50 protein-coding genes and 2 tRNA genes (2 of these 52 only partly in view) are annotated in these 49,363 nt (G+C 69.8%); 27 read left to right on the top strand and 25 right to left on the bottom strand.

From position 1 onward, the window contains the following. Positions 1–39: 39 nt before the first annotated feature. Positions 40–534 (bottom strand): hypothetical protein, encoded by a 495-nt coding sequence (locus tag ACFCVM_RS12935; RefSeq protein WP_375836599.1) that lies wholly within the window; start codon positions 532–534, stop codon positions 40–42. A 201-nt stretch (positions 535–735) separates the two neighbouring features. Here ACFCVM_RS12935 and ACFCVM_RS12930 point away from each other — a divergent pair, with 201 nt between their 5' ends. The 7 genes from ACFCVM_RS12930 to ACFCVM_RS12900 all read left to right on the top strand — a co-directional run bounded on the left by ACFCVM_RS12930 (position 736) and on the right by ACFCVM_RS12900 (position 8,687). Beyond that, a complete protein-coding gene (locus tag ACFCVM_RS12930) occupies positions 736–873 on the top strand; it encodes a hypothetical protein (protein ID WP_375836597.1) in 138 nt (45 codons plus the stop codon). Further along, positions 870–959 carry a potassium-transporting ATPase subunit F gene (locus ACFCVM_RS12925; RefSeq protein WP_022891167.1) on the top strand — a complete coding sequence of 30 codons (90 nt, stop codon included), beginning with the start codon at positions 870–872 and terminating at the stop codon, positions 957–959. The genes ACFCVM_RS12930 and ACFCVM_RS12925 overlap by 4 nt, the downstream gene beginning before the upstream one ends. Then, positions 959–2,632: a potassium-transporting ATPase subunit KdpA gene (gene kdpA / locus ACFCVM_RS12920; protein WP_375836596.1), complete on the top strand. Its 1,674-nt coding sequence runs from the start codon at positions 959–961 to the stop codon at positions 2,630–2,632. Before ACFCVM_RS12925 ends, kdpA begins: the two co-directional genes overlap by 1 nt. 61 nt (positions 2,633–2,693) lie before the next feature. Then, on the top strand, positions 2,694–4,811 hold the full coding sequence (gene kdpB / locus ACFCVM_RS12915; RefSeq protein ID WP_375836718.1) for a potassium-transporting ATPase subunit KdpB: 2,118 nt from the start codon (positions 2,694–2,696) through the stop codon (positions 4,809–4,811). Positions 4,812–4,835: 24 nt separating this feature from the next. Continuing rightward, complete coding sequence (gene kdpC / locus ACFCVM_RS12910) at positions 4,836–5,444, top strand: potassium-transporting ATPase subunit KdpC (protein ID WP_375836595.1); 609 nt, start codon at positions 4,836–4,838, stop codon at positions 5,442–5,444. A 4-nt stretch (positions 5,445–5,448) separates the two neighbouring features. Next, the gene (locus tag ACFCVM_RS12905; protein WP_375836594.1) at positions 5,449–7,980 is read left to right on the top strand and encodes an ATP-binding protein; all 2,532 of its coding nucleotides are present in this window, start codon (positions 5,449–5,451) and stop codon (positions 7,978–7,980) included. Continuing rightward, positions 7,977–8,687, top strand: coding sequence for a response regulator (locus tag ACFCVM_RS12900; RefSeq protein WP_375836593.1), 711 nt, complete (start codon positions 7,977–7,979; stop codon positions 8,685–8,687). Before ACFCVM_RS12905 ends, ACFCVM_RS12900 begins: the two co-directional genes overlap by 4 nt. Positions 8,688–8,705: 18 nt before the next feature. On the opposite strand, the gene ACFCVM_RS12895 is transcribed toward ACFCVM_RS12900, so the two are convergent. From ACFCVM_RS12895 to ACFCVM_RS12885, 3 genes are all read right to left on the bottom strand, one after another. Beyond that, on the bottom strand, positions 8,706–10,202 hold the full coding sequence (locus ACFCVM_RS12895; protein WP_375836592.1) for a DUF222 domain-containing protein: 1,497 nt from the start codon (positions 10,200–10,202) through the stop codon (positions 8,706–8,708). A gap of 117 nt (positions 10,203–10,319) precedes the next feature. Beyond that, a complete protein-coding gene (locus ACFCVM_RS12890; protein WP_375836591.1) occupies positions 10,320–10,625 on the bottom strand; it encodes a hypothetical protein in 306 nt (101 codons plus the stop codon). After that, entirely contained in the window at positions 10,618–11,247 is a 630-nt protein-coding gene (locus ACFCVM_RS12885) for a DUF402 domain-containing protein (protein WP_375836590.1), read from the bottom strand. Before ACFCVM_RS12885 ends, ACFCVM_RS12890 begins: the two co-directional genes overlap by 8 nt. Positions 11,248–11,280: 33 nt before the next feature. Here ACFCVM_RS12885 and rlmC point away from each other — a divergent pair, with 33 nt between their 5' ends. Then, positions 11,281–12,405 carry a 23S rRNA (uracil(747)-C(5))-methyltransferase RlmC gene (gene rlmC, locus ACFCVM_RS12880; RefSeq protein WP_375836589.1) on the top strand — a complete coding sequence of 375 codons (1,125 nt, stop codon included), beginning with the start codon at positions 11,281–11,283 and terminating at the stop codon, positions 12,403–12,405. An 80-nt stretch (positions 12,406–12,485) separates the two neighbouring features. Here the strand turns inward: rlmC and ACFCVM_RS12875 are convergent, their stop codons facing one another. Further along, positions 12,486–12,608: a hypothetical protein gene (locus ACFCVM_RS12875; RefSeq protein ID WP_375836588.1), complete on the bottom strand. Its 123-nt coding sequence runs from the start codon at positions 12,606–12,608 to the stop codon at positions 12,486–12,488. A gap of 170 nt (positions 12,609–12,778) precedes the next feature. Here ACFCVM_RS12875 and ACFCVM_RS12870 point away from each other — a divergent pair, with 170 nt between their 5' ends. After that, the gene (locus tag ACFCVM_RS12870; RefSeq protein ID WP_375836587.1) at positions 12,779–13,030 is read left to right on the top strand and encodes a hypothetical protein; all 252 of its coding nucleotides are present in this window, start codon (positions 12,779–12,781) and stop codon (positions 13,028–13,030) included. A gap of 69 nt (positions 13,031–13,099) precedes the next feature. On the opposite strand, the gene ACFCVM_RS12865 is transcribed toward ACFCVM_RS12870, so the two are convergent. Together ACFCVM_RS12865 and proC are read right to left on the bottom strand one after the other, a co-directional pair. After that, entirely contained in the window at positions 13,100–14,749 is a 1,650-nt protein-coding gene (locus ACFCVM_RS12865; protein ID WP_375836586.1) for a beta-N-acetylhexosaminidase, read from the bottom strand. After that, positions 14,746–15,597, bottom strand: coding sequence for a pyrroline-5-carboxylate reductase (gene proC, locus ACFCVM_RS12860; protein WP_375836585.1), 852 nt, complete (start codon positions 15,595–15,597; stop codon positions 14,746–14,748). Before proC ends, ACFCVM_RS12865 begins: the two co-directional genes overlap by 4 nt. Before the next feature lie 80 nt (positions 15,598–15,677). Between proC and ACFCVM_RS12855 the strand changes: the two genes are divergently transcribed. Next, complete coding sequence (locus ACFCVM_RS12855; protein ID WP_375836584.1) at positions 15,678–16,640, top strand: cation diffusion facilitator family transporter; 963 nt, start codon at positions 15,678–15,680, stop codon at positions 16,638–16,640. Next, the gene (locus tag ACFCVM_RS12850; protein WP_375836583.1) at positions 16,637–17,365 is read left to right on the top strand and encodes a gamma-glutamyl-gamma-aminobutyrate hydrolase family protein; all 729 of its coding nucleotides are present in this window, start codon (positions 16,637–16,639) and stop codon (positions 17,363–17,365) included. The genes ACFCVM_RS12855 and ACFCVM_RS12850 overlap by 4 nt, the downstream gene beginning before the upstream one ends. 56 nt (positions 17,366–17,421) lie before the next feature. Here ACFCVM_RS12850 and ACFCVM_RS12845 read toward each other — a convergent pair whose 3' ends face one another. Further along, positions 17,422–18,207, bottom strand: coding sequence for an SDR family NAD(P)-dependent oxidoreductase (locus tag ACFCVM_RS12845; RefSeq protein WP_375836582.1), 786 nt, complete (start codon positions 18,205–18,207; stop codon positions 17,422–17,424). Positions 18,208–18,322: 115 nt separating this feature from the next. On the opposite strand from ACFCVM_RS12845, the gene ACFCVM_RS12840 reads away from it, so the two are divergent. Then, positions 18,323–18,943 (top strand): TetR family transcriptional regulator, encoded by a 621-nt coding sequence (locus ACFCVM_RS12840; protein ID WP_375836581.1) that lies wholly within the window; start codon positions 18,323–18,325, stop codon positions 18,941–18,943. Here ACFCVM_RS12840 and tadA read toward each other — a convergent pair. Beyond that, positions 18,930–19,397, bottom strand: a complete 468-nt coding sequence (gene tadA / locus ACFCVM_RS12835; RefSeq protein ID WP_375836580.1) for a tRNA adenosine(34) deaminase TadA — start codon at positions 19,395–19,397, stop codon at positions 18,930–18,932. The genes ACFCVM_RS12840 and tadA overlap by 14 nt on opposite strands. A gap of 45 nt (positions 19,398–19,442) precedes the next feature. On the opposite strand from tadA, the gene upp reads away from it, so the two are divergent. The 5 genes from upp to ACFCVM_RS12810 all read left to right on the top strand — a co-directional run bounded on the left by upp (position 19,443) and on the right by ACFCVM_RS12810 (position 25,139). After that, complete coding sequence (gene upp, locus ACFCVM_RS12830; protein ID WP_375836579.1) at positions 19,443–20,078, top strand: uracil phosphoribosyltransferase; 636 nt, start codon at positions 19,443–19,445, stop codon at positions 20,076–20,078. 499 nt (positions 20,079–20,577) lie between these two features. Further along, positions 20,578–21,366 carry a winged helix-turn-helix domain-containing protein gene (locus tag ACFCVM_RS12825; protein WP_375836578.1) on the top strand — a complete coding sequence of 263 codons (789 nt, stop codon included), beginning with the start codon at positions 20,578–20,580 and terminating at the stop codon, positions 21,364–21,366. Between the two features lie 357 nt (positions 21,367–21,723). After that, positions 21,724–22,167, top strand: coding sequence for a MarR family winged helix-turn-helix transcriptional regulator (locus tag ACFCVM_RS12820; RefSeq protein ID WP_375836577.1), 444 nt, complete (start codon positions 21,724–21,726; stop codon positions 22,165–22,167). Positions 22,168–22,274: 107 nt separating this feature from the next. Further along, positions 22,275–23,720 carry an anaerobic C4-dicarboxylate transporter family protein gene (locus ACFCVM_RS12815; RefSeq protein WP_375836576.1) on the top strand — a complete coding sequence of 482 codons (1,446 nt, stop codon included), beginning with the start codon at positions 22,275–22,277 and terminating at the stop codon, positions 23,718–23,720. A 63-nt stretch (positions 23,721–23,783) separates the two neighbouring features. Beyond that, complete coding sequence (locus ACFCVM_RS12810) at positions 23,784–25,139, top strand: M20/M25/M40 family metallo-hydrolase (protein WP_375836574.1); 1,356 nt, start codon at positions 23,784–23,786, stop codon at positions 25,137–25,139. A gap of 307 nt (positions 25,140–25,446) precedes the next feature. On the opposite strand, the gene ACFCVM_RS12805 is transcribed toward ACFCVM_RS12810, so the two are convergent. The 9 genes from ACFCVM_RS12805 to ACFCVM_RS12765 form a co-directional block, all read right to left on the bottom strand. Continuing rightward, on the bottom strand, positions 25,447–25,740 hold the full coding sequence (locus tag ACFCVM_RS12805; protein WP_375836573.1) for a GNAT family N-acetyltransferase: 294 nt from the start codon (positions 25,738–25,740) through the stop codon (positions 25,447–25,449). Further along, entirely contained in the window at positions 25,703–27,175 is a 1,473-nt protein-coding gene (locus tag ACFCVM_RS12800) for a hypothetical protein (protein WP_375836572.1), read from the bottom strand. The genes ACFCVM_RS12805 and ACFCVM_RS12800 overlap by 38 nt, the downstream gene beginning before the upstream one ends. A gap of 216 nt (positions 27,176–27,391) precedes the next feature. Then, positions 27,392–27,464: transfer RNA gene (locus ACFCVM_RS12795), tRNA-Arg, on the bottom strand. Between the two features lie 86 nt (positions 27,465–27,550). Further along, positions 27,551–27,949 carry an MmcQ/YjbR family DNA-binding protein gene (locus ACFCVM_RS12790; protein WP_375836571.1) on the bottom strand — a complete coding sequence of 133 codons (399 nt, stop codon included), beginning with the start codon at positions 27,947–27,949 and terminating at the stop codon, positions 27,551–27,553. 58 nt (positions 27,950–28,007) lie between these two features. Continuing rightward, positions 28,008–28,973, bottom strand: a complete 966-nt coding sequence (locus ACFCVM_RS12785; protein WP_375836570.1) for a carbohydrate ABC transporter permease — start codon at positions 28,971–28,973, stop codon at positions 28,008–28,010. Next, positions 28,970–29,950: a carbohydrate ABC transporter permease gene (locus ACFCVM_RS12780; RefSeq protein ID WP_375836569.1), complete on the bottom strand. Its 981-nt coding sequence runs from the start codon at positions 29,948–29,950 to the stop codon at positions 28,970–28,972. The genes ACFCVM_RS12785 and ACFCVM_RS12780 overlap by 4 nt, the downstream gene beginning before the upstream one ends. Before the next feature lie 85 nt (positions 29,951–30,035). Next, on the bottom strand, positions 30,036–31,394 hold the full coding sequence (locus ACFCVM_RS12775) for an ABC transporter substrate-binding protein (RefSeq protein WP_375836568.1): 1,359 nt from the start codon (positions 31,392–31,394) through the stop codon (positions 30,036–30,038). 78 nt (positions 31,395–31,472) lie between these two features. Next, on the bottom strand, positions 31,473–33,152 hold the full coding sequence (locus tag ACFCVM_RS12770; protein ID WP_375836717.1) for a glycoside hydrolase family 13 protein: 1,680 nt from the start codon (positions 33,150–33,152) through the stop codon (positions 31,473–31,475). Positions 33,153–33,347: 195 nt separating this feature from the next. Then, entirely contained in the window at positions 33,348–34,355 is a 1,008-nt protein-coding gene (locus tag ACFCVM_RS12765; RefSeq protein ID WP_375836567.1) for a LacI family DNA-binding transcriptional regulator, read from the bottom strand. 125 nt (positions 34,356–34,480) lie between these two features. On the opposite strand from ACFCVM_RS12765, the gene ACFCVM_RS12760 reads away from it, so the two are divergent. Both ACFCVM_RS12760 and ACFCVM_RS12755 read left to right on the top strand, forming a co-directional pair. Beyond that, positions 34,481–35,158 carry a DUF6766 family protein gene (locus tag ACFCVM_RS12760; protein WP_375836566.1) on the top strand — a complete coding sequence of 226 codons (678 nt, stop codon included), beginning with the start codon at positions 34,481–34,483 and terminating at the stop codon, positions 35,156–35,158. A gap of 62 nt (positions 35,159–35,220) precedes the next feature. Beyond that, a complete protein-coding gene (locus tag ACFCVM_RS12755; protein ID WP_375836565.1) occupies positions 35,221–35,544 on the top strand; it encodes an ATP-dependent DNA ligase in 324 nt (107 codons plus the stop codon). A gap of 21 nt (positions 35,545–35,565) precedes the next feature. On the opposite strand, the gene ACFCVM_RS12750 is transcribed toward ACFCVM_RS12755, so the two are convergent. The 3 genes from ACFCVM_RS12750 to ACFCVM_RS12740 form a co-directional block, all read right to left on the bottom strand. Beyond that, positions 35,566–35,772, bottom strand: a complete 207-nt coding sequence (locus tag ACFCVM_RS12750) for a hypothetical protein (protein WP_375836564.1) — start codon at positions 35,770–35,772, stop codon at positions 35,566–35,568. 24 nt (positions 35,773–35,796) lie between these two features. Further along, positions 35,797–36,189 carry a hypothetical protein gene (locus ACFCVM_RS12745; RefSeq protein ID WP_375836563.1) on the bottom strand — a complete coding sequence of 131 codons (393 nt, stop codon included), beginning with the start codon at positions 36,187–36,189 and terminating at the stop codon, positions 35,797–35,799. 74 nt (positions 36,190–36,263) lie between these two features. After that, positions 36,264–36,428: a hypothetical protein gene (locus tag ACFCVM_RS12740; protein ID WP_165877426.1), complete on the bottom strand. Its 165-nt coding sequence runs from the start codon at positions 36,426–36,428 to the stop codon at positions 36,264–36,266. A 278-nt stretch (positions 36,429–36,706) separates the two neighbouring features. Here ACFCVM_RS12740 and ACFCVM_RS12735 point away from each other — a divergent pair, with 278 nt between their 5' ends. The 3 genes from ACFCVM_RS12735 (at position 36,707) to ACFCVM_RS12725 (ending at position 38,902) form a co-directional block, all read left to right on the top strand. After that, positions 36,707–37,606, top strand: coding sequence for an SDR family oxidoreductase (locus ACFCVM_RS12735; RefSeq protein ID WP_375836562.1), 900 nt, complete (start codon positions 36,707–36,709; stop codon positions 37,604–37,606). A gap of 39 nt (positions 37,607–37,645) precedes the next feature. After that, positions 37,646–37,912, top strand: coding sequence for a Rho termination factor N-terminal domain-containing protein (locus ACFCVM_RS12730; RefSeq protein WP_375836561.1), 267 nt, complete (start codon positions 37,646–37,648; stop codon positions 37,910–37,912). 63 nt (positions 37,913–37,975) lie between these two features. Beyond that, entirely contained in the window at positions 37,976–38,902 is a 927-nt protein-coding gene (locus ACFCVM_RS12725; RefSeq protein ID WP_375836560.1) for a DNA topoisomerase IB, read from the top strand. Positions 38,903–38,923: 21 nt separating this feature from the next. Here the strand turns inward: ACFCVM_RS12725 and ACFCVM_RS12720 are convergent, their stop codons facing one another. Then, complete coding sequence (locus ACFCVM_RS12720) at positions 38,924–41,401, bottom strand: ATP-dependent DNA ligase (RefSeq protein WP_375836559.1); 2,478 nt, start codon at positions 41,399–41,401, stop codon at positions 38,924–38,926. Positions 41,402–41,486: 85 nt separating this feature from the next. Between ACFCVM_RS12720 and ACFCVM_RS12715 the strand changes: the two genes are divergently transcribed. Next, positions 41,487–42,362, top strand: a complete 876-nt coding sequence (locus ACFCVM_RS12715) for a Ku protein (protein ID WP_375836558.1) — start codon at positions 41,487–41,489, stop codon at positions 42,360–42,362. Between the two features lie 80 nt (positions 42,363–42,442). On the opposite strand, the gene ACFCVM_RS12710 is transcribed toward ACFCVM_RS12715, so the two are convergent. Next, on the bottom strand, positions 42,443–42,883 hold the full coding sequence (locus ACFCVM_RS12710) for a hypothetical protein (protein ID WP_375836557.1): 441 nt from the start codon (positions 42,881–42,883) through the stop codon (positions 42,443–42,445). Positions 42,884–42,983: 100 nt separating this feature from the next. Then, a tRNA-Ser gene (locus ACFCVM_RS12705) sits at positions 42,984–43,072 on the bottom strand. Positions 43,073–43,341: 269 nt separating this feature from the next. On the opposite strand from ACFCVM_RS12705, the gene ACFCVM_RS12700 reads away from it, so the two are divergent. The 4 genes from ACFCVM_RS12700 to ACFCVM_RS12685 all read left to right on the top strand — a co-directional run. Continuing rightward, complete coding sequence (locus tag ACFCVM_RS12700) at positions 43,342–45,306, top strand: Hsp70 family protein (protein ID WP_375836556.1); 1,965 nt, start codon at positions 43,342–43,344, stop codon at positions 45,304–45,306. Positions 45,307–45,348: 42 nt separating this feature from the next. Next, positions 45,349–47,916 (top strand): LuxR C-terminal-related transcriptional regulator, encoded by a 2,568-nt coding sequence (locus ACFCVM_RS12695; protein ID WP_375836555.1) that lies wholly within the window; start codon positions 45,349–45,351, stop codon positions 47,914–47,916. 115 nt (positions 47,917–48,031) lie between these two features. Continuing rightward, positions 48,032–48,775, top strand: a complete 744-nt coding sequence (locus ACFCVM_RS12690; protein WP_375836554.1) for an IniB N-terminal domain-containing protein — start codon at positions 48,032–48,034, stop codon at positions 48,773–48,775. Continuing rightward, positions 48,772–49,363, top strand: the 5' portion of a protein-coding gene (locus ACFCVM_RS12685) for a hypothetical protein (protein WP_375836553.1). 26 nt of this gene lie beyond the right edge of the window; the window shows 592 of its 618 coding nt (coding positions 1–592); its start codon is at positions 48,772–48,774; its stop codon lies off the right edge, out of view. Before ACFCVM_RS12690 ends, ACFCVM_RS12685 begins: the two co-directional genes overlap by 4 nt. Then, a protein-coding gene (locus tag ACFCVM_RS12680) for a dynamin family protein (RefSeq protein WP_375836552.1) crosses the window boundary here: on the bottom strand, positions 49,276–49,363 show its 3' end. Its footprint extends 1,475 nt past the window's final position; 88 of the gene's 1,563 nt are visible here — the last part of the coding sequence; its start codon lies off the right edge, out of view; its stop codon occupies positions 49,276–49,278. The genes ACFCVM_RS12685 and ACFCVM_RS12680 overlap by 114 nt on opposite strands.

The following is a 49,363-nucleotide window of genomic DNA, read 5'->3' as shown; positions in this document are numbered from 1 at the left end:
CCGCGTGCTTCCGCACGCGGCATCCGCCGTTCCAGGTGATCAGCCCCTGCGGATGTCTCGCAGCGCGCTGACATGCCCGCACGGCACCGCGACGAGGTCGCCGACGGCGATGTCAGCCGGGAGCGACACCTGGGTGCCGGCACCCGGCTCCGACGGCGTCAGCAGACCGACGGCGATCGCCGGAACCGTGCTCGCACGGCCGATCATCCGCAGCTCGAACCAACAGGCGTCGCATCCATCGAGCCGCCCATCGACCTCGACGACGCGCTCTGCGCCGCGGCCTCGCACGCTCGTGACCCGCACGACGACGACCGAGACGTCGAGCGGCCGGGCCGCCCCGTCGTGATCGGTCGCCTCGGCGGCATCGGGCGCCGTCGCCGTGTGCACGCACGGCGTACCGCACAGCTCGACGAGGCGAAGCATGGAGACCCCCGAGACGACGACGTCGTCAGCGGTGGCCGTGGTGTGCCGAGGCCAGTTGCCTCCCGTTCCCGGCCGAGAGCTGCTGGTGCTGAATGCGAGAACCGAGGTCATGATTCAGGTGTAGATCCGGCAAGCTCCACGCGCGCGCACGTCAACGGGATCCGAACGCACCTGATCGGTTCCCTGACGAGTTCCGAGCGACCCGTCTCCGTCGTCGTGAGCGGCGCATTCGGATCGCCCGAGGAGGCGTTAGGGGTCCGTGAGGATCGGCGCAGCGGCATCCGCGCGGGTGTTGCATCGCAGGTGCAGTGAATGCTGCCCGCCTGCCGCGCCTGCGGCTCGCGTCATCGTGAATCTGGAGTCTTCGTGCTCGACGTCGTCTACATTCTCGGCATCATCGCCGTGTTCGTACTCGTCGGCCTCATCGCCAGGGGGGTCGAGAAGCTGTGATCTTCTTCGAACTCCTCGCTGCCGCGCTGGGTGTCGCCGCTGTGGTGTACCTCGTGTACGCCCTCGTCAAACCTGAGCGGTTCTGATGGATGCGTTGTTCGCCGTCCTGCAGGCGGCCACCCTCGCGCTCATCCTCGCCCTCCTCTACCGCCCGCTCGGCGACTACATGGCGCGCCTCTACACGAGCGACCGCGACTGGAGGTTCGAACGCGGCCTGTATCGCCTGATCGGCGTCGACCCGCGCGCCGAGCAGTCGTGGCCCGCGTACCTCCGCGGCGTGCTCGCGTTCTCGGTCATCGGCCTGCTGTTCGTGTACGTGCTGCAGCGCGCCCAGGCCGTGCTGCCGTACTCGCTCGGCCTTCCGGCCGTCCCCGAGGGGCTGTCGTTCAACACCGCCGCGTCCTTCGTCGCGAACACGAACTGGCAGTCGTACTCCCCCGAGCTCACGATGGGCTACACCGTGCAGCTCGCGGGCCTCGCCGTGCAGAACTTCGTCTCGGCCGCCGTCGGCATCGCCGTGGCCGTGGCACTCGTGCGCGGATTCGCACGCCGGAACTCGGGCACGATCGGCAACTTCTGGGTCGACCTGTTCCGCGGCTCGTTCCGACTGCTGCTGCCGCTCTCGGTCATCGGCGCGATCGTGCTGCTCATCGGCGGCGTCGTGCAGAACTTCAACGGCTTCACCGAGATCACGACGCTCGCGGGCGGCACGCAGAACGTGCCCGGTGGTCCGGTCGCCTCGCAAGAGGTCATCAAGCTGCTCGGCACGAACGGCGGCGGCTTCTTCAACGTGAACTCCGCGCACCCGTTCGAGAACCCGACCGCTTGGACGAGCCTCTTCCAGAACGTGCTCATGCTCGCGATCCCCTTCGCCCTGCCCCGCACCTTCGGCAGGATGGTCGGTTCCAACAAGCAGGGTTACGCGATCCTCGCCGTCATGGCGACGCTCTACGTGATCTCGCTCTTCGCACTGAGCGCGCTCGAATCGGGCGGCAACGGCACTGCGCCCGAACTCGCCGGCGGCGCACTCGAGGGCAAGGAGGCGCGCTTCGGCATCTTCGGCTCGGCGCTCTTCGGCACCACGTCGACGCTCACCTCGACCGGCGCCGTGAACTCGATGCACGACTCCTTCACCGCCCTCGGCGGCATGATGCCGATGCTCAACATGATGCTCGGCGAGGTCGCCCCCGGCGGTGTCGGCTCGGGCCTGTACGGCATGCTCGTGCTCGCGATCATCGCGGTGTTCATCGCGGGTCTCCTCGTCGGTCGCACGCCCGAGTACCTCGGCAAGAAGATCGGGCCGCGTGAGATCAAGCTCGCGAGCCTCTACATCCTCGTCACGCCGACGCTCGTGCTCGTGGGCACCGCCCTCAGCTTCGCGATCCCCGGCATCCGCGAGGACGTCGAGTCCGTCTCGATCTGGAACCCCGGCATCCACGGCATGAGCGAAGTGCTCTACGCGTTCACGAGCGCGTCGAACAACAACGGCTCCGCGTTCGCCGGCCTCACGGCGAACACGCCGTGGTTCAACACGGCGCTCGGCGTCGCGATGCTGCTCGGCCGGTTCATCCCGATCGTGCTCGTGCTCGCCCTCGCCGGCTCGCTCGCCGCGCAGGACAAGGTTCCCGCGACCGCGGGCACCCTGCCCACCCATCGGCCGCAGTTCGTCGGCCTCCTCGTGGGCGTCACCGTCATCGTGACCGCGCTCACGTACTTCCCCGTTCTCACGCTGGGTCCCCTGGCTGAAGGGCTGAACTGAAATGTCCACCGTCTCCACCGCCTCGGCCCCTGAACCGCTGGCGGAGCACACGCCCCGTCAGATGGGCTCCCCCTCGAAGCGCCCCGCCGGCGCCTTCGGGCCCGCGCAGATCCTGCAGGCCCTTCCGGGTGCGTTCCGCAAGCTCGACCCGAGGCAGATGTGGCGCAACCCTGTCATGTTCCTCGTCGAGGTCGGCGCTGCGCTCACGACCGTGCTCGCGATCGCCGAGCCGTTCGCCGGTGGCCCCGGCTCGTCGGGCGGCACGGCCGTGCCGCTCTCGTTCACCTGGGCGATCGCCGTCTGGCTCTGGCTCACCGTGCTCTTCGCGAACCTCGCGGAGTCGGTGGCCGAGGGCCGCGGCAAGGCGCAGGCCGACACCCTGCGGCAGACCCGCACGTCGACGGTCGCGCGCCGCGTCACGGCGTACGACGAGGTCGCGGATGCCGCGGCCGAACGCACCGCGATCGCCGAGGTCCCCTCGGGCGACCTCCGGCTCGGCGACGTCGTCGTCGTGACGGCGGGCGAGTCGATCCCGGGCGACGGCGACATCATCCAGGGCATCGCCTCGGTTGACGAGTCGGCGATCACGGGCGAGTCGGCCCCGGTCGTGCGCGAGTCGGGTGGTGACCGTTCCGCGGTCACCGGTGGCACGCGCGTGCTCTCCGACCGCATCGTCGTACGCATCACGTCGAAGCCCGGCGAGACCTTCGTCGACCGCATGATCGCGCTCGTCGAGGGCGCGTCGCGGCAGAAGACCCCGAACGAGATCGCGCTGAACATCCTGCTCGCGAGCCTCTCGATCATCTTCGTGATCGTCACCCTGACCCTGAACCCGATCGCCTCCTACGCGGCGTCTCCGGTCTCGATCCCGGTGCTCGTGGCCCTCCTCGTCTGCCTCATCCCGACGACGATCGGCGCCCTGCTCTCGGCCATCGGCATCGCCGGCATGGACCGCCTCGTGCAGCGGAACGTGCTCGCGATGTCGGGCCGTGCCGTCGAGGCTGCAGGCGACGTCACGACGCTGCTCCTCGACAAGACGGGCACCATCACCTACGGCAACCGCCGCGCGAGCGAGTTCGTGCCGATGCCGGGCGTCGAGGTCTCCGAGCTCGAGCGGGCGGCGGCCCTGTCGTCGCTCGCCGACCCGACCCCGGAGGGCTCGTCGATCGTCGATCTGGCGGCTGAGCGCGGCATCCGCTTCGATGGCGCACCCGCCGGCGAGGTCGTGCCGTTCACGGCGCAGACCCGCATGTCGGGACTCGACCTGCCCGACGGCTCGAGCATCCGCAAGGGCGCCGGTTCGGCGGTCATCGCCTGGGTCGAGGCATCCGGCCGCATCGCGTCGAGCACGTTCGACGAGCTGGAGCAGCGCGTCGAGGCGATCTCGAACAGCGGCGGCACGCCGCTCGTCGTCGCCGCGAAGGACGCGAACGGCGAGGCTCGACTGCTCGGCGTCGTGCACCTGAAGGACGTCGTGAAGGACGGCCTCACCGAGCGCTTCGCCGAACTCCGGGCGATGGGCATCCGCACCGTGATGATCACGGGCGACAACCCGCTCACCGCGAAGGCCATCGCGGCCGAGGCCGGCGTCGACGACTACCTCGCCGAAGCGACCCCCGAAGACAAGATGGCGCTCATCAAGCGCGAGCAGGCGGGCGGCAACCTCGTCGCCATGACGGGCGACGGCACGAACGACGCGCCTGCGCTCGCGCAGGCCGACGTCGGCGTCGCGATGAACACGGGCACGTCGGCCGCGAAGGAGGCCGGCAACATGGTCGACCTCGACAGCGACCCGACGAAGCTCATCGAGATCGTGCGCATCGGCAAGCAGCTGCTCATCACGCGCGGCGCGCTCACGACGTTCTCGATCGCCAACGACGTGGCGAAGTACTTCGCGATCATCCCGGCGATGTTCGCGGGCGTCTTCCCGGGGCTCGCGGTGCTGAACATCATGCAGCTGCACTCCCCCGCCTCGGCGATCCTGTCGGCGATCATCTTCAACGCGATCATCATCGTGATCCTGATCCCGCTGGCGCTCCGCGGCGTGAAGTACAAGGCCGGCGGCGCGTCCGCGATCCTCAGCAGAAACCTGCTGATCTACGGCCTCGGCGGCATCATCGCCCCCTTCATCGGCATCAAGCTGATCGACCTCGTCGTCAGCCTCATCCCGGGCTTCTAGGCCCGGGCGCGAAAGGACATCCCAATGAGTTCCACACGCACGGCGGTACGCACCCACTGGGTCGCGGTCCGCGCGATGCTCATCTTCACGCTCGTGCTCGGCGTCGCCTACACGATCGTCGTCACGGGCATCGGCCAAGTCGTCCTGCCCGCCCAGGCGAACGGCTCGGTCGTCCGTTCGGGCGACGAGGTCGTGGGCTCCTCGCTCATCGGCCAGTCGTTCGCGGATGCCGACGGCAACCCGCTACCCGAGTGGTTCCAGCCCCGCCCGTCGGCGGCCGGCGACGGCTACGACGGCGGTGCATCGAGCGGCAGCAACTGGGGGCCCGAGAACGCCGACCTCATCGCCGCGATCGAGGAGCGGAAGGCGCAGGTCGCCGAGTTCAACGGCGTCTCCGAAGCGGATGTCCCTGCCGACGCCGTCACCGCGTCGGCGTCGGGTCTCGACCCGCACATCAGCCCCGAGTACGCCCTGCTGCAGGTGGCGCGGGTCGCCGGCGAGCGCGGGCTCCCCGAATCCGAGGTGCGCGAACTCGTGGAGTCTAGGATTCAGGCACGGGATCTCGGGTACCTGGGCGAGCCCACCGTCAACGTGCTGCAGCTGAACCTCGCCCTCGCAGAGCTGGAGGGCTAGCACGATGCGAAGGGGGCGGCTTCGGGTCCTGCTCGGCGCCGCTCCCGGCGTCGGCAAGACCTACTCGATGCTCGAAGAGGGCCGACGGCTCCGGGGCGAAGGGCACGACGTCGTCGTGGCCTTCGTCGAGACGCACGGCCGCAAGGCCACCGCGTCGATGGTCAGCGGGCTCGAGGTGGTGCCGCGCACCACCGTCGAGCACCGCGGCATGGGACTCGACGAGATGGACCTCGACGCGGTGCTCGCGCGCCGGCCCGAGATCGCCCTCGTCGACGAGCTCGCGCACACCAATGCGCCGGGCTCCCGGCACGAAAAGCGCTGGCAGGACGTCGACGAGCTGCTCGAGGCGGGCATCGACGTCATCTCGACGGTCAACACCCAGCACATCGAATCGCTCGGCGACGTCGTGCAGCAGATCACGGGGGTGGCCCAGCGCGAGACCATCCCCGACGCCGTGCTGCGGGCCGCCGACCAGATCGAGGTCGTCGACCTCGCCCCGCAGGCGCTCCGCGATCGCCTCGCGGGCGGTCTCGTCTATCCGGCCGAACGCATCGACGCCGCGCTCTCGAACTACTTCCGGCTCGGCAACCTCACGGCGCTCCGCGAACTCGCGCTGCTCTGGCTGGCCGACGAGGTCGACTCGGCCCTGAAGGCCTACCGCGTCGAGCACGGCATCGACCGCAAGTGGGAGGCGAGAGAGCGCGTCGTCGTCGCCCTCACCGGCGGCCCCGAGGGCGAGACCCTGCTGCGCCGCGGTGCGCGCATCGCCTCGCGGTCGTCGGGCGGCGAGCTCATCGCGGTGCACGTCACGAACCCCGACGGCATGCGGGCGAGGCATCCGGGAGCACTCGATCGCCAGCGCACCCTCGTCGAGCAGCTCGGCGGCACGTTCCACCAGGTCGTCGGCGAAGACGTGCCGCGCGCGCTCGTCGACTTCGCGAGGGCGGCGAACGCCACGCAGCTCGTGATCGGCGTCAGCCGCCGCTCGCGGCTCGCTGCGGCGTTCACGGGCCCCGGCATCGGCGCGACCGTCATTCGCGAATCGGGCGACATCGACGTGCACATCGTCACGCACGCGGCGGCCGGCTCGGGCTTCTCGCTCCCGAAGCTCGGCGGGGCGCTCAGCCGCCGGCGCCTCATCGTCGGCTTCGCCGTCGCGCTCATCGCCGGGCCGCTGCTCAGTTGGCTGCTCGTCACCTTCCACACCGAGACGTCGATCACGAGCGACGTGCTCGCGTACCAGTTGCTCGTCATCGTCGTCGCCCTGATCGGCGGCATGTGGCCGGGCCTCTTCGCCGCGGTGCTCTCGGGCCTCACGCTCAACTTCCTCTTCGTCCAGCCGACGTACACACTCACGATCAGCGACCCGAGACAGCTGCTCGCCCTCGTGTTCTACGTCGCCAACGCACTGCTCGTGAGCTATGTCGTCGACCAGGCCGCGCGCCGTACTCGCATCGCCCGCCGTGCGGCCGCCGAATCCCAGCTGCTCGCGACGCTCGCGGGCAGCGTGCTCCGCGGTGAAGACGCCCTGCAGGCGATGGTCACCCGCACGCGCGAGGCGTTCGGCCTCACCGGCGTGCGCCTGCTGATCGACGGCGAGCCCCGGGTCGCCGATGGTGAGCCGAGCCGCGACGACCGGGTGACCGAGATCCCCATTGGCAGCCGCGGCGTGCTCGAACTGCACGGTCAGGACCTCGAGGCATCCGAACGCCGCCTGCTGCAGGTCATCGCCGCCCAGATGGATGCCGCGATCGAGCACGGCGCGCTCGCGACCGCGGCCTCTGCGGCCAACGCCCTCGTCGAGACCGACCGCGTGCGCTCGGCCCTGCTCGCCGCCGTCGGGCACGACCTACGACGCCCGCTCACCTCGGCGTCGGCCGCGATCAGCGCCCTGCGCTCCCGCGAGGTCGAGCTGCCCGCCGCCGAGCGCGACGAACTGCTCGCGACGGCCTCCGAGAGCCTCGACGCCCTCGCCGAGCTCGTCACCAACCTGCTCGACGTGAGTCGGGTGCAGGCCGGGGCACTCGCCGTCACCCTCGCTCCGACCGAGGTCGCCGACGTCGTCCTCCCGGCCCTCGACGAGCTCGCCCTCGGGCCCGGCGACGTCGAGCTCGACCTCGCCGACGAACTCGATCCCGTGCTCGCCGACGGCGTGCTGCTGCAGCGCGTCGTGGTGAACCTGCTCGCGAACGCCGTGCGCCACGGCCCCGACGGCGAGCGCGTGCGCCTCGCGGCGAGCTCGTTCCAGGGCCGCACCGAACTGCGTGTCGTCGACCGCGGCCCCGGCATCCCCGCCGAGCGCCGCGACGAGGTGTTCACGCCGTTCCAGCGCCTCGGCGACACCGACAACGACACCGGTCTCGGGCTCGGCCTCGCCTTGTCGAAGGGCTTCGTCGAGGGGATGGACGGCACACTGGAGGTCGAGGACACTCCCGGCGGCGGCCTGACCATGGTCGTCACCCTGCCGTCCGCCACGACACCGCCGCCGCCGCCGCCGACGACGACCACGACCACGACCACCGAGGAGGTGCGATGAGGATCCTCCTCGCCGACGACGACGACCAGTTGCAGCGCGCGCTGCGCATCACGCTCGCGGCGCGCGGCTACGAGGTCGTCGCCGCTCGCGACGGCGCCGAGGCGATCGACCTGGCCGCGAACGCGCATCCCGACCTGATCCTGCTCGACCTCGGCATGCCGAAGGTCGACGGCATCGACGTCATCCGAGCGGTGCGCGCGTGGTCGAAGGTGCCGATCCTCGTGCTCTCGGGCCGCACCGATTCGGCCGAGAAGGTCGACGCCCTCGACGCCGGCGCCGACGACTACGTGACGAAGCCCTTCGCCATGGACGAGCTGCTCGCCCGCATCCGCGCTCGGGCCCGGTCGACGAGCGGCGAAGCGGATGCCGCGGCCTACGCGATCGGCGCACTCGCCGTCGACCTCGCCGCGAAGACCATCAGGTCGACGGATGCCTCGTGCCACGCGACATCCGTTCGCCTGACGCCGACCGAGTGGCGCCTGCTCGAGCTGTTCCTCAAGAACCCGGGCAAGCTCCTCACCCGGCAGATGCTGCTGAGCGAGGTGTGGGGGCCGTTCCACGCGAACGATGCCGGGTACCTGCGGCTCTACGTCGCCCAGCTGCGGCGCAAGCTCGAGCCGACGCCGTCGGAGCCGCGGTTCTTCCTGACGGAACCGGGCATGGGCTACCGCTTCGAGCCGGGGGCCGCCGAGGCCGCCGGAGCCTGAGGTCGGGCCGCATCGCAGTCAGGCCGCTGCGGCCCGAGCCACCGCTCCGATACTCCCCAGCCGCATCGACGGCAGTCGCCGATTGCCCGGGCGTGGTCGCTGCTGCGGATCGAGATGCACCGGAGGAGTGAACCATGTCTGCGCGTCGCGCACGGTGATGACCCACCCGTCGTCATGGACGCGGTGATGGTGGTGCGAGCACAACATGATGCCGTTGCTCACATCGGTGCGGCCTCGATGACGCTTCCACCATCTGATGTGGTGTGCCTGCGTGTGCGAGGGCGGCCGGTTGCACGCCGGCCAGGCGCAGCCACCGTCGCGCTCGACGAGTGCGAGCTTCTGCGCCGCTGTGAAGAGTCGGGCTGCACGGCCGAGCCGGAGCGGCTCGGAACGATGGTCGAGCAGGAGCGGGCTGATGCCCGCCGACATCGCCAGCTCGCGCACGGTCGCGACCGAGACCGGCTGATCGATGCCGTCGATCGTGGCGTGGCCTCGACCGGAAACGAGCGAGTCGGTGTCGATGCGCGCGACCACCGTGGCCTGCCTGAGCGCCGCGGGCGCCTGCTTCGTCCCGAGCGAGAGGCGAGCGATGTCGGCGAGCGCGTCGGCGTTCATCTGGGCGATCGAGCGCTGCTCGCCGAAGATCTCATCGGTCTCGCCGATCCCCTCGGGCTTGCCGATCTCATCGGGCACACCCGCGGCGTGGGCAGCCCCGCATTCGGCCGATGCACCGAAGCCCCGCTTCGCATCACGTGCCCGGTGCAGCTCTGCACCGACGAGCGCCTCGACGGCGAGCTTGATCGGAGCCCCGTTCGCCGGGTCGAACGCGCCCTGCAGCTGAATCATGCCGGCGCGATCCTCCCAGATGCGCAAGCCTCGCTGCGAACGCAGCTCGTCTTCGCGCGGCTTCACGCCGTCGGGGTCGAGTCGCGCCTGGAGTTGCTTGATGAGCCGAACGAGTCCGTCGACGCCGACCAGCGGAGCCCGCTCGACGAGAAAGCGCTCGGCGTCACCCAGCTCGGTTCGGTCGGCACGGACCGCGATGCCATCGAGGAACCGACGAATCGTCTCGGCGGCATCGACGCACAGCGAGCCGGCCTCCAGACCGGCAGCCAGATGCGGATGCCGCGCCGGCAGCGCCTCACCGGTGAACGAGGAGCGCGACGCAGTCGCCTCCCCCACCGCCACGAGCTTGGCCGCGTCGCTGAATCTGCTGCCGGCGACCGACGCGATCAGGCGCGCGGGCGAGGCATAGCCGTGTCGGCGCACGACATCGTCATCACCGCCCATGCTCGCTCGCCTCGAGAGTTCAGCGGCGCACTTGGCCTGCAACGCCTGCACGCGACGTTCGAGTTCCGCCAGCGATTCCGTCACCCGGACCAGGCCGTCTCCGCTCATGACACGAACGTCATGTTGCGTTTCGACCGAATCGCCCTGCAACGCGTTCGCCCAGGTGGCGTCGGCCTCGGCGCACGCCGACCGCAACTCGGTGAGTGCGGCGGTCGCGGCGGGCATGCCCCATTTTACCGTGGAACAGGTCAGAAATGGAAGGTGTGTTCGAATGAATTTGACAGCATTGCGCTCCAGAGTCGGAGATACTTTCGACGGCCGCGTACGCCTTCCAGCCACCCGTCACCCGCCCGCGTGGTGGCCGATCGCTTTCAAGACGTCGCCGAGCCATACCAGGGCGAACGAGATCGTGTCGTCACCGCCGCCCTCGCGCTCCTTCTTCACGTTGTCCCATGATTCCGACAGCTGTCCGATGGTCAAGTCCGGCGAGGCCCGCACATCGTAGATCTCCGGGGCAGGAACCGACCAGAAGTAGTCAGCCGGGATCGCGACCACGCTGCCGTGCTGGTCCTCGACATGGTCGAGCACGTGGCCGATGGCTCGTCGCAGCTCTCCGATCTCGATTCCGAGATTCTCTTCGTCACGCATCGCGCTCACCCTCGATCGCCCCGTCGAGTCGGACCAACTCCTCGAGCCACCCCGCCGCCGTCGCCCCATCGAACGGCGCCTCGCGCCGCCGCACGGCCCCGAGCACGGCGTCAGCATCGGCACGCACCCGCGCCACCAGCTCCGCCGGGTACCCGAACTCCACCGCATGCTCGGCGAACTCGTCTTCATCGTCGATGAACGCCGGCGCACCCTCGCGCTCGACGACATCGAGATCGAGATCCACGTACGAGACCGTCCAGACGGTCGACCCCGTCGACCCCGTCGAGCCCGTCAGCTCCGCCGCGCCCGAGTCATCCGCTCGCCAGGCGGGAACCGTCGCGAGGTCGACGTAGGTGCCGAGCCCGCGCGGATGCCCCGCATTGAACCCGGCCGCCCAGCCCGCTCGCGGGAAGCACGACACCGAGTCCCACGTCGCCGTGAACGCATTCCCGGGTCGAGCGAAGGCGGTGCCGGCCGGGAACCCGACCCAGTCGCCGTGCACGTCATTGCCGAGCCAGCGCCCGTCGAACTCCCAGTGCGGCAGGCCGCCCCACTTCGTCGCGCGAACGCGCACGAGCGCACCAGGTGTGCCGGGGCGGTCGGGGCTGTCGGCGCTGCTCACCCGACCACCGTATCCGCGCCTACGCTGGAACCCGTGGACTGCTCCTACTTCGACGCCGGGCGCTGCACCTCGTGCTCGCTCATGGGGCAGCCCTACGAGAGGCAGCTCGCCGACAAGCAGCGTCACGCCGAAGAACTCCTGCAGGCGCACGACGGCCTCGACTGGCTGGCGCCGATCGGCAGCCGCGAAGACGGCTACCGCAACAAGGCGAAGATGGTGATCGGCGGCACGACGGCGGCGCCGACGATCGGCATCCTCGACGCCGACGGCCACGGCATCGACCTCGAGGCCTGCGGCATCTGCTCCCCCGGCCACCGGGCGGCGTTCCCGGTGATCGCCGCGTTCATCACCCGGGCCGGGCTCACGCCGTACGACGTGCCGAGCCGCACGGGCGAGCTCAAGCACCTGATCCTCACCGAGTCCCCCGACGGCGAGCTCATGATCCGCTTCGTCGTGCGCTCGACCGAGCCGGTCGGCCGCATCCGCAAGCACTTGCCGTGGCTCCTCGCCGAGCTGCCGAACGCCCGCGTGGTCACCGCGAACGTGCTGCCCGAACACAAGGCCGTGCTCGAAGGCGAGCACGAGATCGTCTTCACCGAGGCCTCGACGCTGCCCATGCGTCTCGGCGACGTCACGATGCACCTGCGTCCGCAGAGCTTCTTCCAGACGAATACCGAGATCGCCGAGGCGCTCTACGTCGAGGCGCGCGACTGGGTGCGCGCGCTCGCCCCCGATTCGGCCTGGGACCTCTACTCGGGCGTCGGCGGCTTCGCCCTGCACATCGCGGATGCCGCGGCATCCGTCACCGGAATCGAGACGAGCGTCGAGGCCGTGGCCAGCGCAGAACTCAGTCGAACGGATGCCGCGCTCTCACGCGTGCGGTTCGAGGCCGGCGACGCCACCGCCTTCGCCCTGGGCGCCGAGACGGCTCCCGATCTCGTGATCGTGAACCCGCCCCGGCGGGGCATCGGCCGCGAGCTGAGCGGATGGCTCGAGGCATCCGCTGTTCGTCACGTGCTCTATTCGAGCTGCAACGCGGCCTCGCTCGCGCGCGACCTCGAAGCGATGCCGTCGCTGCGGCCGGTGCGCGGTCGGGTCTTCGACATGTTCCCGCAGACGACGCACTTCGAGGTCATGGTGCTGCTCGAGCGGGTCTGACTCCGCACCGGTGCGGGCCTGAGCCCGCGACCCGAGTCGGCGGCCGAACGCCTGGCTGGTCGCGCCCGGCCGCCTCGGCGTCAGCGCTTGCGCGGCTTGATGATGCCGTCTTCGGCCTTCTCGCGCTTCAGTGCTCGCTTCTCTTTCAACGAGAGCTGGGCCTGCTTCTTGGCGGTGTTTCCGCGTGCGTTCTTCTCGGACATACGGGCTCGCTTCCCTTCATCAGCTGGCGGGCTTCCGATGACCATAGCCCACCCCCCAGGGGAAGTCACTTCGGCTGCCTTCGACGCACCGCGGCGTTTCGAAACCGGCCCGGTTCAGGCATTTTCTTGAGGGTTGGGCTATACTGGCAGGTCACGCCAAAGGAGGTGACATGAGGAGAATCCCACCGTTCCTCGCGACGACGATCGTCGCGAGCTGGTTGTTCATGATCGGCTTCGCAGCCGGTTTCGAGAGCGAACTCGCGACGCACCCGACGCTCACCCGTGAGCACCCCGACGTGCTGCACGCCGGCCTCACCATGGGCATCGGCGCCGTGTGCGCCACGCTGGTGATCGCCGCCAGCGTGCGGCTCACGAAGATGCTCGTCAGGGCCCGTTCCGGCGGGGCGCACGCCGCGCTGTAGCGACGACGCACGCGTCGATCGAGCGATCGAACGCCGCGGGCGCAGGTACTCGCCTGCGCCCGCGGCGCATCACTCGACCAGGTCGGCGGTCAGCGCGGCGAGCTCGGCCTGCCGGTCGGCCTTCTCGCGCGGCGCACCGGGTACGCCCGGTCGCATCTGCCACGGGTGCGGCCCGTCGATCGGCCGGTACGCGACCCCGATGGCGTCGTAGATCGCGAGCTGGGCACCCAGGCGCGCCTCGAATCCGGCCCAGTCCTTGCCGGGCGCACTCCACGCGACCTCGGCGAACGCCGCGAGTCGCGGGAACACCATGTAGTCGACCCGTGACGCCGTGTCCATGTGCTCGCTCCACGCGTTCGCCTGCACACCGAGCACGTGACGCCGCATCGGCTCCGAGGCATCCGTCGGCAGGGGCTCGAACTCGTAGACGTCGCGCAGCGACTGCACCGTGCCCACCGGGATCGGCTCGTCGGCCGAGTCCGACTGCCGGTAGTCGAGGTAGGCGAAGTCGTCGGGGCAGAGCACGACGTCGTGGCCGCGCGCCACGGCGACCTCGGCTCCGCGGAGGCCACGCCACGAGGCGATCGTCGCGCCGGGGTCGAGCGGGCCCTCGAGCACCTCGTCCCAGCCGTACAGGCGACGCCCGGCGGCCGTCAGGTGCGCGTCGAGCTGACGGATGAACCACGCCTGCAACTCGTTCGGCGTCTCGAGTCCGCGCGTCGCCATGAGCTCCTGCGTGCGCGCGTCGTTCGCCCACTGCACCTTGCGGGCTTCGTCGCCGCCGACCGCGATGTAGGTCGACGGGAAGACCTCCATGACCTCGTCGAGCACGTTGCGGAAGAACTCGACCGTCGATTCCTCGGTGTTCAGCACGTCGTCGTTGATGCCGTAACGCGTCCACACCTCGTACGGCCCGCCCGTGACTCCGAGCTCGGGGTGGGCGGCGAGCGCGGCCCGCACGTGCCCGGGCGTCTCGATCTCGGGCACGATCTCGATGTGGCGTTCCGCTGCGTAAGCGACGATCTCGCGCAGGTCGTCCTGCGTGTAGAAGCCGCCGACCGGGCGGCCGTCGACGGTCGACGCCGGTCCGTGACCGAGCTGCGACTCGGGGCGCCGCGCGCCGACCTCGGTGAGGCGCGGGTAGCGGCGGATCTCCATGCGCCAGCCCTGGTCGTCGGTCAGGTGCAGCTGCAGCACGTTGACCCGGTGCAGCGCGAGCAGGTCGATGAGCCGCAGCACCTCGTGCTTCGGCCGGAAGCTGCGGGCGACGTCGAGCATGAACCCGCGCCACGCGAATCGCGGCGCATCGACGGTGACGGATGCCGCGGCGCTCCACTGCCGACCCGGCAGCGCCGCCCGACGGAAGGCATCGGGGCCGAGCAGCTGTCGCAGCGCGAGCGTGCCGGAGAACAGCCCGGCGGCGGAGCCACCGGCGAGACGCACGCCGTCGACCGCGATCTCCAGCCGGTAGCCCTCGCGGGGCAGCTCGGGGTCGATCGCGAGCGCGATGGCGGCACCGCGATCCGGCTCCGCTCGTCGACCGTGGGCCGACGCATCGACGATCGTCAGGGCGAAGCCCGTCGCGGCTCCGAGGTCGGCCTGCAGTCGACGCGCGACGGATGCCGCGGCATCCGTGGCCGTGATGACCGTGTCGGCGCCGAGCACGAACTCGCCCTCGCGCGCCGCGAACGAGATCGGATTCGGGATGAGCCCGCTCACGCGCCGGCCGCCAGCTCGCGCGCACGGGCGAGCGCGGCATCGGTCGCACGGTCGAAGGTCTGCTTGAACCCGGCCTCCTCGAGCACGGCCACGGCGCGCTCGGTCGTGCCCTTCGGGCTCGTGACCCGGCGGCGCAGCTCGGCGGGGCCGTCGTCGGAGGCGGCGAGCAGTTCGCTCGCACCGCGGAACGTGCCCTCGACCATGACGGCCGCCTGCTCGGGCGTGAAGCCCTTGTCGACCGCCGCCGCCGTGAGCTGCTCGATCAGGTAGAAGACGTAGGCCGGGCCCGAGCCCGAGATCGTCGAGAGCGCGTCGATCTGCTCCTCGGGCACGACGAGCACCTCGCCGACGGTCTCGAAGAGCGCCACGGCGAGCGCGAGGTCGTCGTCGCTCGACCGCGTGCCCGCCGAGACGCCCGTCACGGCACGGCCGACCACGGCCGGCGTGTTCGGCATCGAGCGGATGACGGAGACCGACTCGGGCAGCAGCGACTCGAAGGTCGCGACCGTGACACCCGCCGCGACGCTCACGACGATCGCGTCCGGATCGAGTGCGTCGGCGATCTCCTCGAGGAGGGCCGGCACCATCGCGGGCTTCACGGCGACGACCACGAGCCTCGCACCGGCGACGGCCGTGCGGTTGGCCGCGGCATCCGTCTCGGTCGCGTACGCGACGACGCCGGGAAGCGCGGCGAGCTCGGCCGCCTTCTCGGCGCTGCGATTGGTCGCACGAATGCCGCCGTCGACCTCGATGCCGGGCTGCAACAGGCCGGTGAGGATGGCGCGGGCCATCGAACCGGCCCCCAGGAACGCGATCGCGGGCAGTCTGACGGGGGCCTCGGCACTCATGCGACCATCCTAGATTCGAGGCCCGATGCTGTGGTCTCGCGCGGATGATTCGGCCCGGCGCCGCCCTTTAGGATTGCTCCATGAGCGCATCGGGCGGCACCAAGGCCATCATCGCGGCATTCCTCGCGAACACGGGCATCGCCCTGACGAAGTTCATCGCGTGGTTCTTCTCGGGCTCCGCCTCGATGCTCGCCGAGGGCGTGCACTCGCTCGCCGACGCCGGCAACCAGCTGCTGCTGATCCTCGGCGGTCGCAAGGCGAAGAAGGCCGCCGACAAGGAGCACCCCTTCGGCTACGGCCGCGAGCGGTACGTCTACGCCTTCGTCGTGTCGATCATCCTGTTCTCGGTCGGCGGCATCTTCTCGATCTACGAGGGCGTCGACAAGCTGACGCACCCGCACGAGCTCGAGAACGCGTGGCTGCCCCTGCTCGTGCTCTCGATCGCGATCGTGCTCGAGTCGTTCTCACTGCGCACCGCGGTGAAGGAGTCGAACCACATCCGCGGCCGCCAGAGCTGGGTGCAGTTCGTGCGCCGGGCGAAGGCGCCCGAGCTGCCCGTCGTGCTGCTCGAAGACGTCGCCGCCCTCATCGGCCTCGTCTTCGCCTTCCTCGCCGTCGGGCTCACGGTGCTCACCGGCAACCCGGTCTTCGACGCCGTCGGCACGCTCATGATCGGTACCCTCCTGGTGCTCGTGGCGATCGTGCTCGGCATCGAGACGAAGTCGCTCCTCGTCGGCGAGGGCGCCAACGACGACGACCTCGCGCGCATCGAGCAGGCGATCCTCGCCGGCCCCGAGGCCGAGCGCATCATCCACATGAAGACCCTCTACCTCGGCCCCGACGAGCTCCTCATCGCCGCCAAGCTCGGATTCACCGCCGACCAGCGCCTGCTCGAGGTGTCGGCGGCGACCAACGTGATCGAGCAGCGCATCCGCGACGCGGTGCCGTCGGCACGCGCCATCTACATCGAGCCCGACGTCTACGTCGAGCCGAACCACCCGGCCCCGCCCACCGATGCCATCGTCATCAAGGGCCTCGAGTGACGCGAGCCCGCGGCACCGCCCTGGTGCTGCGCCACGACTCCGCGATCGGCCTCGGCAACCTCGGACCCACCCTCGAAGCGCACGGCTACGAGATCGTCACGGTCGACGCTCCGTCGACGGATGTCTCGGCGCTCGACGCCCTGGCGCCCGACCTCGTCGTCGTGCTCGGCGGCGACGAGGGAGCGTACGAGACCGACCGCTATCCGTACCTGTCCGACGAGATCGCGCTGCTGCGAACCCGTATCGAGGCGGAGGCGCCGATCTTCGGCGTCTGCCTCGGCGCGCAGCTGCTCGCGAAGACGCTCGGCGCCGAGGTCTTCAAGGGCCCGAGGAAGGAGGTCGGCTGGCTGACGGTCGAGCCGACCGAGGCCGGTGCGAACTCTCCGGTTCGGCACTTCGCCGGGGTTCCGACGGTGCAGTGGCACGGCGACACCTTCGAGCTGCCCGAGGGCGTCGAACGGCTCGCCTCATCGGGCGCATACGAGAACCAGGCCTTCGCGAAGGGCGAGTGGCTTCTCGCCGTGCAGTTCCACCCCGAGGTCACCGACGAGATCCATGAGGAGTGGTTGCGGGAGTGGGGCGACGAGCTGCCCGAGTACGGCCTCAGCCGCGAACAGCTCCGCGAGGAGCGCGCGTCGTTCGGGCCGCTCTCGCAGGAGGCATCCGCTCGCCTGCTCGGCGAGTACCTCGAGGGGCTCGAAGCGCGCAGCACGCACGCCGCGTAGACGCAGCGGGCGCCGCCGGGGATGAACCCCGACGGCGCCCAGACGGCATGCGGCGACTAGAAGTGCGTGCCGCCGTCGATGCGCACCTCGGTGCCGGTGATGAACGCGCCGTCGTCGCTCGCGAGCATCGCGACGACGCCGGCGACGGCCTCGGGGCCGGCGAAGCCCTGCTTGATCGCCGGAGCGAGCTTCATGAAGAGGCTGAAGTCGGCGTCGGCGGGCAGGCCGGGGCCCTGGCTCTGCTTGCTCTCGCCGCTGCCGTCGGTCATGCCCGACGAGATCGAGCCGGGCTGCACCGAGTTGAATCGGATGCCCTGCTTCGCGTACTCGGCGGCGAGGGCGTGGGTCATCGACTGCACACCCCCCTTGCTGGCCGCGTAGGCCGACATGTACGGGTGCGCGAACGCCGCCGACGTCGAGCTGAAGTTCACGACCGCGGCGCCGTTGCCCTCGAGGAGGGCGGGGATCGACTCGCGGATCATGAGGAAGGTGCCGACGAGGTTCACGCTGATGACCTGCTGGAACTGCTCGAGCGAGGTCTCGTGGGTGTGCGACGAGCGGAGGATGCCGGCGGCATTGACGAGCACATCGAGCCCGCCGAGCGCGGCGACCGCGGCGGCGACGCCCTCGCGCACGGATGCCTCATCGGAGATGTTCACGACGACGGTCGTGAGGCGATCGGCGGCGTCGCCCGCCTTCGCCACGGTGTCGGCGAGGCCGGCCTCGCTCACGTCGGCGGCGACGACGACGCCGCCCTCGGCGAGCATGCGCAGCACGGTGGCCTGTCCGATGCCGGAGCCTGAGCCGGTGACGATCGCGCGGCGTCCTTCGTAACGGTTCATGACTGGTGACCTTTCGGGGTTCGGGAAGATGAAAGACACGCTACGCCTACATGGCACGTTATGCCAGTGTGGCGACGAGCGACACGGATGCCGCGCCGTCGCGTACGCTTCCAACGTGGACGAGAGACCCCCGACGCTGACTGAACGCCGCAAGGCCGCGACCCAGCTCGAGCTCGCCCACGCCGCCGCCCGCCTCTTCACCGACCGCGGCCCCGATGCGACGACGGCCGAGGAGATCGCGGCCGCGGGCGGGGTGGCGCTGCGCACCTTCTACCGCTACTTCCGCACGAAGGAGGACGCCGTCGCTCCGCTCCTCACCGTCGGCGCCGACCACTGGCGGGCACTGCTCGCGGCATCCGATCGCTCGGTCGATCCGCTCACGGCGATCGAGCGCGCCATCGACGAGGCGCTCACCCCGCCCGAGGAGGTCATCGAGGGGCTCCACTGGACGCGGGGCCTGCTGCGTGCGGGCGTCGACGACCCGGCGCTCATGAACGTCTGGTACCGCGTCAACCGCGAGTCCGAGACGAAGCTGCGCGGCGTCATCCTCGAACTCGCGGGGCCGTCGGTCGACGAGCTCACCGCACGACTCGTGGCCGCGGCGGCGACCGACGCGATCCGCATCGCGCTCGAGGCATGGGCGGAGACCGACGATCCCGAGGTCGGGCCCGGCTCACCGGCCGAGCGCGCCGTGCGCAATTTCCGCCGACTCTCGGCGGGCCTCACGGGCGCCTGAGCGGGTCCTCGAAGAACTCGAGCAGCAGCTTCACCGCGGCATCCGCTCCGACGCCCGGGAACACCTCGACGCGGTGGTTGAGCCGGCGATCGCGCAGCACGTCGTAGAGGGATCCGGCGGCACCGGCCTTCTCGTCCCAGGCCCCGAACACGACCGTCGGGATACGCGCCGCGAGGATCGCCCCCGCACACATCACGCAGGGCTCCAGCGTGACGACGAGCGTGCAGTCGGTGAGCCGCCAGTCGCCCGTGACCTCTGCGGCCGAGCGGAGCGCCAGGAGCTCGGCGTGGGCGGTCGGGTCGCCGTGCAGCTCGCGTTCGTTGCGACGCGCGGCGATGACCTCGCCGGTGGCGTCGACGACGATCGCACCGACCGGCACATCGCGCGTCGCGGGCGCCTGGGCCGCCTCGGCGAGCGCGAGGCGCATCCACTCACGGTGCTGCGGCAACTCCACGTTCTCCCCCTCCGCGTGCGACCCTCCCGAACTAGACTCGAGCCTATGCGAGTCCACGTTGCCGACCACCCGCTCATCACCCACAAGCTGACGGTGCTCCGTGACAAGAACACCCCGTCGCCGGTGTTCCGCTCGCTCGTCGAGGAGCTCATGACGCTGCTCGCCTACGAGGGCACGCGCGGGGTGCGGGTCGAGCCGGTCGACATCGTCACCCCGGTCTCCCCCACCACCGGCGTGCGCATCGCCGACCCGAAGCCGCTCATCGTGCCGATCCTCCGCGCGGGGCTCGGCATGCTCGAGGGCATGACGAAGCTCGTGCCGACGGCCGAGGTCGGCTTCCTCGGCATGGCGCGCAACGAAGAGACGCTCGAGCCCACCACCTATGCGGAGCGCCTCCCCGACGACCTCAGCGACCGCCAGTGCTTCGTGCTCGACCCGATGCTCGCGACGGGCGGCTCGCTCATCGCGGCGATCGAGTTCCTGCTGAAGCGCGGGGCCACGGATGTCACGGCCATCTGCATCCTCGCGGCGCCCGAGGGGCTCGCGGCGGTCGAACAGGCGATGGAGGGCCGTGGCGAGGTCACGGTCGTGCTCGGCGCCGTCGACGAGCGCCTCAACGAGCTCGGCTACATCGTGCCCGGTCTCGGCGACGCGGGCGACCGGCTGTACGGCACGGTATAAGCACCACCGCGAACCTCACGCGCCGAAGGATCTTCGAGCCTCGACACGCCGAGGTCGAAATCCGACGCGGAAGATTTCCAAAACTGCGTATCGATCGCAGAATCTTGCAAGCATGGCGACGGGCTGACTGATCCTGCCGGATGCCTCTCGGCATCGCGCACCGCGTGCGACGTCACACCCCGTCATGCGATGGTCACGAATTGACACATGCTCGGTGATCGGTTTGACTGACGCTCATGACAGACACCGCACGCAACCTGACCGCCCACGGCGCTCTCAGGACGACCGGCATGATGATGCCGGCACGTGCAGCCATGTGTTGTCGAATGTGCCGCTGACCGCGACCCCACCGCCGAGTTCCGCAGCCGATCCGCATCCAGATCGACGCCGACTCCTCTGAACCCACCGCATCCGGGGGTTCGCCCGGCCGTCCGGCCATTCGCTCAGACCCCGTCTCAAGGGGTCCGTCGCTGCACCCTTCACGCAAGGATTCTCCGTCATGTCTCTCGCACTCGCACCCGCCCCCATCCGCACCGTCCAGGCCCGCACCGCACCGTCGCTGTCGGCGGCACCGGCGCACGCCGCTCCGCTCCGCTCCGTGCCCGCCGACGTCTCGCAGCCGACCGCCGCGGCGGCCGAGGCCGCGACCGCAGCCCGCAGCCCGCGTGTCCGCGCCGTGCCCGAAGGAACCGAAGCACGCGGCTTCGTGCTCTACGTCGGCATCGACGAGGCCAAGGCCCTCGCCGACGGCACGACCCTCCACCGCATCGTCGAGGCGCTGCGCACGCTGACCGCCGAGGTCTCCCCCTCCGCCGAGACGTATGCCGCGGTGGCACTCGCACCCGAAGGTGCGGGCGGCCGCGACGTCGACGTCGTGCGCCTCGCCCTGCAGGACCCGTCGGCGCTTGCGAAGCAGCGCGAGGGCCAGGGCGTCCGCGACGATGCCGACCGTCACCCCAACGGCGTGATCATCGACATCTCGCGCAAGCGCGTGCTGCTCGACGGCGAGGCCGCCGGCCTCACCTACAAGGAGTTCGAACTGCTGCAGTACCTCGTGCTCCGCGAGGGCCGCACGATCGATCGCCACGAGCTCATCGACAACCTCTGGGACGCCGACGACGAGGCCCCGAGCGAGCGCACGATCGACGTGCACGTGCGTCGCCTGCGCTCGAAGCTCGCCCACTACCAGGACATCGTGCGCACGGTTCGCGGCGTCGGCTACCGCTTCGACCGCCACGCGGACGTCTCGATCCGCCAGGCGTCGACGCCCTCACCCGACCTGTACTGAGGCACCCCGACGCGCGTCGAAGCACGCTCGAAGATCCGTCGCGAAAAATAACGGAACGATAACTAGCGCCTGTTACCGATCCGTTATATATTCGGAAGTGCGCCGCTTGTTTGCTGTGGCAGGCGGCGCGGAATGTGATTGCAGGACACTCTTGGTGCAAGGGAGAGGGCCGGTCGTCAGCCTCTACGACCGGCCCTCAACCGATTCCTCCCGGTGACGGTCGAGGGCAACTCCCGATTCCTCCCAGGAACGGTCGAGGGCAACTCCCGATTCCTCCCGGGAACGGTCGAGGGCGCTCACAGAATTCTGCCGCGGTTGCCTATTGTGGGATCAGCCCACAACCCGAAGGGACCCCGCATGGCAGATCGCGCGATCACGGTGGCCGCATGGGAATCGTTGTTCCGTGCGCAGGTCTCGATCATGCGCGCGCTCGCGGCCGAGTTCCCGAGCGACGTCATCTCCCTCAACGAGTACGACGTGCTCTTCAACATCACGCGTGCGCCCGGTCGGCGCCTGCGCCTCAAAGACCTGAATCAGAACGTGCTCATCACCCAGCCGAGCGTGAGCCGGCTCGTCGATCGGCTCACGACTCGGGGACTCGTCGCGAAGCTGCCCGACCCGCGCGACGGCCGCGGCACGATCGTGGCGATCACCGAGGAGGGCTTCGACCTCTTCCGCCGCGTCGCGATCACCCATATGGACGCGATCAATCGCCAGTTCGGCGACAGCCTGTCGGAGGATGAACTCCGCACGCTCGCCGACCTCTGCAATCGGCTGCGCCGAGAACTCGACCAGGAGTAGTACGCGGCCGATCCGCGGAATCACGCGCGAAGCCCGGTATAGACGCGCGACTCCCCCCAGCGTTACTCTCAGCTCAGACAGTGGGTCTGGGTTCCTGGGGGGAAGTCATGGACATCGTGCTCGTCATCCTGCAAGCCTGCATCGTCATCGGCGCGATCGTTCTCGGTGTCCGAACCGGCGGCATCGGCCTGGGTCTCTGGGGCGTCGTCGGCACGGTGATCCTGGTGTTCGTGTTCCAACTGCCACCGGGCGCCATCCCGATCGACGCGTTCTTCATCATCATCGCGGTGATCACGGCGTCGTCGGCGATGCAGGCTGCCGGCGGCATCGACTACCTCGTCTCGATCGCGTCGAAGATCATCCAGCGTAATCCGAAGCGACTCACGTACGTGGCGCCGATCGTGGCGTTCGTCTTCACGGTGCTCTCGGGCACCTCGAACATCTTCTTCGCGCTGATCCCGGTGATCTACGAGACGGCGTACCGCAACGGTCAGCGGCCCGAGCGCGCCCTCGCCGCATCCACCGTCACCTCCGGACTCGGCATCACGGCCAGCCCGGTCTCGGCCGCGATGGCGGCCTATCTGGTGCTCATGGACGGCACCGGCTACGGACTGCCGCAGATCCTCCTCATCACAGTCCCCGCCGCGCTCATCGCCTGCATCGTCACCTCGCTCGTGCAGCAGCGCGTGGGCAAGGACCTGCTCGACGACCCCGTGTTCATGAAGCGCGTCGCCGACGGCACCGTCGAGGTGCCGGCTGCACTGAAGGCCCGCTACGAGGCCAAGGTCGGCGGCGGCACCGCGGTCGGAGGAACGACGACCGCGACGGCCACGAAGACGGGCGGTTCGGATGCCGCGGCAGACGCGCCCCCCGCTCGCATCGAGCACCCGGTGCCCCCGGGCGGCGCGACCGCCGCGTGGATCTTCGTCACCGGCACGCTGCTCATCGTGCTGCTCGGCCTCTTCCCGGGCCTGCGCCCGGCATTCCCCGACGACACCGGCGAGCTCGTGCCCCTCGGCATGTCGACCATCATCGAGATGATCATGTTCACGGTCGCACTCGTCATCATCCTCGTGCGCAAGGTCAAGCCGTCACTCGTGGTCGAGCAGCCGCTGCTGCGGGCGGGCTTCGTCGCCGCGGTCGCGCTGTTCGGCATCGCGTGGATGGCCGACACCTTCATCTCGGCCAACGAGGAGACGATCATCGAGCCGCTCGGTGCGATGATCGAGGCGAACCCGCTCCTCCTGGCCGTCGCGCTCTTCATCGTCTGCGGCCTCACCACGAGCCAATCGGCGACGACGAACACGATGATCCCGATCGCCCTCGCCGCCGGGCTCGCCCCGGGCGTCATCACGGCGATGTGGCCGTCGCTCATCGGCGTCTGGCTCTTCCCGGCCAACGGCTCGCAGATCGCCGCCGTCGAGACCGACCTGACGGGCTCGACCAAGCTGACCCAGGTGCCGGTCTGGCACTCGTTCACCATCCCGATGCTCGTCTCGTGGGTCGCCGTCGTCGGGTCGGGCCTCCTGATCCAGCTCATCGTCCCCGCCTGAGTCGCGCTGCGTCGTCATGGCGCGCGCCCGAACTTCTGCACCATCCAGCCGAGGAGGAATCCCATGACCGACGCCGCCGACGTGAAGTCCGCCGCAGCGCAGATGATGCCCGAGGTGCTCGAGCGCCTCGAGGCCCTCGTGCGCATCCCATCCGTCGCATTCCCGGGGTTCGACCCCGAGCCCGTGCACCGCATGGGCGCGGCGGTCGTCGAGCTCTTCGAAGCGGCAGGTGCGGCCGGCGTGAAGCTGCTCGACGTGCCCGATGGTTACCCGTGCGTCTACGCCGATCTGCCGGGCCCCGAGGGTTCGCCGACGGTGCTGCTCTACGCCCACTACGACGTGCAGCCCGCCGCCGAGAGCCAGGGCTGGTCATCCGAGCCCTTCGAGCCGGTGACCAAGGACGACGGCCGCATGTACGGTCGCGGAGCCGCCGATGACAAGTCCGGACTCGTCATCCACTACGGCACCCTGAAGCTCCTCGGCGCCGACCGCCCGTGCCGGGTGAAGATCCTCGTCGAGGGCGAGGAGGAGACGATCTCCCACCTCGAGGCCTTCGTCGAGGCGAACCCCGAGCTCTTCGCCGCCGACGCCTACGTCATCGCCGACATCGGCCCGCAGCGCGTCGGCCGTCCGGGTCTGACCACCGCACTCCGAGGGGATGTCGCGTGCACGGTGACCGTGCGCACGCTCGGCAACCCCGTGCATTCCGGCATGTTCGGCGGCGCAGCCCCCGATGCCATGACGGCGATGATCCGCATCCTCGACACGCTCCACGACGAGCACGGCGACACCGTCATCCCCGGCGTCGACAGCGGCCACTGGAGCGGCGCCGACATGGAGGAGGACGTCTACCGCGAGGGCTCGGCGATTCTGCCCGGTGTGGAGTATCTCGGCACGGGTTCGCTCTCCGACCGCATCTGGGCCAAGCCCTCGGTCACGGTGCTCGGCATGGACCTGCCGAACACCGCGGAGGCGTCGAACGTGCTGCTGCCCTCCGTCACCGCGAAGCTCTCGATGCGCATCGTGCCCGGCGCCGATGCCGACGCGCAGCTCGACGCACTGATGGCGCACCTGCGGGCGCAGCGGCCGTGGAACTGCGAGGTCGAGGTCGCGAAGGTGAAGACGGGGCATCCGTTCGCCGTCGACGCCTCGCATCCGGCGATCGTCGCGGCAGAGGCCGCGCTCGAAGCGGCCTACGACGCGCCGGTCGAGTCGATCGGCAGTGGTGCGTCGATCCCCCTCGTCGCCTCGCTGCAGAAGGTCGCACCGGGTTCGGCGATCGTGCTCTGGGGCGCGGAGGACACCGCGCAGTCTCGCATCCATGCGTCCGACGAGTCCGTCGACCCCGGTGAGATCGAGCGGATGATCGCCGCGCAGACCCTCTTCATCCAGGGACTCGCGGCCGCAGGACGGTCCTGATCGGATCCGCGGCAGGGCGGGGACGGTGGGGCGGGAACCCTACCTCCCGCCCCACCGCGGTCTCCAAGGGAGACCACTCCCGCCGAGCGACCCGAACTGAGCCCGGCGAGCTTGTCCCGCCGGTCGGAGAAGTCTCGATCGCGCTGCTCGCCGGGACGGCGCGAGCAGGTCGGCACGGGGGTCGACGCGGGGTCTGCTCGAAATGGTATCCGCCCGGTCGACCGGTGCATACTGCCCCGATTGGGGGGTGAGAACGCTCCCATCCGGGCGTCGCAGTGGCGACGAGGGCGCGTCGGAGCCGCGGCGATCAGGGCCAGTCGACGGATGCCTCGTACTCCTCGTGCCGGCGCAGGTAGGCGGCGATGAACGGGCACTCGGGCACGATGCGCTCTCCGCGGGCGACGGCGTCGTCGAGTGCGAACCTGGCGAGCTTGCTGCCGAGGCCGCGCCCCTCGAACTCGGGCAGCACCACGGTGTGGGTGAAGACGATCACTCCGTCGTCGAGGCGATACTGCGCGAAGCCCGCTCGTTCGCCCCCGAAGGTGAGGTCGTAGCGGTGACGGTCATCGTTGCGGACGATTTCGACGATGTCGGTGGCCATGGCGCGACTCTACTCGACCATCGCGACCGACCCGCCGTGAGCGGCGCAGTCCTCGCCGTCGGCGTGCGGGTCCCGGCGGCGGTGCGATGACGCTCAGACGCACGGTTCGCTCGGGCACGAGATGGCGCAACCGCCGACCGTCGCACCGGACACCGGGCGGCGCGCTGCGCGCGGCTCCCCGCACCGCAGGTTCGGGTCGGGTGCGTCGAACGGCGGTGACCGGTTCAGCCGCGCGCCGCGCCGCGCCGACGATCCTCGGTCGGCAGCGATGGATGCCTCGGGCGGATGCCGCGGCATCCGTGGGGTGCTGACCGTGCTCGTGCACCGTCGCGACGACGAGTGCGATCAGCCAGGCGAACACGAGCGTGAACGCCACGAGTTCGAAGACGGTCAAGTTGAAGATCCCGAGCCGGTCGTAGGCCACCATCGCGGCCGCCTCGATGCCGAGGGAGAGATACGAGAAGCAGACGAACCAGCGCGGGATGCCCGGCGCGAAGAGCTGGACGAGGGAGCACAGCAGCGCGAAGGCCGCCGCGGCGCCGACGGCGAAGGTGTTGTGCAGGTCGGTGTCGGTGTTGATCGGCACGAGCCCGACGCCCATGAGATTGAGACCGACGAGGGCGATGAGCACGCGCATCACGGTGCGCGCGCCGGGCCTGAGCGCGAACGGCCCGACGGCGAGCGAACGGGTGAGCAGCGCCGAGAGGCCGGCCATGCCGAAGCCCGACACGATGACCGCGACGTTGAAGCACGCCGCGGCGAGATCGTTCGAGGTGCCGAGCGTGCTGAAGTTGTGCGTCCACCAGTCGCCGGTCGGCGTGATGCTCATGCTGGCGAGGCTGCCCGCGGCGAGCAGCATCGCCACGAGGTTGAAGGTGCGGTACGCCTCGTGCTCGATCGCGCCCCGGTGGAGTCGAAAGGTGCCGACGCCGAACACCGCACCGAGGAGGAGGCCGAACAGCTCGTGTCCGCCGGGGAACCCGTCGAACGCCGACGACGTGAAGTGCACGGCGAGCAGCGCGATCGCGGCCCATGTCAGGCCGTTCGCGATCGCACGCGACTCGACGGCCAGCACCGGCAGGCCGAGCCGTGCAAGCTCGGCGATCGCGTTGCTCGACGCCGATGCCACGACGAGGCACGCACCGATCGCCGCCCCACCGGCGAGCGCGGGCACCATCCAGACGACGTCGACCGCGTGCGAACCGCTCGTCGCCGAGAACCGCGGGTCGAGTGCGCGGTACAGCACGATCGAGACGGCCACCGCGATCAGCAGGGCGTAGACGCGGCGCACATGGGAGGCCAGCGGCCGCGAGCGCACGGTGCTGAGCCAAACGCGCCCCACACGTTCGGCGAAGACGGGGCTCACCGCGTACGCCGGCATGACGAGGACCCGGTTCGACGACTCAGGGTCGACCCCTGCGAACGCACGCCTCATATCCGAACTCTCGTTCCCCAGAATCAGATGTGTTCGCGAGCCTAACCGGCACCCTGCGACCGCGTCATCCCCGCGCCGCCCGCCCCACGCCTATACCCAGCAGACTCCCAGCAAACTGCGGGCGGTCATGAAGCACGTGCACAGTGGGGCGATGCGCCCGGAAAAACGAAAACGGCCCGCTTTCGCGAGCCGTTCTCTGCACTGTCTCAACCAGTGTGCGCCCGGAGGGATTCGAACCCCCAACCTTCTGATCCGTAGTCAGATGCTCTATCCGTTGAGCTACGGGCGCATGGGTTGTCGCCTGCGCTTGCTTCGCGATCAGGCAACCACGTAACTCTAACGCACCCGCTCAGATCTCGCCAATCGAGCGCCGCCTCAGCGGTCGGCGTGCCCGGGTCGGAGCGTATCGAGCGCCGTGAGCTGCCGACGATTCGCGACCTGCCGGTAGGACGTCTCGATGAGCTCGGCGAGGAGTTCCCAGTCGGTGTCGGGCTGATCGAGGTCGACACCCACCCATCGGCCCCGGTCGTAGTACGGCGGGCCGAAGAACCGGTCGTCTTGCACGAGCGCGTGATGTTCGTCGGGATCGGTCTTCAGCACGATCGAGAGCGGGCGCTCCATCGAGGCGCTCACGTGCACGAAGATCGGCTTCGCCGCGCGGAACGTCGGCCGCCCCCATGCCTCGACCTCGACGGCCTCGGGCAGCGCGAGGCACACGGCGCGCACGCGCTCGACGAGCGGATGCCGCGGGTCGACGACTCGAGGATGCTCCACGGGCCCACGCTACGCCGCACCGACGACATGACGCGAGCGCCGCGGCATCCCTCGACCGTCAGCCCTTGACGGCGCCCCCGAGTCCGGCCGATCGCAGGAACACGCCCTGGAAGAGGAGGAACAGCACGACCGGGATGAGCGTCGAGATCGCGAGCGCCGCGAGGAACACGTCGAGTTCGATCGAGCCCTGCACGGCCGGCAACCGAACCGAGAGCGGCTGCACTGCCGGGTTCGGCAGCACGAGCATCGGCCAGAGGAAGTCCTTCCACGCCGCGATGATCGCGAACACCGACACCACGCCGAGGATGGGCTTCGACATGGGCAGCACGATCGACCAGAACAAGCGGAACGGCCCTGCGCCGTCGGTTCGAGCCGCCTCGAACACCTCGCGCGGCAGCGCGTCGAAGAAGCGCTTCACGAGCAGGATGTTGAAGGCGTTCGCCGCAGCGGGCAGCCACACCGCGAGGTAGTTGTTGAGCAGCGACACATCGCCGAGCAGCGGCGGGTTCACGATCGTGAGGTAGAGCGGCACGAGCAGCACGACGGCCGGGATGAAGAGCGTGACGAGGATCGCGCCGTTCAGGATCGGCGCGTAGCGCGGCCGCAGCACCGACAGCGCGAAGCCCGCGGTCGTCGCCACGAGCAGCTGGAAGAACCAGGAGCCGGCGGCGATCACGATCGTGTTCCAGAAGAACTGGTCGATGTGCACCTCGACCCACGCCGACTGCAGGTTCTGCCAGTCGATGCCGTTCGGCCAGAGGGCGAGCGGCTGGCGCAGGGTGTCCTGCGTCGGCGTCACCGCCGACTTCGCGAGCCAGAGCAGCGGGCCGAGGCCGGCGACGACGAGCCCCACGAAGAGCGCGAAGTGCACGCCGCCCATGCCGAGCCTGACGCCCCGCTTCTTGCCGTCGAAGTCCGAGACGATGCCGCGGTCGCGGGACTCGTCGTCGAAGCGCTTGGCGCGGCGCGACCTCAGCGAGAGCCGAGGCAGGCGGATGTCCCGTGCGGAGGGCGTCGTCGTCATGAGGTGCTCCAGCGGTTCGTGAGCTTGAAGTAGAGCCAGCTGAGCAGCGCGAGCACGATCGCGAGCATCACGCTGAGCGCCGTCGCCTCGCCGTAGTCGCCGCCGAGGCTGTTCTGGAACGCGTAGCGGTAGATGAGGAGCAGGATCGTCACGGTCGCGTTGTTCGGACCGCCGCCCGTGAAGAGGAACGGCTCGAGGAACACCTGCGCCGTCGCGATGACCTGCAGGATCAGCATGATGAAGAGGATGCCGCGGAGCTGCGGCAGCGTGACGTGCCAGATCTTGTCCCAGATCGATGCGCCGTCGACCTCGGCCGCGTCGTAGAGCTCCGGCGGCACGGCGAGGAGCGCGGCGAGGTAGATGATGATCGACCCTCCAGCTGCGGCCCAGGTCGCCTCGAGCACGAGGGAGGGCATGGCCGTCGCCGAGGACTGCAACCACGGCTGGGCGGGGATGCCGAACCAGCCGAGGATCGTGTTGAAGAGACCGGTCGGGCTCGCGTCGTAGAAGACCTTCCAGAGGAGCACGGCGACGACGGGCGGCACGACGACCGGCAGGTAGGCGAGCGCGCTGTAGAAGCCCTTGCCGCGCCGCACTTCGCTCATCAGCACGGCCACGAGGATCGGCAGCGGGAACCCGAAGAGCAGCGCCAGCACGGCGAAGTACAGGGTGTTGAGGATCGCGGTGCCGAGCAGCGGGTCGCCCAGCACGGCGGCGAAGTTGTCGAGGCCGACCCAGGAGGGCGGGTCGAGGAGGTTCGTCTGCTGGAAGCTCATCACGATCGACTGCACGATCGGCGACCAGCTGAAGATCCCGAACACGACGAGCATCGGCGCGAGGAAGACGAGGGTCGAGAGGCCGCCGCCCTGCACCCACGTGCGGAGGTTCCGCGCGCGCGTGCGCGGCGCGGGAGTGGGCGGCGGAGCGGGCTCGCCCGCTGGCGGGTCCACGGCGGGCGGTTTCGCGGTGAGGGTCATCTGAGTCCTTCGCAGTCGGAGAGAGCGGATGCCGCGGCGCGGTCGGTCGGGGGAAAGGCCCGCGCCGCGGCATCCGCTCGGTGCGCTACTCGTCGAGCAGCGCCTGCGCCTCTTCGTCGGCCTGCTCGAGCAGGGCGTCGATGTCGGCGTTCTGGTCGGTGAGCACGGCCTGCACCACGGGGTCGAGCAGGGCGTAGATCTCCTGCGTCTTGCCCTTCGGCTCGCCCACCGGGGTCTGCTCCCAGATGCCCTCGATGAACGGGGTCATCTGGTCGCGCGGCACGTTGATGTACGGCTCGATCCAGACGAGCGACTGCTCGTAGGCCTCGCGGTTCAGCACCGGCAGGAGCGGCGTGCCAACGGCCTGGTCGCTCTCGGCGAGGGTCTTCGCGTCGAGCACCGCTGCATCCTCGTTCAGGAGCTTCTGCATGTAGTACCAGTCGATCCAGGTGACCGCCGCGGCCTTCGTCTTCTCATCGACCGTGGGGCTGACCACGGCGATGTCGCCGCCGCCGAGGGTGCCGCCGTCGTTCTCGACGGGGATGACCGTGAGCCCGTAGTCATCGGGGTTCAGCGAGAAGTCGCGCACGAGCGCCGTGTAGATGTCGGACCCGGTCGTGTACATGCCGATGTTGCCGGCCGCGAACTCCTGGTTGATGCTGCCCCAGTCGAGCAGGAAGTTCGACCCGAGCGAGTTGTCCTCCCAGCGCAGTTCCTTCAGGAACTCCAGCGACGCCTTCGTGCCGTCGTTCGCGATCGTCGAGGTGTAGGTGCCGTCGCCGTTGTCGGTCTGCGTGCTGCCGCCGCGCGCCACGGTGGCCGCGGTGAGCTGCCAGCCGCCCGTGTTGTTCTGCGTCATCTGCATGTAGCCGGCCTTGCCGGTCTTGTCGGCGATGACCTTCGCGTCCTCGCGCACCTCGTCCCACGTGGTGGGCGGGCTGTCGGGGTCGAGCCCGGCCGCCTCGAACAGGGTGCGGTTGTAGTGCAGGCCCATGGCGTAGGCCTGGCGCGGGAACCCGAAGATGCGGCCGTCGGAGTCGGTCACGCCGTCGAGGATCACGGGGTTGAAGCTGTCGGTGTACCCGAGCTCCTCGATCTCGTCGGTCACGTCCATGAGCTGGCCGTTCTCGAGCAGGGTCTTCGAATCGGTGAAGGGCACGGTGAAGACGTCGGGCAGGCTGCCGCCGGCGAGCTGCACGGCGAACGTGGGTCCCTCCCACTCGTACTCGACGCCGATGATGTCGATGTCGGGGTTGGCCTTCTCGAACTGCTTCTCCTGGGCTTCGAACGCCTCGTACGCCGCGGCGTCGGCGCCGGGCGGGAACGTCGCGACCCGCAGTTCGGTCTTGCCGCTGTCGCTGCCTCCCGAGCTGCAGGCGGCGAGGGCGCCGACCATCGCGAACGCGGCGATGCCGGCGATCACGACCTTGCGTGGTGACTTCATTGTCCAGTCCTTTCGGTGCTGTGTTCAGGTGTGATGCGGGATGCGTGCCGCGGCCGGTGTGCGCCGCGGCCTCGACGGTCAGGCGCTCCGGTGGAGCCAGGCCGTGGAGTCGGGTGGCAGCAGCCCGCCGACGAGCGGGGTGCTGGCGAGGAGGATGCTCTCGTGCTCGGGGAGGCCGACGGGGTCGGCACCGAGGTTCGTGACGCTGACGAAGGTCTCGCCGCGGCGGAACGCGAGCACCTGCGGGTCGCCGTCGAGCCACGTCATCGGCCCGTCGCCGAGGGCCGCCTCGCGGTGCCGCAGGCGGAGGGCCTGCCGGTAGAGCCAGAGCATCGAGCCCGGATCCGCCTCCTGCGCCTGCACGGTGAGTGCGGCCCAGTCGGCGGGCTGGGGCAGCCAGGGGGCGACGACGGTGCCGTTCGGACCTGGTCCGGCCGGACTGAACCCGAACGGCGCCTCGGTGCCGCGCCAGGGCAGGGGCACGCGGCATCCGTCACGACCGGGGTCGATGCCGCCCGAGCGGAAGTGCATCGGGTCCTCGAGCACCTCGCGCGGCAGCTCGGCCTCGGGGAGGCCGAGCTCGTCGCCCTGGTAGAGGTAGAGCGAGCCGGGCAGCGCCGCCGTGAGCAGCGCCGCCGCACGCGCACGCCGCACGCCGAGGTCGAGGTCGGAGGGCGTGTCGAAGCGCTTCCTCGCGAAGGCGAATCCCGAGTCCTCGCGGCCGTATCGGGTGACCGGCCGGGTCACGTCGTGGTTCGAGAGCACCCACGTGCTCGGGGCGCCGACCGGAGCGTGGGCGGCGAGCATCAGGTCGATCGATCCGCGAAGCTCTGCGGCGTCCCACGGGCGCGACATGAAGTCGAAGTTGAACGCGGTGTGCATCTCGTCGGGGCGGAGGTAGGCCGCGAAGCGGGAGGCATCCGGCACCCAGACCTCGCCGACGAGCACGCGAGTGCCCTCGTAGGAGTCGGCGATGCGCCGCCACGCCCGATAGACCTCGTGCACTTCGTCGCGGTCCTCGGTGGGGTGGCCGCCGGGCGCGACCTCTGCGGGCACCTCGGGCAGCGCCGGGTCCTTGATGAGGAGGCCTGCCGAGTCGATGCGCACGCCGGCGACGCCGCGGTCGAACCAGAAGCGCAGGATCTCCTCGTGCTCGCGGCGCACGTCGGGGTGGTTCCAGTTCAGGTCGGGCTGCTCGGGAGTGAAGAGGTGCAGGTACCACTCCCCCGGCGTGCCATCGGGGTTCGTCGTGCGCGTCCACGTGTCGCCCTGGAAGTTCGAGACCCAGTTCGTCGGCATCTCATCGCCGTTCGGCCCCTTGCCGGGGTGGAACCAGAAGCGCTCGCGCTCGGGTGAGCCCGGCCCCGCGGCGAGGGCGGCCTGGAACCACGGGTGCTCGCTCGAGACGTGGTTCGGCACCACGTCGATGATCGTGCGGATGCCGAGGGCGAGCGCGTCGGCGATGAGGAGCTCGGCGTCCTCGAGGGTGCCGAAGCTCGGGTGGATGTCGCGGTAGTCGCTGACGTCGTAGCCGCCGTCGGCGAGGGGCGAGGGGTACCACGGGTTGAACCAGAGGGCGTCGACGCCGAGTTCCTTCAGGTAGCCGAGACGGCTGCGCACTCCGCGGAGGTCACCGGTGCCGTCGCCGTCGGAGTCGGCGAAGCTGCGCACGTAGACCTGGTAGATCACCGCGCTCCGCCACCAGAGCGGGTCGGGCGCGCCGGCAGTGAGGGCCGATGCGGCATCCGTGAGGTGCATGGTCACGCTGTGCGTCTCCTCGTGTCGACGGGTCAGGGGCGCCGTGTCGAGGGAAGACAACAGCGTCGATGAGCGTCAACGTAATGAGAGCAACAGAATGATGCAACTATTCAACAAATCGACATCAGTTTGCGATGATTTGCGTGGAATTGCGGCATCCGCTTGCCTGATCCACGCAAGCGGCGAAGGATCCGGTCAGCGCCTGGCCGGCGCGGTGGAGCCGCGCACCACGAGCTCCGGCGCGAAGAAGACCTCGTCGCCGATCGTGCGCTCGCTCGACATCTGGCGCATGAGCAGCTCGATGATCATCTTGCCCATCGCCTCGATCGGCTGCCGCACCGTCGTCAGCGGCGGCTCGGTGCAGTTCATCAGGGCGGAGTCGTCGTAGCCGATCACCGAGACGTCGTCGGGCACGCGGAGTCCCGCTCGCCGCACGGCCCGCACCGCGCCGAGCGCCATCGGGTCGCTCGCGCAGACGATGCCGGTGACGCCCGCGGCGAGCAGCTTGGTCGCCGCGGTCTGGCCCGACTCGAGCGAGTAGAGCGAGTGCACGATGCGGTCGTCGCCGAGTTCGAGTCCGTGCCGCTCCGCCATGCGGATCGCCGCAGCGTGCTTCCGCTGCGAGGGGATGTGATCGCTCGGGCCGAGCAGGATGCCGATGCGCTCGTGCCCGAGCTGCACGAGGTGCCCGAACGCCTGCTCCATCGAGGTCGCGTCGTCGCACGAGACCGTGGCGAAGTCGAGACCGTCGATCGGGGCGTTCACGAGCACGGTCGGCAGCTTCAGCTCGCGCAGCCGCTCGTAGTGGTCGTGGTTCACCTCGGCCTGGGCGTAGGCGCCGCCGGCGAAGATCACGCCGGAGACCTGCTGGTGCAGGAGCAGCTCGACGTAGTCGGACTCCGAGATGCCGCCGGCCGTCTGGATGCAGAGCACCGGGGTGTATCCGTTCTGCGCGAGGCCGCCGCCGATCGCCTCGGCGAGCGCGGGGAAGATCGGGTTCTGCAGCTCGGGCATGACGAGGCCCACGAGGCGGGCCCGCTCGCCGCGGAGCTTCGTCGGCCGCTCGTACCCGAGCACGTCGAGCGCCGTGAGCACGGCGTCGCGGGTCGACGCCGAGACCCCCGGCTTGCCGTTCAGCACCCGGCTGACGGTGGCTTCGCTGACTCCGACCTTGCGCGCGACATCCGCGAGTCTCCTCGACATGCCGTCATGCTACGGGAGGCAGCGCAAGAACTCGACAATCGAACGGATGTCTCGGCGCCCCATGTCAAGCACTTGTTCGCCGGCCGGGTGAACGCCAACATCGGATCATCGGGATGGGAGGCGACGTGACCGAACGCTCCGCAGTTCGATGGGTCCGCGAGCATGCGCTCCTCCTCGTGTGCCTCGCCATCTTCCTGCTCTGCCTCGTCGGCATGGCGATCACCGGGTACCAGGTGGACAACGACGACCGACTCGAGCACGGCGCGGCCGCCATCGCCTTCGGGGACTACCTGCGGTCGGGGCACTTCATCGAGGCGACGTTCGAGAACTGGGAGTCCGAATTCCTGCAGATGGGCGCCTACGTGGTGCTCACGATCTTCCTCTTCCAGAAGGGCTCATCGGAGTCGAAGCCCATCGGCGAGCACACCGCCCAGGATGACGACCCGCGCCATGCGGAGGTCGGTCCCGACACCCCGTGGCCGGTGCGCCGCGGCGGCGTCTGGCTCGTGCTCTACGAGAACTCCCTCGCGATCTTCTTCTTCGTGCTGTTCGGGCTCTCGTTCTGGTTCCACGCGGTCGGCGGCGCGGAGGTGTACACGGAGGAGCAGGCGCGGCACGGACTGCCCGGAGTCGGGGTCCTCGAGTACCTCGGCACCTCGCAGTTCTGGTTCGAGTCGATGCAGAACTGGCAGAGCGAGTTCCTCGCCGTCGCGGCGATCGTCGGGGCGTCCGTGTACCTCAGGCAGCGCGGGTCGCCCGAGTCGAAGCCGGTCGCGACGCCGCATCACGAGACGGGGTCGTGAGAGGCGGTGCCGGCGCGGTCGCGGCGGTTTCCCACGTGCTCGACTCCGGCTAGAGTTCGGGCATGGGCAAGCTCATCTACAACTCGTCGTCACGCGAACTCGAGATCGACGACCGCACGCTCGCCCACCTGCGCGTGGCGATCCTCAACAAGCTGCGGCGTTCGGAGAGCTTCGCGATGACGTGGGAGCACGGCGTCGAGAACGGCAGCGGTCGCACCACGATCTGGCTGCACGAATCGATCCCGCTGCAGTTCGTCTTCAGCGGCAATCGGCAACCCACGCTCAACCGACTCTGGGTCGAACAACTACTGCTCTCCGCCAACAGCACGAACGGACTCCATTACATGCCGGAGCCCGAGCAGAACGACCCGATCGAGGGCGAGTAGCGCGCCCGTCCGTGTCATCGCTCAGTCGACCGCCTCGATCTGCGTGATGATGAATGCTCGCGCGGCCGCGTCGAGACGCTCTCCGGGCGGAACGCCGCAGAGTTCTTCGATCTCCGCAGCGGTGTCCGCATCGATGCGCGCGTCGAGGTCGGCGAGCAGCCGATGCTTCGCTCCGATCGACAGCTTCGGCCACCAGCGCTCAGGGTCGCTCTGCGATTCGTTCGCCATCGCGGCTCCTTCCTCGAGCGAGGCTCAGGCCGGCTGCGTCTCGCTGCCGGCCTCGACCTCCTGCACGTCGACACCGACCTGCACCGGCTGATCGGCGATCGTCGGAATCGGATCGGTGTCGAGGTGCTCGGGCACGAGCCGGATGCCGCCCGTGCTGTTCGCCGACCGCATCAGGTCTTCGATCCAGCTCCGGCTGAGCTCGGGCGCCTCAGGCTCGTCGAAGACGAAACGCAACGGAATGCTGGGGTGCAGCCAGAGCGTGCTCCGGCCGCGCGGCTGGTCTTCGGCATGCTGCCACGAGAGCGTGAAGGACTCGCCTCGGCGAAGCTTCGTCGTGATGGCGACCTTCACGTGCGCGAGCGCGCGGTCTTCAATACCGATCGGGGTGCCGGAGTCGCCGTAGTACAGAGTTCCCACGGTCTCAGTTTAGGCCTTCGCAACGCCGAACGGGCGGCCCGAAGGCCACCCGTTCAGGTGAAGTCTGCGCGGGGTCACACCGTCCGGTTCCCGCCGATGAAGCGAACGAGGAACACGATGAGCGCGATGACCGCCAGCACGACGCCGACCCAGATCAGGAAGTTGAGTGCGGGCACGACTCCGCCGGTGATGAGCAGCACGACGGCGGCGATGGCAATGATGGCGACGAGGATGTTCATGATCTCTCCTTCATGTGTTCCGCCCTCGTGATCGACGAGGGCGGCGAGTGGCTCCCACCCGACGGGCAGAACCTCGAGACGGGGGTACGCCTCGTCCCTCGACGCTATTGGGCCGTCGACACCGGCGGCTAGGGGTTGACCGCCCTTCCGGCTGCGTGATACCGACGAGGCCTGAAGAGCGGCCATTCGTACGACTCGAGGGTCGGCGATGCACCTGTCAATCCCCTGCCGCAAGCCGCTGCGCGCGCGTACCGTGGCCGGTGATCCGAGGAGGTCCAATGACCTACGACCGTCTGAGCAACGACCGGCTCATCGATCCGACGACGAAGCACACGACCGACCCGTTCCCGAGACAGGAGCAGGAGCCGCCCGGCCTCACCGAACGGATGTCGCCGCTGCCCGACCACGGCGAGCAGAGCTATCGCGGCAGCCGGCGCCTCGACGGTCGGCGCGCCCTCATCACCGGCGGCGACTCCGGTATCGGCCGCGCCGTCGCGATCGCCTTCGCCCGCGAGGGCGCGCGGGTCGCCATCGCCTCGCTGCCGAGCGAACAGGAGGACGCGAACGAGACCGCGAGGTGGATCTCGGACGCCGGATCCGAGCCGCTGCTGCTCTCGGGAGATCTTCGCAACGAGGCGCACTGCAAAGAGCTCGTCGCCCGCACCCATCAGGCCTTCGGCGGCCTCGACCTGCTGGTGCTGAACGCCGCCCACCAACGCGAACGGGGCGGCATCGACACGATTCCGACGGATGATTTCGAGACCGTGATGCGGGTGAACCTCTTCGCACCGGTCTTCCTGGCACGCGCAGCGGTACCGCTCATGGACGCGGGTTCGAGCATCATCACGACGACGTCCATCCAGGGCTTCGACCCGTCGTCGGCGCTCGTCGACTACGCGATGACCAAGGCGGCGCTGGTCGCCTTCACGAAGGCGCTCGCCGAGGAGCTCGGGCCACGGGGCATCCGGGTGAACGCCGTTGCCCCAGGTCCGATCTGGACGCCGCTGATTCCGGCGACCGGCTGGCCGGACAAGCTGCCGGAGTTCGGCCACAACACGCCGCTCGGCCGGGCCGGCCAGCCGGCCGAACTCGCCGGGGCGTACGTGTACCTCGCCTCCGACGAGGCATCGTACGTCTCAGGGGCGGTGCTGCCCGTGACCGGCGGCCGTGGCCTCTGAAGTGCGCCGGTCCCTGTCGACGACTGAATGGAGCACATGATGCCAGGACGACGGAATGCTTCGCTGAAGGACCCCGAGCTCTACGAGGAGCTCCGTGACGACGGCGCCTCGAAGGAGAAGGCGGCCCGCATCTCGAATGCGGCGGCCGCGCAGGGTCGCAGCGCGATCGGCCGGAAGGGCGGCGAGAGCGGCGACTACGAGGATTGGACCGTCGATGCGCTGAGGAAGCGCGCGAAGGAGCTCGGACTCAGCGGCTACAGCGGCAAGCGCAAGGCCGAACTCATCTCCGCCCTCCGCAACCACTGAGCGCGCCTCGCCGTGCCACGCCTCAGACGTGTCGAGCCCTACGTCTCACCCGGGTACGCCCGGGTGAGACGCGGTCGCGGCTTCGGCTACGAGCACTCGTCGGGCGGGGCGGCGGGGCGAGTCGAGCGCACCCGCATCGCGGAGCTCGCCGTTCCGCCCGCGTGGCAGGAGGTGTGGATCTCGGACGCGCCGAACGCGCACATCCTCGCCGTCGGGGTGGACGCCGCCGGACGGCGCCAGTACCTCTACCATCCGGCATGGCGCGAGCGACAGGACGCTGAGAAGTTCCAGCGCATGATCGCCCTCGCCGAGGCGCTTCCGGGTGCCCGCCGTTCCGCCGCCGGCGACCTCGCACTCGAGGGCTGGCCGCGCGAACGCGTGCTCGCGGCCGCCTTCCGCACGCTCGACCTCGGCGGCATCCGCATCGGTTCCGAGGAGTCCCTCGCCGGCTTCCGCAGCCGCGGCCTGACGACCCTGCTGGTGCGCAACGCGCGGCTCGAGGACGAGGACACCGTGCGATTCCGCTTCCGAGCGAAGGGCGGTGTCGCGCAGGACCTCCGAGTGGCGGATGCCCCGCTCGCCGAGTTCATCGCGAACGCCGGCGAGCGCTCGTCGGCGAGCCGTCTCTACGCGTGGTCGGCTGGACGGTCGATGCGGGCGGCAGCCCCCGTCGACGTGAACGACGACATCCGGGAGCGCACCGGCGGCGACTTCACCGCGAAGGACTTCCGCACGCTCCGCGGCACGATGACGGCCGCCGATCACCTGGCGCGACTCGGCACGGAGAGCACCGCGCGCGCCCGGAAGGCGGCCGTTCGCGAGGCGATCGAGGAGGCCGCGAGCGCGCTCGGCAACACACCCGCGATCGCCCGCGGCAGCTACGTCGACCCCCGAGTGCTCGTCGCGTACGAGCACGGCATCGTCGTGGCATCCGGAGCCGATCGCGAGGCGCGACTGATCGAGTTGCTCGGCCGTGCGGACGGGACCTGAACGCGGCTCGTTCACGAACCGCTAGCGCTCGCGCACGACCTCGGCCGGCGACTTGTCGGGTCGAAGGCCACGCCATCGCGGATGCCGCGCGACGCCGGTGCTCGTCCAGTCGCCGAGCTCGATCTCGCCGACGAGCTCGGGACGCACCCAGACCGCGTCGCTCATGTCGGCCGCCGGCACCTGCACGAAGGGCGACTCGGCCTGCTCGAGCGGCCGCAGCATGGTCATCAGACGCTCGAGCTCGCGCTCGCCGAACCCCGAACCGACGCGACCGGCGTACTCGAGTCCGCCGACCTCCACGCCGCGGTCGCCCTGAACGCCGACGAGCAGGGAGCGGATACGACCGGTGCGGGTGCCGACGCCGCGTCGATAGCCGCCGATCACGACCTCCTGGGTGATCGTGAGCTTCAGCTTCAGCCAGTCGCCGCTCCGCACGCCTGGCCGATAGCGGGAGTCGGGCCGCTTCGCGACCAGCCCCTCGAGCCCGAGCCGTCGGCTCTCCTCGAGCGCTTCGGCGGGGCTGCCGGTGGCGGGAGCCGGCACCTCGACCGGCACGCCGCGCTTCATCCGGACGAGCCCTGCCAGTCGTGCGCGGCGCTCGCGGTACGGCTCGTCGACGACCGGCAGGCCGTCGACCTCGAGCACGTCGAAGAGGAGCAGCCGCACGGGCACGGATGCCGCGACCCGCTCGATCTCGCGCGGCTTCGTGAGGTTCATCCGATGCTGCAGTCGCCCGAAATCGGGTCGCCCGTCGACGTCGAGTGCGACGATCTCGCCATCGAGGAGGGCGTCGCCGCGCACGACCGCGGGCAGGTCGGCGAGTTCGGGGTAGCGCGCGGTGATGTCGACCCCGTTGCGACTGAGCAGCCGCACGCCTCCGCCCTCGGTACGCGCGAGCACGCGGATGCCGTCCCATTTCCACTCGAGCGCCCAATCCTCACCCGAGAGCATGCCGAGGGTCGCCGCCGTCGCGAGCATCGGGCGCTGCGTGATCGAGCCGACACGACCGTCGGCGCGCGGCGCCGGGATCGTCGTCGGCGAAGCCGCCGACTCGACGGGTGGCACGGCCGCTGATGCGGACGCGCTCGCGGCGGCGCCGGGCTCATCGCGGTGCACGGTCTGGTCCTTCATGCGATGCAGGAGCCACGAGCTCTTCTCGCCGTGCCCGTCGGTTCGGATGAGCGCGAGTCGCACCGGCCCGCCGAGCGGGCCGCCCGGCCGGCCGTCGACGTCGATGATGATCTCGTCATCGCGCCACTTCTCGGTCGCGTAGGTGCCCGTATCCCAGATCGTCATCGAGCCGGCACCGTACTCGCCCTTCGGGATGGTGCCCTCGAACGCGGCGTACTCCATCGGGTGGTCCTCGGTCTGCACGGCCAGGTGGTTCGTGCCCGACGTCTCGGGCACGCCCTTCGGCACCGCCCAGCTCTTCAGCACTCCGTCGCGCTCGAGTCGCAGGTCGAAGTGCAGTCGCCTGGCGCGGTGCTCCTGGATCACGAAGCGCGGCTCCCCCGGGCTCGCCTCACCCCATGCCGACGCCGGCATGGGCTCGGGCGTGGCCGTGGCGCTCCGCATCGACAGGTACTGCGTGAGCGGCCCGCCGTGCGAACGCTCGGTGATCGCACGCATCGGGTCGTCCGACCCCGCGACCCGTTCGAGCACTTCGGATGCCTCGAGCTGACGGAGCCCTGCATCCTCGAGTTCCTCCCACGTGCGCGGCGCCGCGACGGTCGGGCGTGGTCGCCCGCGCAGCGAGTACGGCGCGATCGTCGTCTTCTTCCCGTTGTTCTGGCTCCAGTCGATGAGCACCCGGCCCGTGCGCAGCGTCTTGCGCATGCTCGAGACCACGAGGTCGGGATGATCGGCCTCGAGCGCCCTGGCGAGTTCGTGCGCGACGGCCGAGACCTGATCCGAGCTCTGCGTGCCGTCGAGTGCCGCGTACAGGTGGATACCCTTGCTGCCGCTCGTCACGGGCACCGCCTCGAGGCCCATGCCCGCGATGAGGTCGCGCACGAGTCTGGCCACCTCGGCGCACTCGGCGAGTCCCATGCCCTCGCCGGGGTCGAGGTCGAAGACCATGCGGTCGGGCCTCGCGGGCTCCCCGGCGGCGTCGAATCGCCACTGCGGCACGTGCAGTTCGAGGGCGGCCTGCTGGGCGAGCCAGACGAGCGTCGCCCGGTCTCCGGCGATGGGATAGGCCTTGTCGCCGTCGGAGTGGTGCTGGATGCCGCGGCGCACCCAGTCGGGCGCATGCTCGGCGAGGTTCTTCTCGAAGAACGGCTGCTCCGGGGCATCCGCCGTGCCGACGCCGTGCACCCAGCGCTTGCGCGTGACCGGGCGTCCGGCGACGAGCGGCACCATGACGGCGGCGATCTCCGCGTAGTAGGAGATCACCTCGCCCTTCGTCATGCCCGTCTCGGGATACATGACCTTGTCGAGGTTCGTCAGCCGCAGGCGGCGGCCATCGACCTCGACGAGTTGGCGCGTGCCGTCGGCCATGACCACCATCATGCCGGTGTCGACGCCGGATCACGAGGACCGCGAGGGGTATCGCACACGTAGGCCCCTGGTGTGTACTGGAGGAATGCGAGCCGTCTGGAAGGGGGCGGTCACATTCGGCCTCGTCAATGTGCCCGTCAAGTTGTACAGCGCCACCGAAGACCACGACGTGTCACTCCACCAGGTGCACGACGAAGACGGTGGCCGCATCAGGTACCAACGCAAGTGCGAGGTCTGCGGCAAGGTCGTCGACTTCAAGAACATCGACAAGGCGTACGACGACGGCGAGCAGACCGTCGTCATCACCGACGACGACCTGAAGTCGCTGCCGGCCGAGCGCAGCCGCGAGATCGAGGTCGTCGAGTTCGTGCCGAGCGAGCAGATCGACCCGATCATGTTCGACCGCAGCTACTACCTCGAGCCCGATTCGGCCTCGTCGAAGGCCTACGTGCTGCTGCGCGAGACACTCGAGTCCACCGACCGCACCGCGATCGTGCAGATGGCGCTGCGGCAGAAGACGCGACTCGCGGCCCTCCGCGTGCACGGCGACGTGCTCATGGTGCAGACGCTGCTCTGGAGCGACGAGGTGCGCGCCGCCGACTTCGCCTCGCTCTCCGAGCCCGTGAAGATCTCGGCGAAGGAGCTCGACCTGTCGAAACAGCTCGTCGAGAGCCTCGTCTCCGACTTCGACCCCGAGCAGTACGTCGACGAGTACCAGCAGGAGCTGCGCACCCTCATCGCGGCCAAGCTCGAGCAGGGCGAGGGCATCGACACCGCAGCGACGTTCGGCGAGGAGCCCGAGGAGGAGAAGGGCGGCGAGGTCATCGACCTCATGGAGGCCCTGCGCCAGTCGATCGCGGCGAAACGCGAAGGCTCCGGCGCGAAGCCGAAGGCCGACGAGAAGCCGAAGAAGGCGCCCAAGAAGGCTGCGGGCACGCGAAAGCGCGCGGCCTCCGAGTGAACGGATGCCGCGCGCTCTTCACGTGCGTGCCGGTGGGTGCTCCTCTGCGTGATGCCGGGGAGCGGCCCGTCTGGTGACCGCTATTCGGCGGTGCACACCTCGGTGACCTTGACCGCTGCGGCCTGGATGTCCGCAGTCTGCGCAGCCTGGGCCTCGGCGTCGATCTCGGCGCCGGCCTCGATCTCGGCGGCGGTGGGCAGCGTCTCCGCCCAGTCGCTCGCGGCGTCGATCTTCTCGTCGAACGCGTCGAGGGCGTCGGCGAGAGCCGAGTCGTCGGCGGCCTGCTCGTCGAGTGCGTCGACTCGCTCGGAGAGCTGCTCGAGGTAGGCCTGGAGTTCGGCCGGGTCGGACGCGGTCAGGATCGCGTTCTGCGCGCCGTTCGAGATGTCGCGCACCTCGACGCGGACGACCTCGCACGAGTCGGCGGATGCGCTCGCCTCGGTGCCGCCGCTTGTGGCGCAGCCCGAGAGAAGCAGGGCGCCCGCGAAGACGAGCGCAGTTGAAGTGATGATTCGTTGCATGTGCAATGCCCCCAGATCGTGTGAACCACACGAGTCTACCGGGGCCGTGAATCCGCGCGCCGGCGCGGATTCTTCAGTGCGATCGGATCACTCCGTAGTGCGGAGACGAGGGGATTTGAACCCCTGGTCCCCTTACGGGGACTCCACCTTAGCAGGGTGGTGCACTCGGCCGGACTATGCGACGTCTCCTCGCGAATGCTGTGCGCAGACGCGACAGTCATCATAACCCGGCGACTGCCGGTATGACGATTCCGGCAGCGCGCCGGCACTTTGAGGCCTCTCCGACCAGCGGTCGCGGGCTCGCCCCGACCTGGTTCGCGATTGCACCGTTCCGTTCGAAATGGGGGACGTTCGAGTACCCCCGTACCCTCCGAACTGGGGGTACTCCAGAAGGCGCTCGCCCTCTCGCGGTCTCACTCCCATCGTCTTATAGTGACGCTGTTCACACCAAGTCGGGGATGTGGTTCGCGAAGATGGGGGACATCTCGTACGCTCTCGCGGTCGACATCGGCACGAGTCGCGTCGCAGCGGCGACAGCCGAGTTCGAGCGAGACGGAAGTATCAGCGCCTCGCCCTTCGCGCTGGGGCGCAAGGGCGACTCGGTCGCGACCGTCGTCTTCGTCGCCGACGGCGGCGACCTGCTGTTCGGCGATGCCGCGGAGCGGCGAGGCGTCGCGCAGCCCGAGCGCCTCGTGCGCGAGTTCAAACGCAGCGTCGGCGATGGTGTGCCGCTCGTCGTCGGCGGACGCACCCTCTCCCCCGAGACGCTGTACGCGGCGACCTTCGCGTCGGTCGTCGACACCGTCACCGAGCGAATGGGCTCGCGCCCCGATGCGATCTCGCTCACGTATCCGACGGCATGGGGGGCGCACCGCCTCGGCCTGATCAGGACGGCGCTCGTTCGTCTCGGCATCGACGAGGTGTCCCTGATCACGGAGCCCGAAGCCGCGGCCCGCCAGTACGAGGCGATGCGTCCGCTCGAACCCGGCCAGTCGATCGCGGTGTACGACCTGGGCGGCGGCACCTTCGACGCCGTGGTCCTGCGCAAGGGCCATGACTCGGACTTCGCGTTGGCCGGTGAACCAGCGGGCATGGACGACCTGGGCGGGGCGAACTTCGACGACGACGTGATGCGGCACGTGATCGCGACATCCGGCCTCGACGTCTCCACCCTGTCGGTCGACGACCCCGATGTCCGCCTGGCGCTCTCCCAACTCCGCCGGGAGTCCATCGATGCGAAAGAGGCGCTCTCGTTCGATTCCGAGGCCACGATCCCGGTGCTGGTCCCGCCGAGCCGTTCGAGCGTGCGCCTGACGCGCTCCGAGTTCGAGCAGATGATCGACGGTGCACTCGACCGGACGCTCGACGTGCTGGAACGGGCCATCGACTCCGCCGATCTCACTCCCGATCAGCTCGAGGCGATCCTCCTCATCGGGGGATCGTCGCGGATTCCGCTCGTCGCACAGCGCCTCTCGGAACGGTTCGACCGTCCGCTGGCGGTCGACGCGGACCCCAAGGCATCCATCGCCCTCGGCGCGGCGCGGACCGCACTCGGCCGATCGAGCGAGAGCCCCGTCGCCGTCGCCGCCCCGGTCGCCGTGGCCGTATCGGCACCGGTGGCGGTATCGGCAGCGGGAGCGCTCGCGACCCTCGACGGTGAGGACAGGGCCGTCGACAACGACGCCGGCATCGAGGCGGAGGCGAGCACCGGCCGCGGATTCCAGCTCGCGCGCATCGCCGGCGCCCTGGGCCTGCGTCGCGAGTCCGCCCGTGCTTCGACACGGTTGTCGCCGTGGCTGATGGCCGGCGCCGTGGCGCTGATCTCGGGTGCCATCGTCTTCGGCGGCACGATGGCCGCCGGCTGGCGGGTCACCGACTACGACAACGCCGCTTCCGTAGACGGCGACGGGACGTCGGACACCTCCGGAGTGGTGCCGTGGCCGATGACCGACCCGGCCACGCGGGCGTTCGCGCCGTTCGCGAAGATCCTGCCGCCGGGCGCCCCGATCGGCGAGCCCGGGCTGTTCGAACGCGCGGAGGATCCCGTCGACGCGCGGCGACCGAACTCGAACCTCCCCGGGGAGGATCTCCCGCAAGCTCGCCCAGGGGTGCCGGGCACGAAGGCGCCGACGTCGCCGACGTCGCCGGTCCGCGCGGTCGACCAACCCGTCGGCACGACGCCGCCCGTCGATGACCCGATCCCACCGGCTGACGACCCCACCACCCCGCCGACGACCGAGCCGCCCGCCCCGGACCCGACGCCCGATCCCCCTGCGCCGGACCCGACGCCCGAGCCCACGCCCGACCCGCCGGCACCGGAGCCCACGCCCGACCCGCCCGCACCGGACCCCACGCCCGACCCGCCCACGACCGACCCCACTCCGGATCCTGCCGCCCCCGACCCGACGCCCGACCCCACCTGACCCGGGCACCCACGAGTGGCGAACACGATGAGCATCCTTCCTGTGACGAGTCCCGTCCTTCCGGAGACCGCACCGCCATTCGCCTGGGAACGCCAGCTGCGACCCGCGGTGGACGCGATCGCCGCACCATGGGCCGGATCCGCTCGGGTGATGGTGGTGGGCAACGCCGGTTCCGGCAAGTCCACCGCGCTGCGCCACCTGCATCGGATGCTCGCCGACGACGACCGCGGCGCGAGCCTGATCACCGGCGGCGACCTGGATGTCGCGCGCGTGCCGCGTTCGCACGTGCTGCTGGTCGATGATCTGCACCTGATGGACGACTCGCAGTTGGAACGGGTTCGAATCCGTTCCGACGATCCCGATGCGGCCCTGGTGGTGGCCAGCCGTCCGTGGCCGGCGTCGGAAGCGCTGACCTCGATCGCGCGACGGCTCGAGCAGACCCGGCCCGCGATCGTGCTCGGCCATGTCTCGCGATCGGACGTGCTGACCTATCTGGAGAGCCGCGGGCAGTCGATGCGGAGCCGCTGCATCGACCACGTCCTCATGGCGACCGGCGGCGTGTCGTGGCTCGTGTCCGAGGCACTGTCCGCACACGACGACCGCGACTGCGTCGACGACGCGACCCACGGAGAGCTCGCTCGAGTACTCGAGGAGCGGATCGCGCATCGGCTCGACACCCTCGAACCCGACCTCCGCCGGACCGTCGAGATGCTCGCCATCATGGGCGGGCGCACGCGGTCGCCGCTCGAGACCCCCGAGCACAGCGACGAGAGCATCATGAAGGGATATGCCGAGGGCCTGTTGATGCGCAACGGCCAGCCGGTACCGCTCGTGCGTGCCACGGTCAGGGCGACGATCCCCGCGCGTCGCCTCATCGACGCGAGCCGCGGCCTGGCCGACGTCATCGCGCGATCCGCCGGATCGGGAGATCCCGGCGACGACGATTGGGCTGACCTCGTCGGCGACCCGCGGATCGGCGACGCGCTCGTGCAGCACGGCGACGGGATGCTGGAGGATCACCCCCGGCGCGCGAGCGAGCTGTACCAGGCCGCACTCAGATCCGGCGTCGACCCTGCCACGATCACCGCGCGCCGGGCGCAGGCGGCATGGGCTGCGAACGATCTCGATGCCGCCGGTGCGCTGATCGATGGGGCGCCGTCCGCCGCGCGCGACATCGACGGCGAGCGGTTGGCCGATGTCGCGGCCGCGACGTGGGCGAGCCGCGGGATGATGGAACAGAGTTCGGCCGTGTACCGGGTGGCGCTTCCCGGCAGCCCCGATTCGGCCGTGCGCGCGATGATCGCCGAGTACGGCGTCGGCGCGCTCGACGATGCACGCGAGGCCGCCGCCGAGATCCCCGCCGAGCGCATCGGTGCGCCGACCGCGCTGGGCGTCTCGATGCAGCTGCTCCGTCGCGGCCTCGCCGCCTCGGTCGCGACCGAGAGCGACCCGACCATGCTCGTCGACCTGGTGCGCGCCGCTGAGATGTACACGTCGTCATGCACGTCCGCGGCGATCCCCGAACTGCCGGCGGTCATCGCGGCGACGGTCGCGATCAACCTCGGCGACCTGGCCACCGCGCACACCGTGATCGAGGACGCGATCGCCGGCCGGCACGGCGGCGAGTGGGCGCAGCCGCGCCTGCTGCTGTGGCGGGCATGGGTCGCGGTGCAGCGGGCCTGGCCCGCCGAGGCGCGCGAGTCGCTCGCGCGCGCGGTGGAGAGCACTCCGACCCTGGCGCCGCGCGACGCGCTGCTCGCTCATTCGGTGCAGGTTGCGATCGCGCGCCGGTACGAGGATGCCGCGGGCCTGGCGGCTGCGTGGCGCCAAGCCCGGCCGGGGATCCTGCGCGCCGAGATGGACCTGTACCTCCTGCTCCCGCTCGCCGAACTCATCTGCTCGGCGGCGAAGGTGGGAGACTCCGAGCACGTCGAACCGCATCTCGCCCGTGGCCTTCGGATCATCGACGGGCTCGGCGACCCCGCGCTGTGGTCGGCGCATCTGCACTGGGCGGGCATCCAACAGGGCATCCTGCTGAACCGGCCGGAGGATCTCGCCCCGCATGCGCATGCGCTGGTGGCCGCGGCCCCGACCAGTCGAACCGCCACGGTCATGGCGAAGGCCGGCAGGGTGTGGACGTCGGTGCTCGCCGGCACGGTGAACGCCGATGCGGTCGAGAACGCTGCGCGCGGCCTCGCCGCCGTGGGGCTCGCCTGGGACGCGGCTCGCCTGGCCGGACACGGCGCCGGACGCACCTCCGACCGCAGGGTCGCCGCCCGCCTGCTGTCGTGCGCTCGCGACCTGCACCCCAACGACGCGGCACGCCGCCCCGCGGCATCCGGAACCGAAGCCTCCACGACGCCCGTGTCGTCCGCCCCGGCGACCGAGCTGCTGAGCGATCGCGAGCTCGAAGTGGCCAGGCTCGTGCTGCAGGGCAAGACGTACGCCGAGATCGGCGAGTCCATCTTCATCTCGCCCCGCACCGCGGAGCACCACATCGCCCACATCCGTCGCCGGCTGGGTGCGTCGTCGCGTTCCGAGGTGATCGCCAGACTGCGCGTGCTGATCGAGGAGTCGGATGCCACGGAGGAGGCAGATGCACCCCCCTAGTGCCCCCGAACGGTTTCGGGGATTGCCCCGATGCCGGGTCGGCACGACCGGCATACCTTGAGTAGACCAGCTTCGTCCATGCATGTTGCCCGTTCGACCGCTGAGGAGTCGGTACATGAGCACACCCGTCACGACGATCGCCGATGCGCTGATCGCGTTCATCCTGAGCCTTCTCCGCGACCCCGATGCGGTCGACGAGTTCAACTCGTCACCGCAACAGGCCTTGGCCAGTCACGGCCTCCAGGGCGCCTGCGGGGCGGACGTGAAGGCGGTCGCTCCCGTGATCATCGACGACCCGTCGGTGACCACGAGAGCGATGGCATCACCGCAGTCCCGCTCGACGAACACCGATCCCGGGTCGCCGGAGCCGTTCAACGACACGAATGACGCGATCAACGAGATCAGCCGCATCATCAATCAGTTCACGACGATCGACAACCGCTCGACGATCATCGACCAGTCGACGAACCAGAACATCTGGGCCGACGGCGACGTGACGCAGATCTTCGATCAGGATGCCGTCGTGGCCTCGGGCGACGACGCCGTCGCCGCCGGCGGAAACGCCTCGATCGACGAGTCCGATTCGACGATCACGACGGGCGACATCGCAGTCGGCAACACCACCGGTTCGAACAACACGACGACGACGGACACCTCCGACGAGACGACGGAGGATGCGGCCGACACGGCGACCGAGGCCCCCGCGGTGACACCGGAGCCGTCCGCTCCGGTCGACGTGGAAGCGCAACCCGAGGCGCTCATGTCGGACCTCACGGCAACGGATGCCTTCGCCCCCGACGAGCCCATCTCGGCGCCCGAACCCGAACCGTATCCCGAAGAACTGGCCGAGGAGCAGTGACCGAGCAGACGAATCCGCCCGCCGGCGTCCCGGCGATCAACACGGCCGCGGTCGACGCGGGCCGCAGGAGAGAGGCGCCTGAACGCCCTCCCGTCACGAATCCGAACGCCGCCCCGGTGCTGGTGAAGCTGACTCCGCCGTTCTCCGTGCGAGCGAGCCAGGTCCTCTGGATCCTGAGCTTCGCCGCCGGCGGCTCCGCAGTGGTGTACTTCTTCGTCATTCGCCAGACCCAGCTCCCCCTGATCGCCGACGTCGTTCGCGGAGTCAGCGGCGGCCGTGCCGAACAGACGTACGAGACCGCGGCCGACGTCGTGTTCTGGATCGTGTTCGGCGTGATGGTGGCTGCACTCCTCGCGCAGATCACGCTGCTGGTGTCGTTCATGAGTCGGCGCCCGAAGGTGCGCTGGTGGCAGCTCGCGACGTTCGTGGTGCAGGTGATCCTGCTGCTGCTGTCGACGGAACTCGTGGCGATCGGCGAACGCGGCGAACCGTTGCAGCTCCTATTCGCCGCCCAATGCGGGCTCGTGCTGCTCGCGCTGCTCTGCAGCGTGCTCCCGGGCGCCATCGCGTGGTCCGCTCGCCAGCATG

It is taken from the genome of Agromyces sp. NPDC056389 (assembly GCF_042262385.1).
Taxonomy (GTDB): domain Bacteria; phylum Actinomycetota; class Actinomycetes; order Actinomycetales; family Microbacteriaceae; genus Agromyces.
Note: the sequence above shows the minus strand (reverse complement) of the source record. Positions and strands in the feature narration are given on the sequence as shown.

Coding starts and splice junctions, on each gene's coding strand:
- ACFCVM_RS12805 (WP_375836573.1), bottom strand. CDS start 25,740: ATGGCCACCGACATCGTCGAAATCGTCCGCAACGATGACCGTCACCGC.
- ACFCVM_RS12900 (WP_375836593.1), top strand. CDS start 7,977: ATGAGGATCCTCCTCGCCGACGACGACGACCAGTTGCAGCGCGCGCTG.
- ACFCVM_RS12905 (WP_375836594.1), top strand. CDS start 5,449: ATGCGAAGGGGGCGGCTTCGGGTCCTGCTCGGCGCCGCTCCCGGCGTC.
- ACFCVM_RS12755 (WP_375836565.1), top strand. CDS start 35,221: ATGGGCAAGCTCATCTACAACTCGTCGTCACGCGAACTCGAGATCGAC.
- ACFCVM_RS12845 (WP_375836582.1), bottom strand. CDS start 18,207: ATGAACCGTTACGAAGGACGCCGCGCGATCGTCACCGGCTCAGGCTCC.
- ACFCVM_RS12720 (WP_375836559.1), bottom strand. CDS start 41,401: ATGGCCGACGGCACGCGCCAACTCGTCGAGGTCGATGGCCGCCGCCTG.
- ACFCVM_RS12800 (WP_375836572.1), bottom strand. CDS start 27,175: ATGAGGCGTGCGTTCGCAGGGGTCGACCCTGAGTCGTCGAACCGGGTC.
- ACFCVM_RS12810 (WP_375836574.1), top strand. CDS start 23,784: ATGACCGACGCCGCCGACGTGAAGTCCGCCGCAGCGCAGATGATGCCC.
- ACFCVM_RS12890 (WP_375836591.1), bottom strand. CDS start 10,625: ATGCGTGACGAAGAGAATCTCGGAATCGAGATCGGAGAGCTGCGACGA.
- ACFCVM_RS12820 (WP_375836577.1), top strand. CDS start 21,724: ATGGCAGATCGCGCGATCACGGTGGCCGCATGGGAATCGTTGTTCCGT.
- ACFCVM_RS12785 (WP_375836570.1), bottom strand. CDS start 28,973: ATGACGACGACGCCCTCCGCACGGGACATCCGCCTGCCTCGGCTCTCG.
- ACFCVM_RS12825 (WP_375836578.1), top strand. CDS start 20,578: ATGTCTCTCGCACTCGCACCCGCCCCCATCCGCACCGTCCAGGCCCGC.
- ACFCVM_RS12935 (WP_375836599.1), bottom strand. CDS start 534: ATGACCTCGGTTCTCGCATTCAGCACCAGCAGCTCTCGGCCGGGAACG.
- ACFCVM_RS12875 (WP_375836588.1), bottom strand. CDS start 12,608: ATGTCCGAGAAGAACGCACGCGGAAACACCGCCAAGAAGCAGGCCCAG.
- ACFCVM_RS12735 (WP_375836562.1), top strand. CDS start 36,707: ATGACCTACGACCGTCTGAGCAACGACCGGCTCATCGATCCGACGACG.
- kdpB (WP_375836718.1), top strand. CDS start 2,694: ATGGGCTCCCCCTCGAAGCGCCCCGCCGGCGCCTTCGGGCCCGCGCAG.
- ACFCVM_RS12700 (WP_375836556.1), top strand. CDS start 43,342: ATGTGGTTCGCGAAGATGGGGGACATCTCGTACGCTCTCGCGGTCGAC.
- proC (WP_375836585.1), bottom strand. CDS start 15,597: ATGAGTGCCGAGGCCCCCGTCAGACTGCCCGCGATCGCGTTCCTGGGG.
- ACFCVM_RS12780 (WP_375836569.1), bottom strand. CDS start 29,950: ATGACCCTCACCGCGAAACCGCCCGCCGTGGACCCGCCAGCGGGCGAG.
- ACFCVM_RS12690 (WP_375836554.1), top strand. CDS start 48,032: ATGAGCACACCCGTCACGACGATCGCCGATGCGCTGATCGCGTTCATC.
- ACFCVM_RS12770 (WP_375836717.1), bottom strand. CDS start 33,152: ATGCACCTCACGGATGCCGCATCGGCCCTCACTGCCGGCGCGCCCGAC.
- ACFCVM_RS12710 (WP_375836557.1), bottom strand. CDS start 42,883: ATGCAACGAATCATCACTTCAACTGCGCTCGTCTTCGCGGGCGCCCTG.
- ACFCVM_RS12740 (WP_165877426.1), bottom strand. CDS start 36,428: ATGAACATCCTCGTCGCCATCATTGCCATCGCCGCCGTCGTGCTGCTC.
- ACFCVM_RS12870 (WP_375836587.1), top strand. CDS start 12,779: ATGAGGAGAATCCCACCGTTCCTCGCGACGACGATCGTCGCGAGCTGG.
- ACFCVM_RS12775 (WP_375836568.1), bottom strand. CDS start 31,394: ATGAAGTCACCACGCAAGGTCGTGATCGCCGGCATCGCCGCGTTCGCG.
- ACFCVM_RS12765 (WP_375836567.1), bottom strand. CDS start 34,355: ATGTCGAGGAGACTCGCGGATGTCGCGCGCAAGGTCGGAGTCAGCGAA.
- ACFCVM_RS12895 (WP_375836592.1), bottom strand. CDS start 10,202: ATGCCCGCCGCGACCGCCGCACTCACCGAGTTGCGGTCGGCGTGCGCC.
- ACFCVM_RS12930 (WP_375836597.1), top strand. CDS start 736: ATGCTGCCCGCCTGCCGCGCCTGCGGCTCGCGTCATCGTGAATCTGGA.
- upp (WP_375836579.1), top strand. CDS start 19,443: ATGCGAGTCCACGTTGCCGACCACCCGCTCATCACCCACAAGCTGACG.
- ACFCVM_RS12815 (WP_375836576.1), top strand. CDS start 22,275: ATGGACATCGTGCTCGTCATCCTGCAAGCCTGCATCGTCATCGGCGCG.
- ACFCVM_RS12715 (WP_375836558.1), top strand. CDS start 41,487: ATGCGAGCCGTCTGGAAGGGGGCGGTCACATTCGGCCTCGTCAATGTG.
- ACFCVM_RS12750 (WP_375836564.1), bottom strand. CDS start 35,772: ATGGCGAACGAATCGCAGAGCGACCCTGAGCGCTGGTGGCCGAAGCTG.
- kdpC (WP_375836595.1), top strand. CDS start 4,836: ATGAGTTCCACACGCACGGCGGTACGCACCCACTGGGTCGCGGTCCGC.
- ACFCVM_RS12730 (WP_375836561.1), top strand. CDS start 37,646: ATGCCAGGACGACGGAATGCTTCGCTGAAGGACCCCGAGCTCTACGAG.
- kdpA (WP_375836596.1), top strand. CDS start 959: ATGGATGCGTTGTTCGCCGTCCTGCAGGCGGCCACCCTCGCGCTCATC.
- ACFCVM_RS12855 (WP_375836584.1), top strand. CDS start 15,678: ATGAGCGCATCGGGCGGCACCAAGGCCATCATCGCGGCATTCCTCGCG.